The 57,671-nt window shown below is 72.6% G+C and carries 49 protein-coding genes (2 of these 49 cut by a window edge); 28 read left to right on the top strand and 21 right to left on the bottom strand.

What is annotated here, in order from left to right; all coding sequences use genetic code 11:
* Window positions 1–1,011: the 5' portion of a biotin carboxylase N-terminal domain-containing protein gene (locus ITJ48_RS04750; protein ID WP_194612601.1), read on the bottom strand. It extends 747 nt beyond the left edge of the window; 1,011 of the gene's 1,758 nt are visible here — the first part of the coding sequence; the start codon lies at window positions 1,009–1,011; its stop codon lies beyond the left edge, outside the window.
* Between the two features lie 79 nt (window positions 1,012–1,090).
* Window positions 1,091–1,780 carry a nucleoside triphosphate pyrophosphatase gene (locus tag ITJ48_RS04745; RefSeq protein ID WP_194612600.1) on the bottom strand — a complete coding sequence of 230 codons (690 nt, stop codon included), beginning with the start codon at window positions 1,778–1,780 and terminating at the stop codon, window positions 1,091–1,093.
* A 26-nt stretch (window positions 1,781–1,806) separates the two neighbouring features.
* Between ITJ48_RS04745 and ITJ48_RS04740 the strand changes: the two genes are divergently transcribed.
* From ITJ48_RS04740 to ITJ48_RS04725, 4 genes are all read left to right on the top strand, one after another.
* Window positions 1,807–3,048, top strand: a complete 1,242-nt coding sequence (locus ITJ48_RS04740) for a class I SAM-dependent RNA methyltransferase (RefSeq protein ID WP_194612599.1) — start codon at window positions 1,807–1,809, stop codon at window positions 3,046–3,048.
* Between the two features lie 76 nt (window positions 3,049–3,124).
* Entirely contained in the window at window positions 3,125–3,823 is a 699-nt protein-coding gene (locus ITJ48_RS04735) for a response regulator transcription factor (protein ID WP_223269329.1), read from the top strand.
* A complete protein-coding gene (locus ITJ48_RS04730) occupies window positions 3,813–5,066 on the top strand; it encodes a sensor histidine kinase (RefSeq protein ID WP_194612598.1) in 1,254 nt (417 codons plus the stop codon). Before ITJ48_RS04735 ends, ITJ48_RS04730 begins: the two co-directional genes overlap by 11 nt.
* Complete coding sequence (locus ITJ48_RS04725) at window positions 5,063–6,172, top strand: hypothetical protein (protein ID WP_370544780.1); 1,110 nt, start codon at window positions 5,063–5,065, stop codon at window positions 6,170–6,172. The genes ITJ48_RS04730 and ITJ48_RS04725 overlap by 4 nt, the downstream gene beginning before the upstream one ends.
* Window positions 6,173–6,569: 397 nt before the next feature.
* Here ITJ48_RS04725 and ITJ48_RS04720 read toward each other — a convergent pair whose 3' ends face one another.
* Both ITJ48_RS04720 and ITJ48_RS04715 read right to left on the bottom strand, forming a co-directional pair.
* Complete coding sequence (locus ITJ48_RS04720) at window positions 6,570–6,827, bottom strand: acyl-CoA carboxylase subunit epsilon (protein ID WP_194612597.1); 258 nt, start codon at window positions 6,825–6,827, stop codon at window positions 6,570–6,572.
* A complete protein-coding gene (locus ITJ48_RS04715) occupies window positions 6,824–8,440 on the bottom strand; it encodes an acyl-CoA carboxylase subunit beta (RefSeq protein WP_192042079.1) in 1,617 nt (538 codons plus the stop codon). Before ITJ48_RS04715 ends, ITJ48_RS04720 begins: the two co-directional genes overlap by 4 nt.
* A 100-nt stretch (window positions 8,441–8,540) precedes the next feature.
* Between ITJ48_RS04715 and ITJ48_RS04710 the strand changes: the two genes are divergently transcribed.
* The 7 genes from ITJ48_RS04710 (at window position 8,541) to ITJ48_RS04680 (ending at window position 14,772) form a co-directional block, all read left to right on the top strand.
* Window positions 8,541–9,335 carry a biotin--[acetyl-CoA-carboxylase] ligase gene (locus ITJ48_RS04710; RefSeq protein ID WP_194612596.1) on the top strand — a complete coding sequence of 265 codons (795 nt, stop codon included), beginning with the start codon at window positions 8,541–8,543 and terminating at the stop codon, window positions 9,333–9,335.
* A gap of 4 nt (window positions 9,336–9,339) precedes the next feature.
* A complete protein-coding gene (locus ITJ48_RS04705) occupies window positions 9,340–9,873 on the top strand; it encodes a PH domain-containing protein (RefSeq protein WP_370544779.1) in 534 nt (177 codons plus the stop codon).
* A gap of 13 nt (window positions 9,874–9,886) precedes the next feature.
* Window positions 9,887–11,194: a UDP-glucose/GDP-mannose dehydrogenase family protein gene (locus ITJ48_RS04700; RefSeq protein WP_194612594.1), complete on the top strand. Its 1,308-nt coding sequence runs from the start codon at window positions 9,887–9,889 to the stop codon at window positions 11,192–11,194.
* A 75-nt stretch (window positions 11,195–11,269) separates the two neighbouring features.
* Window positions 11,270–11,707: a hypothetical protein gene (locus tag ITJ48_RS04695; protein ID WP_194612593.1), complete on the top strand. Its 438-nt coding sequence runs from the start codon at window positions 11,270–11,272 to the stop codon at window positions 11,705–11,707.
* 25 nt (window positions 11,708–11,732) lie between these two features.
* The gene (locus tag ITJ48_RS04690; RefSeq protein WP_194612592.1) at window positions 11,733–12,869 is read left to right on the top strand and encodes a 5-(carboxyamino)imidazole ribonucleotide synthase; all 1,137 of its coding nucleotides are present in this window, start codon (window positions 11,733–11,735) and stop codon (window positions 12,867–12,869) included.
* Between the two features lie 86 nt (window positions 12,870–12,955).
* Window positions 12,956–13,423, top strand: coding sequence for a 5-(carboxyamino)imidazole ribonucleotide mutase (gene purE / locus ITJ48_RS04685; RefSeq protein ID WP_194613343.1), 468 nt, complete (start codon window positions 12,956–12,958; stop codon window positions 13,421–13,423).
* Entirely contained in the window at window positions 13,420–14,772 is a 1,353-nt protein-coding gene (locus ITJ48_RS04680; RefSeq protein WP_370544778.1) for an LCP family protein, read from the top strand. Before purE ends, ITJ48_RS04680 begins: the two co-directional genes overlap by 4 nt.
* A 66-nt stretch (window positions 14,773–14,838) precedes the next feature.
* Here the strand turns inward: ITJ48_RS04680 and ITJ48_RS04675 are convergent, their stop codons facing one another.
* From ITJ48_RS04675 to rfbB, 3 genes are read right to left on the bottom strand one after another with little or no spacing between them, the layout of a single operon-like run.
* Window positions 14,839–15,957 carry a glycosyltransferase family 1 protein gene (locus ITJ48_RS04675; protein ID WP_228506201.1) on the bottom strand — a complete coding sequence of 373 codons (1,119 nt, stop codon included), beginning with the start codon at window positions 15,955–15,957 and terminating at the stop codon, window positions 14,839–14,841.
* A 17-nt stretch (window positions 15,958–15,974) separates the two neighbouring features.
* On the bottom strand, window positions 15,975–16,874 hold the full coding sequence (gene rfbD, locus ITJ48_RS04670; protein ID WP_194612590.1) for a dTDP-4-dehydrorhamnose reductase: 900 nt from the start codon (window positions 16,872–16,874) through the stop codon (window positions 15,975–15,977).
* Window positions 16,871–17,857, bottom strand: coding sequence for a dTDP-glucose 4,6-dehydratase (rfbB, locus tag ITJ48_RS04665; RefSeq protein WP_194612589.1), 987 nt, complete (start codon window positions 17,855–17,857; stop codon window positions 16,871–16,873). Before rfbB ends, rfbD begins: the two co-directional genes overlap by 4 nt.
* Before the next feature lie 186 nt (window positions 17,858–18,043).
* Between rfbB and ITJ48_RS04660 the strand changes: the two genes are divergently transcribed.
* From ITJ48_RS04660 to rfbA, 4 genes are all read left to right on the top strand, one after another.
* Complete coding sequence (locus tag ITJ48_RS04660; protein ID WP_194612588.1) at window positions 18,044–18,940, top strand: D-alanyl-D-alanine carboxypeptidase family protein; 897 nt, start codon at window positions 18,044–18,046, stop codon at window positions 18,938–18,940.
* Between the two features lie 22 nt (window positions 18,941–18,962).
* Window positions 18,963–19,193, top strand: coding sequence for a hypothetical protein (locus ITJ48_RS04655; protein ID WP_194612587.1), 231 nt, complete (start codon window positions 18,963–18,965; stop codon window positions 19,191–19,193).
* 79 nt (window positions 19,194–19,272) lie between these two features.
* Complete coding sequence (locus ITJ48_RS04650; protein WP_194612586.1) at window positions 19,273–19,884, top strand: dTDP-4-dehydrorhamnose 3,5-epimerase; 612 nt, start codon at window positions 19,273–19,275, stop codon at window positions 19,882–19,884.
* A 1-nt stretch (window position 19,885) separates the two neighbouring features.
* Window positions 19,886–20,752, top strand: coding sequence for a glucose-1-phosphate thymidylyltransferase RfbA (rfbA, locus tag ITJ48_RS04645; RefSeq protein WP_194612585.1), 867 nt, complete (start codon window positions 19,886–19,888; stop codon window positions 20,750–20,752).
* 60 nt (window positions 20,753–20,812) lie between these two features.
* On the opposite strand, the gene ITJ48_RS04640 is transcribed toward rfbA, so the two are convergent.
* Window positions 20,813–21,667, bottom strand: coding sequence for a glycosyltransferase family 2 protein (locus ITJ48_RS04640; protein ID WP_194612584.1), 855 nt, complete (start codon window positions 21,665–21,667; stop codon window positions 20,813–20,815).
* Window positions 21,664–22,797, bottom strand: coding sequence for a glycosyltransferase family 1 protein (locus tag ITJ48_RS04635; protein WP_228506200.1), 1,134 nt, complete (start codon window positions 22,795–22,797; stop codon window positions 21,664–21,666). The genes ITJ48_RS04640 and ITJ48_RS04635 overlap by 4 nt, the downstream gene beginning before the upstream one ends.
* A 69-nt stretch (window positions 22,798–22,866) precedes the next feature.
* Here ITJ48_RS04635 and ITJ48_RS04630 point away from each other — a divergent pair, with 69 nt between their 5' ends.
* On the top strand, window positions 22,867–24,282 hold the full coding sequence (locus ITJ48_RS04630) for a glycosyltransferase family 4 protein (RefSeq protein WP_194612582.1): 1,416 nt from the start codon (window positions 22,867–22,869) through the stop codon (window positions 24,280–24,282).
* A 24-nt stretch (window positions 24,283–24,306) separates the two neighbouring features.
* Here ITJ48_RS04630 and ITJ48_RS04625 read toward each other — a convergent pair whose 3' ends face one another.
* From ITJ48_RS04625 to ITJ48_RS04615, 3 genes are read right to left on the bottom strand one after another with little or no spacing between them, the layout of a single operon-like run.
* Window positions 24,307–25,284, bottom strand: a complete 978-nt coding sequence (locus ITJ48_RS04625; RefSeq protein ID WP_194612581.1) for a glycosyltransferase family 2 protein — start codon at window positions 25,282–25,284, stop codon at window positions 24,307–24,309.
* Between the two features lie 4 nt (window positions 25,285–25,288).
* A complete protein-coding gene (locus tag ITJ48_RS04620; RefSeq protein ID WP_194612580.1) occupies window positions 25,289–26,500 on the bottom strand; it encodes an ABC transporter ATP-binding protein in 1,212 nt (403 codons plus the stop codon).
* Window positions 26,500–27,411 carry an ABC transporter permease gene (locus ITJ48_RS04615; protein WP_194612579.1) on the bottom strand — a complete coding sequence of 304 codons (912 nt, stop codon included), beginning with the start codon at window positions 27,409–27,411 and terminating at the stop codon, window positions 26,500–26,502. Before ITJ48_RS04615 ends, ITJ48_RS04620 begins: the two co-directional genes overlap by 1 nt.
* Window positions 27,412–27,551: 140 nt before the next feature.
* Between ITJ48_RS04615 and ITJ48_RS04610 the strand changes: the two genes are divergently transcribed.
* From ITJ48_RS04610 to ITJ48_RS04600, 3 genes are all read left to right on the top strand, one after another.
* A complete protein-coding gene (locus tag ITJ48_RS04610) occupies window positions 27,552–29,546 on the top strand; it encodes a glycoside hydrolase family 99-like domain-containing protein (protein WP_194612578.1) in 1,995 nt (664 codons plus the stop codon).
* Between the two features lie 64 nt (window positions 29,547–29,610).
* Entirely contained in the window at window positions 29,611–32,538 is a 2,928-nt protein-coding gene (locus ITJ48_RS04605; RefSeq protein ID WP_194612577.1) for a glycosyltransferase, read from the top strand.
* A gap of 175 nt (window positions 32,539–32,713) precedes the next feature.
* The gene (locus ITJ48_RS04600) at window positions 32,714–35,143 is read left to right on the top strand and encodes a hypothetical protein (RefSeq protein ID WP_194612576.1); all 2,430 of its coding nucleotides are present in this window, start codon (window positions 32,714–32,716) and stop codon (window positions 35,141–35,143) included.
* A gap of 58 nt (window positions 35,144–35,201) precedes the next feature.
* Here the strand turns inward: ITJ48_RS04600 and ITJ48_RS04595 are convergent, their stop codons facing one another.
* Window positions 35,202–36,800 carry a DUF2142 domain-containing protein gene (locus ITJ48_RS04595; RefSeq protein ID WP_194612575.1) on the bottom strand — a complete coding sequence of 533 codons (1,599 nt, stop codon included), beginning with the start codon at window positions 36,798–36,800 and terminating at the stop codon, window positions 35,202–35,204.
* 158 nt (window positions 36,801–36,958) lie between these two features.
* Here ITJ48_RS04595 and ITJ48_RS04590 point away from each other — a divergent pair, with 158 nt between their 5' ends.
* From ITJ48_RS04590 to ITJ48_RS04575, 4 genes are all read left to right on the top strand, one after another.
* Window positions 36,959–38,209 (top strand): lipopolysaccharide biosynthesis protein, encoded by a 1,251-nt coding sequence (locus tag ITJ48_RS04590; RefSeq protein WP_194612574.1) that lies wholly within the window; start codon window positions 36,959–36,961, stop codon window positions 38,207–38,209.
* Window positions 38,210–38,259: 50 nt separating this feature from the next.
* Window positions 38,260–40,074, top strand: a complete 1,815-nt coding sequence (locus ITJ48_RS04585; RefSeq protein ID WP_194612573.1) for a hypothetical protein — start codon at window positions 38,260–38,262, stop codon at window positions 40,072–40,074.
* A 78-nt stretch (window positions 40,075–40,152) separates the two neighbouring features.
* The gene (locus tag ITJ48_RS04580; protein WP_370544777.1) at window positions 40,153–41,181 is read left to right on the top strand and encodes a glycosyltransferase; all 1,029 of its coding nucleotides are present in this window, start codon (window positions 40,153–40,155) and stop codon (window positions 41,179–41,181) included.
* Window positions 41,178–42,158 carry an NAD-dependent epimerase/dehydratase family protein gene (locus ITJ48_RS04575; protein ID WP_194612572.1) on the top strand — a complete coding sequence of 327 codons (981 nt, stop codon included), beginning with the start codon at window positions 41,178–41,180 and terminating at the stop codon, window positions 42,156–42,158. Before ITJ48_RS04580 ends, ITJ48_RS04575 begins: the two co-directional genes overlap by 4 nt.
* 62 nt (window positions 42,159–42,220) lie before the next feature.
* Here the strand turns inward: ITJ48_RS04575 and ITJ48_RS04570 are convergent, their stop codons facing one another.
* Genes ITJ48_RS04570 through ITJ48_RS04550 form a run of 5 tightly spaced genes read right to left on the bottom strand, consistent with a single transcriptional unit; the run spans window position 42,221 to window position 46,995 of the window.
* Window positions 42,221–42,583 carry a GtrA family protein gene (locus tag ITJ48_RS04570; protein ID WP_194612571.1) on the bottom strand — a complete coding sequence of 121 codons (363 nt, stop codon included), beginning with the start codon at window positions 42,581–42,583 and terminating at the stop codon, window positions 42,221–42,223.
* A 32-nt stretch (window positions 42,584–42,615) separates the two neighbouring features.
* The gene (locus ITJ48_RS04565; RefSeq protein WP_194612570.1) at window positions 42,616–44,865 is read right to left on the bottom strand and encodes a hypothetical protein; all 2,250 of its coding nucleotides are present in this window, start codon (window positions 44,863–44,865) and stop codon (window positions 42,616–42,618) included.
* Complete coding sequence (locus ITJ48_RS04560) at window positions 44,862–45,884, bottom strand: glycosyltransferase family 2 protein (protein WP_194612569.1); 1,023 nt, start codon at window positions 45,882–45,884, stop codon at window positions 44,862–44,864. The genes ITJ48_RS04565 and ITJ48_RS04560 overlap by 4 nt, the downstream gene beginning before the upstream one ends.
* On the bottom strand, window positions 45,881–46,261 hold the full coding sequence (locus tag ITJ48_RS04555) for a DUF2304 domain-containing protein (RefSeq protein WP_194612568.1): 381 nt from the start codon (window positions 46,259–46,261) through the stop codon (window positions 45,881–45,883). The genes ITJ48_RS04560 and ITJ48_RS04555 overlap by 4 nt, the downstream gene beginning before the upstream one ends.
* The gene (locus tag ITJ48_RS04550) at window positions 46,258–46,995 is read right to left on the bottom strand and encodes a glycosyltransferase family 2 protein (protein WP_194612567.1); all 738 of its coding nucleotides are present in this window, start codon (window positions 46,993–46,995) and stop codon (window positions 46,258–46,260) included. The genes ITJ48_RS04555 and ITJ48_RS04550 overlap by 4 nt, the downstream gene beginning before the upstream one ends.
* A 113-nt stretch (window positions 46,996–47,108) precedes the next feature.
* Here ITJ48_RS04550 and ITJ48_RS04545 point away from each other — a divergent pair, with 113 nt between their 5' ends.
* Window positions 47,109–47,900, top strand: coding sequence for a polyprenol monophosphomannose synthase (locus tag ITJ48_RS04545; protein ID WP_194612566.1), 792 nt, complete (start codon window positions 47,109–47,111; stop codon window positions 47,898–47,900).
* Between the two features lie 15 nt (window positions 47,901–47,915).
* On the opposite strand, the gene ITJ48_RS04540 is transcribed toward ITJ48_RS04545, so the two are convergent.
* The 3 genes from ITJ48_RS04540 to ITJ48_RS04530 are packed head-to-tail and all read right to left on the bottom strand — an operon-like array spanning window position 47,916 to window position 51,806.
* Window positions 47,916–49,244, bottom strand: coding sequence for an O-antigen ligase family protein (locus tag ITJ48_RS04540; RefSeq protein ID WP_194612565.1), 1,329 nt, complete (start codon window positions 49,242–49,244; stop codon window positions 47,916–47,918).
* Window positions 49,241–50,566, bottom strand: coding sequence for an O-antigen ligase (locus tag ITJ48_RS04535; RefSeq protein WP_194612564.1), 1,326 nt, complete (start codon window positions 50,564–50,566; stop codon window positions 49,241–49,243). The genes ITJ48_RS04540 and ITJ48_RS04535 overlap by 4 nt, the downstream gene beginning before the upstream one ends.
* A gap of 43 nt (window positions 50,567–50,609) precedes the next feature.
* Window positions 50,610–51,806 (bottom strand): acyl-CoA dehydrogenase family protein, encoded by a 1,197-nt coding sequence (locus ITJ48_RS04530; RefSeq protein ID WP_194612563.1) that lies wholly within the window; start codon window positions 51,804–51,806, stop codon window positions 50,610–50,612.
* Window positions 51,807–52,042: 236 nt separating this feature from the next.
* On the opposite strand from ITJ48_RS04530, the gene manA reads away from it, so the two are divergent.
* From manA to ITJ48_RS04510, 4 genes are all read left to right on the top strand, one after another.
* Window positions 52,043–53,209 (top strand): mannose-6-phosphate isomerase, class I, encoded by a 1,167-nt coding sequence (gene manA, locus ITJ48_RS04525; protein WP_194612562.1) that lies wholly within the window; start codon window positions 52,043–52,045, stop codon window positions 53,207–53,209.
* Between the two features lie 66 nt (window positions 53,210–53,275).
* Window positions 53,276–54,235 (top strand): UDP-glucose 4-epimerase GalE, encoded by a 960-nt coding sequence (galE, locus tag ITJ48_RS04520; protein ID WP_194612561.1) that lies wholly within the window; start codon window positions 53,276–53,278, stop codon window positions 54,233–54,235.
* Window positions 54,236–54,423: 188 nt separating this feature from the next.
* On the top strand, window positions 54,424–54,774 hold the full coding sequence (locus tag ITJ48_RS04515) for a WhiB family transcriptional regulator (protein ID WP_194612560.1): 351 nt from the start codon (window positions 54,424–54,426) through the stop codon (window positions 54,772–54,774).
* A gap of 171 nt (window positions 54,775–54,945) precedes the next feature.
* Window positions 54,946–57,671: the 5' portion of a glycosyltransferase gene (locus tag ITJ48_RS04510; protein ID WP_194612559.1), read on the top strand. It continues 127 nt past the right edge of the window; only the first 2,726 of its 2,853 coding nucleotides appear in the window; the start codon lies at window positions 54,946–54,948; its stop codon lies beyond the right edge, outside the window.

Here is a 57,671-nt window from a genome sequence, read left to right as displayed (position 1 = left end):
GAACTCGAACGAGTGGCCGCGGGGCTCCGGGTCGCCGTACTCGAGCACGCCGCCCTCGGCGAGGCGGAACTGCTCGCGGACGAGGTCGATGCCGGTGACCTCCTCGGACACGGGGTGCTCGACCTGGAGGCGGGTGTTGACCTCGAGGAACGACACCGTGCCGTCCTTGCCGATCAGGAACTCGCAGGTGCCCGCGCCGACGTAGCCGACCTCGCGGAGGATCGCCTTCGACGACTCGTAGAGCGCGGTGGTCTGCGCCTCCGTCAGGAACGGGGCGGGCGCCTCCTCGACGAGCTTCTGGTGACGGCGCTGCAGCGAGCAGTCGCGCGTCGACACGACGACGACGTTGCCGTGCGCGTCGGCGAGGCACTGGGTCTCGACGTGGCGGGGCTGGTCGAGGTACTTCTCGACGAAGCACTCGCCGCGGCCGAAGGCGGCGACGGCCTCGCGGACGGCCGAGTCGAACATCTCGGGCACCTCGTCGCGGGTGCGGGCCACCTTGAGGCCGCGTCCGCCGCCGCCGAAGGCCGCCTTGATGGCGACGGGGAGACCGTGCTGGTCGACGAAGTCGAGCACCTCGTCGGCGCCCGAGACGGGGTTCAGGGTGCCGGGCGCGAGCGGCGCACCGACGCGCTCGGCGATGTGCCGGGCGCTGACCTTGTCGCCGAGCTGCTCGATCGCCTCCGGGGAGGGGCCGATCCAGACGAGCCCCGCGGCGGTCACGGCGCGGGCGAAGTCGGCGTTCTCGGCGAGGAACCCGTAGCCGGGGTGCACGGCGTCGGCTCCCGAGCGGCGGGCGACCGAGAGGATCTTGTCGATGACGAGGTAGGTCTCGGCGCTCGTGGTGCCGCCGAGCGCGTAGGCCTCGTCGGCGAGGCGGGCGTGCTGCGCGTCCCTGTCCTGGTCGGCGTAGACGGCGACGCTGCCGATCCCGCTGTCGCGCGCTGCGCGGACGACCCGGACCGCGATCTCTCCACGGTTGGCGATGAGGACCTTGCTGATGGACGGCATAGTTCCCCACCCTATTGCGCCGCCCGCAGCCTCCTTTGGCTGACGTGCACGAAAACACGCAGGAGGCGCGTGAGGATTGCTACAAAGCGCCGGAGGTCGGCGTCGTCCACAGCTCGTGCCACGACACCCCGAAGCCGCGCACCAGCGAGCGCAGCACGGGCACCGACAGGCCGACGACGGCGCTCGGCGTGCCCTCGATGTGGGTGATGAACGCCGAGGCGCGGCCGTCGATGGTGAAGGCGCCCGCGACCTCGAGCGGCTCGCCGGTCTCGACGTACGCGGCGAGCTCGGCCGGCTCCAGGTCGTCGGCGAAGACCAGGTCGGCGCTGGCGACGGCGCCCGCGCCGCCCGAGGGGAACGAGGCGTCGGCGCGGGGCGAGCCGCCGCGGTGGTCGATCAGCCAGTGCCCCGACCAGAGGGTGCCCCGGCCGACCTCGGCCATGCGTCGCCAGCGTTCGAGGGCGAGGGCCGGCTCGTGCGGCTTGCCGTGCACCTCGCCGTCGAACTCGAACGCGCTGTCGCCGCCGAGGACCAGGCCGTCGAGCGGTTCCCCGTCGACGGTCACGTCGAGGACGGCCTCCGCCTTCGCCCTGGCCAGGAGCGAGACGGTCTCGGAGGCGGAGAGCGCTCGGCCCGCCGCCTCCTCGGCCCGCGCGACCGCCGCCTCCTCGTCGACGCCCGGGCTGATGAGCACCGGCTCGACGCCCGCGGCACGCAGCAGCGCGAGGCGCGCGGGGGAGGTGCTGGCCAGGTAGAGGGGAACGGTCATGTCCGCCAGCCTGGCAGACTCGGAGCATGGGAGACATGCTGGGCCGCGAGGTCGAACTGGACGTGACCGGGATCGCACACGGGGGCATCTCGGTGGCGCGCCTCGACGGGCGGGTCGTGTTCGTGTCGGACACGCTGCCGGGCGAGACGGTGCGCGCCCGCGTGACCGACGACCGCAAGAAGTCGTTCTGGCGGGCCGAGACGGTCTCGGTGGTCGAGGCCAGCCCGCACCGTCGCGAGCACGTCTGGTCGGCGGCCTCCGTCGACCGCGCTCCGGAGGACCGCGCGGGCGGTGCCGAGTTCGGGCACATCGAGCTCGGCCACCAGCGCGAGCTCAAGTCGCAGGTGGTCCGCGACGCCCTCACGCGCACCGGCGGGCTCCCCGACGAACAGGCGACCGTCACGGTCGAGGCGCTGCCCGGCGACGACGAGCGCGGAGGGACGGGCTGGCGCACGCGGGTGCGCCTGCACCTCGACGCCGAGGGGCGCCCCGGGCAGTACGCCGCCCGGTCGCACCGCGTCGTGCGGGTCGCCGACCTGCCCCTCGCGACCCCTGAGGTCGCCGAGGTCGCGCCCCTCGGCGACGCGTTCCCCGGCGAGGAGCACGTCGACGTGCTCGCCCCCAGCACGGGAGGCGCCCGCCTGATCATCGGGGGCCAGGCGCCCAGCACGGTCACCGAGGTGGTCGGCGACCGCACGTTCCAGCTCGACGACGGCGGCTTCTGGCAGGTGCACCGCCACGCCGCGGCGACCCTGACCGCCGCCGTCCAGCAGATGGTCGACCCCGAGCGCTTCGAGCCCGGCGCAGCCAACCTCGACCTCTACGGCGGCGTGGGGCTCCTCGCGGCCGCCGTGGGCGACGCGTTCGGCAGCCGCGTGCGCATCACGAGCGTCGAGAGCGACGAGCGCGCGACCGAGCACGCGTCCGAGAACCTGGCCGACTGGCTCGGCGCCTCGGCCGTCACCGGACGGGTCGACCGCTGGGTGCGCCAGGCCGCCGCCCAGGCGACCTCGGCCGAGCGCGACCGCTTCCGCTCGGCGACGGTCGTCCTCGACCCGCCGCGCTCGGGGGCCGGCCGACCCGTGGTCGACGGCATCGCGGAGCTCGCCCCGGCGCAGGTCGTCTACGTCGCCTGCGACCCCGTCGCCCTCGCCCGCGACCTCGCGCTGTTCCGCGACCACGGGTACGACGTCGACGCGATCAGGGCCTTCGACCTGTTCCCCAGCACGCACCACGTCGAGACGGTGGTCCGGCTGCTCCGTCGGTGACGCCCCGTCACGTTACGATGACGACGTTGACGACCCGGAATTCAGGGACCGGGTCGCACGCGAACGAAGGACCATCGTGACCGACACCTCGACGGACGCTCCGGCGTCGACGACCCCCGCCCCCGTCCGCGTCGCCATCGTGGACGACCACGAGTCGGTGCGGCTCGGCATCCAGGCGGCCTGCCAGGCCGAGGGCTTCGACGTCGTGCTGACCGCGGCCGGCGTGCAGGAGCTGGTGGAGTCGCTGGCGGGCCGCGAGGTCGACGTCGTCGTCCTCGACCTCTCGCTCGGCGACGGCTCGACGGTCACCGAGAACGTGAAGCGGGTCCAGGCGACCGGCTCCGCCGTGCTCGTGCACAGCATCGCCGACCGGGTCGCGAGCGTCCGCGAGGCGCTCGCCGCGGGCGCCGCCGGCGTCATCCCCAAGTCCTCCGCCACGAAGACCGTCATGGCGGCCGTCGCGACCGTCGCCCGTGGGGACGTGCTCAACAACCTCGAGTGGGCCAGCGCGATCGACGCCGACCGCGACTTCGCCAAGGCCCAGCTCGGCCGGCGTGAGCGCGAGATCCTGCACCTCTACGCCTCGGGCCTGCCCCTCAAGCTCGCCGCCCAGCAGCTCGGCATCGGCTACTCGACCGCTCGGGAGTACCTCGACCGCATCCGCGTCAAGTACGTCGAGGTGGGTCGTCCGGCTCCCACGAAGGTCGACCTGCTCCGTCGTGCCGTCGAGGACGGCATCCTGCCGGGACTCGACGCGGACGGCGATGGCCGCTGAGCCCCTCCCGGCGCTGACGCCGCCGACGACGCGCTCGGCGCGGAACCCGATCAGCCGTGCCCTGTTCGACAAGGTGCTCGGCCGGGTCATCGCCCTCGCCGGGCTCATCTTCGGGCTGCAGGCGCTGCCGACGACGATGGCCCAGATCGAGGTCATGCAGGTGGCGTGGGCCTGGCTGATCGGGCTGGGCATGCTCGGCGCGATCGTGGCCGTCGGCGTGGCGAGCGTCGTCGTGCGCGGGGTCGAGACGACCTGCGCCATCCTCGCGGTGTCCTACCTCGTCGCGATCGTCACGTGGCCCCTGGCGGTCGTCGACCCCGACCAGGTCCTCGCCGGCGTGCCGTGGCTCTGGTACCTCTGCACCGTCGCCACCGCGGCGGCGGCCTACGCCTTCTCCGCGTGGATCGCGATCGGCTACTCGGTCGTGGTCCCGCTCGTCTACGGCGCCATCCGGCTGACCCCGTCGGGAGGCGGCGAGTCGCTGACGCGCGCGGCGCTCGACTCCACCTACGCGATCCTGCTCGGCGGGGCCGTGCTCGTGCTCGTGCTCATCCTGCGCCAGGCGAGCGCGGCCGTGGACGCCGCGCAGGCCACGGCGGTCGCCCGCTACTCGGGAGCCATCCGGGAGCACGCCACGGAGCTCGAACGCGTGCAGGTCGACGCCATCGTGCACGACAGCGTGCTCACCACCTTCATCCAGGCCGCACGGGCGTACACGCCGGCGGAGCAGGTCCTGGCCACGACCATGGCCCGGAACGCGATGGCCCACCTCACCTCGGCCGCCGCGACGACGCCCTTCGACGAGTCGACGACGACCCTCAGCGTCCTCCGCAGGCGCTTGTCCGACGCGGTGGACGCGACCGGCGTCGCCGTCGAGCTGCGCGTCGACGACGCGGACGACCGGGTGCTGCCGACCACCGCCGTGGAGGCCATCGTCAGCGCCGCGGCCCAGGCGCTCGTCAACAGCTCCCAGCACGCGGGCGCCGGCCCTGTCCGGCGGTGGGTCGCCCTCGAGCGCACCGGCGACGCCGGCGTGCTCGTCGAGGTCGGCGACGACGGGGCGGGCTTCGACCCGGGTGCCGTGCCCGTGGAGCGTCTCGGAGTCCGGGTGTCGATCATCGAACGCGTCGCCAACGCGGGCGGCCGGGCCTGCATCGACTCCCGGCCGGGTGCGGGCACGGTCGTCCGCGTGATGTGGCCCGCGGGCCTCGTCGTCGGCCCGTCGAGGGGAGACGCGTCGTGAGGATCACCGTCCCCCGCTGGCTCATCGTCTCGCTGGCGGCGGTCTTCTCCGGCTACCACCTGGTGCTCGGCGCGGTCTCGCTCGGCCAGGTCGCCGATCCCGTCCCCGTCGTCGCCTGCATGGTCGCGTACGCGGTCGTCACGGCCGTCGTGCTCTGGCCCAGCCGCCAGCCGGTGCTGCCCGTCTGGGCGGCCGCCTTCGCCCTCGCCGTGAGCATCGTGGTGCCGTTGGTCGTGACGAGCGTCCTCGACCCCGACGCCGAGAACGGCTACGCGACCTGGTACGTCGCTGCCGTGGGCACGCTCATGGTGATCGTCTCGACGCGTCGTCGCCAGGGCTTCGCGTGGCTCGGCGTCGGCTTCATGGCCGTGCAGGGAGTCGCGTGGGCGGGCGTGGCCGAGATCGCCGACCTCGGCATCGTCGGGAGCGTCAGCTGGGTCGCCTTCTCCCACGCCATCTCGTCCACGCTGACCCGGGCCGGTCGAGAGACGCGGGAGTTCATCCTGGCCGAGCACGAGGCCGCGGACTGGCAGGCAGCCCAGGAGGCGCACGTCAACGAGCGTCAGTACCGCCTCCTGCAGACGGGCCGGACCGCCCGGCCCATGCTGCAGGCCATCGTGTCGCAGTCGGGCGACCTGTCACCCGAGCAGCGGCAGGAGAGCCTCCATCTCGAGGGCGCCATCCGGGACGAGATCCGCGGGAGGCGCCTCCTCGACGACGAGGTCCGTCGCGAGGTCATGGCGGCGCGACGCCGGGGGGCCGAGGTCAGCCTGCTCGACGAGGGCGGCATCGACGACGTCCCCGACGACGAGCTGCGGCGGATCCACGCGGCCCTCGCCGCGGCCCTGCACGGCTCGCGCGCCGACAAGCTGATCATCCGGACCGTCGGGGGCGGCGACCACGCCGTCAGCGTCGTCGGCCTCGGATCGCCGGACCTCAGCTCGAGCGCTCTCGGGCGGGGGGTCTCCGCCGAGGCCGACGAGGACGACGACGACGACGAGGTCCTCCTCTGGCTGCAGATCCCGCGCCGGGCCGGGATCTCGGCCGACCTGGGACGGGTCGAGGACCTCGAGGACCTCGAGCAGGACCGCCCGGTCGTGCGCTAGGGACTGCCCCGGGAACGGGAAAGAGGGCCAGACACCCGTCTGGCCCTCATGGGAGATATCCCGGTCCAGGGCGACAACCCGAATGTCGCCCCGATCCGCCCCCGACTGAGAACTCGCTTACCCTAGTCAGCTCTCGGTCGGTGGTGCGACTCAAGGAGAGGCACCTAGCAAGAACGAGTATGTCGCCCCCTGGTGCGAGCGCAAAGTCGTCATTTAGGGGGACAACCTGGGGGTGAGGGGCTCGTCTACCCCCGTTCGGGTGGCGCAGCTCCGGGCTCGGGGATCGACGGACCTGGACGGCGGGGTGCGGGAACGGGGTACACGCACGGGGGACCGCGCCGCGGGACGACAGGAGTCGCCGACGCGCGACGACTCGCTGCGACGTCCGATCTCCTCGTCAGGCGGAGAAGCTGCGCCAGCGCCCCGGGCCACGGTCGATCGGACGGCGCAGGCGAGCTGCCCGCGACGACCAGCCGGAGGGGGACGTCGCGGCGTCGCGCGGCGCCCCCGGCGCCGCAGCGGCCGCCTCGGCCTCGAGAGCCGTCAGCACCGCCGTGACGGCGGCGAGCTCCTCCGGCGACGGCGAGCCGCCGACGACGCGCAGCAGCGGCCCCTCGGCCTCCTGGGCGACGTCGGCGGCGTGGCGGCCGCTCACAGGGGGATGTTCCCGTGCTTCTTGGGCGGGAGGTCGGCGCGCTTGGTGCGCAGGGCCCGGAGCGCCTTGACCACGGCGACGCGGGTCGCGGCCGGTTCGATGACGCCGTCGAGCTCGCCGCGCTCGGCGGCCAGGAAGGGGCTGGCGACGTTGTAGGTGTACTCGCTGGCGAGCCTGGCCCGGACCGCGGCGACGTCCTCGCCCGCGGCCTCCGCCGCCTTGATCTCGTTGCGGTAGAGGATGTTGACGGCGCCCTGGCCGCCCATGACCGCGATCTCGGCGGTCGGCCAGGCGAGGTTGATGTCGGCCCCCAGCTGCTTGGACCCCATCACGATGTAGGCGCCCCCGTAGGCCTTGCGGGTGATGACGGTCACGAGCGGAACGGTCGCCTCGGCGTAGGCGTAGAGCAGCTTCGCGCCGCGGCGGATGACGCCCGTCCACTCCTGGTCGGTCCCCGGCAGGTAGCCGGGCACGTCGACCAGGGTCAGGATCGGGATGCCGAACGCGTCGCAGAAGCGCACGAAGCGGCTCGCCTTCTCGCCCGCCTCGATGTTGAGGGTGCCGGCCATGGCCGACGGCTGGTTGGCGATCACGCCGACCGATCGTCCCTCGACCCGGCCGAACCCGATGACGATGTTCGGCGCGAAGAGCGGCTGCACCTCGAGGAACTCCCCGTCGTCGACGACGTGCTCGATCACCGTCATCACGTCGTAGGGCTGGTTGGGGCTGTCCGGGATCAGCGTGTTCAGCTGGCGGTCGTCGTCCGTCGTCTCGAGCTCGACGGCCGTGTCGAAGACGTGCGGCTCGGACAGGTTGTTGTCGGGCAGGTAGGACAGCAGCGAGCGGGCGTAGTCGAGGGCGTCGTCCTCGTCGCTCGCGAGGTAGTGCGAGACCCCGCTGACCTTGTTGTGGGTGAGGGCGCCGCCGAGCTCCTCGAAGCCGACGTCCTCGCCGGTGACGGTCTTGATGACGTCGGGGCCCGTCACGAACATGTGGCTGGTCTTGTCGACCATGATGACGAAGTCGGTGAGCGCCGGGGAGTACACCGCGCCTCCCGCCGCCGGGCCCATGATGAGCGAGATCTGCGGGATGACCCCGGAGGCGCGGGTGTTGAGGCGGAAGATCTCGCCGTACTTGCCGAGCGCGACCACCCCCTCCTGGATCCGGGCCCCGCCGGAGTCGAGGATGCCGATGATCGGCACGCCCGTCTTGAGGGCGAGCTCCATCACCTTGATGATCTTCTCGCCGGCGACCTCGCCGAGCGAGCCGCCGAAGATGGTGAAGTCCTGCGAGTAGACGGCGACCTGGCGGCCGTGCACCGTGCCCGTCCCCGTGACGACCGCGTCGCCGTAGGGGCGCTTCGACTCCATGCCGAAGGCGTGGGTGCGGTGGCGCACGAACTCGTCGAGCTCGACGAACGAGCCCGGGTCGAGGAGGCCGTCGATGCGCTCGCGCGCGGTCATCTTGCCCTTGGCGTGCTGCTTCGCGATCGCGGCCTCGCCGCTGGCCGTCACGGCCTCGTGGTAGCGGGCCTTGAGGTCGGCGAGCTTGCCCGCCGTCGTGCGGAGATCGGGCTGCGAGGCGTCGTCGCGGGGCGCGGAGTCGGAAGTCACACCGGTCACTCTACCGAGGGCGTCCGCGGTCGCCGTTGGAGGTTCCCTCGCGTGCGACGCGCCCCGGATGGTGGAAGTCGTCAACGCCTAGGCTGGCGGCGTGACCGACCCCACGAGCGCCTCCTTCCCCCTGAGCTCGGCCCACAGCCCGCGGCTCGTGCACGTGGCCGAGACCGGGTCGACGAACGCGGACCTGCTGGCCGACAGGTCGGCCCCGCACCTGGCGGTCCTCGCGACGACGTCCCAGACCGCAGGGCGGGGGCGCCTCGGCCGCACCTGGACCGCGCCTCCGGGCCGCACGCTCGCCGTGAGCGTCCTCGTCGAGCGCCGGGGGCTGCCCGTCGAGTCCCTGGGCTGGGTGCCCCTCGCCGCGGGCGTCGCGATGCGCGCCTCCCTCGCGGCCGTCGTCCGGACGGGCGAGGTCGGCCTGAAGTGGCCGAACGACGTCCAGGTGGACGGCCTCAAGGTGTGCGGGATCCTCGCGCAGGCCCGTGACGACGCGTCGGCCGTCGTGGTCGGCGCCGGCGTCAACCTCGCGCTGACCCGGGACGAGCTGCCGACGACGGTCTCCACCTCGTTGTCGCTGCACGGGGCCGAGGGGACGACGGAGGCGCTGGCCGACCAGGTCCTGTCGGCGTGGCTCCCCGACTTCGTCGCGCTCGTCGACCAGCTCGCGTCCGCGGGGGGCGACGCGGAGGCCAGCGGGCTGCGTGCCCGGGTGCTCGCCGACTGCACGACGCTCGGCCGCCAGGTGCGTGTCGAGCTGCCCTCGGGCGACGTCCTCACCGGCACGGCGTCGTCGATCGACCACGCAGGTCGTCTCGTCGTCGGGTCGCCGACCGGGGGTGAGGCCGTCGTGTCCTCCGGCGACGTCACCCACCTGCGGTATGAATGACTCCGTGAGCACGGCCGAGCAGCAGCCCCGAGAAGAGGTCGTCGCGCGCCTGCACCCGCACTCCCGGGTGCTGTTCTGGCCGTCGGTGGCGCTCGTCGCGGTGTGCGCGGCGGGCGGGTACTTCGGCAGCTGGTTCGAGCTCGAGTGGCAGAACTGGGTCGTGCGTGCGGCTGCCGTGCTGCTGGGGGTGCTGCTGTGGCTCGTCCCCGTCCTCGTCTGGCTCGGTCGCCGCTACGTCATCACGACGAGGCGCATCGTCCTGCGTCGGGGGCTCTTCGTCCGGTCGCGCCAGGAACTCCTGCACAGCCGCGGCTACGACCTCACCGTGCGCAAGAACGCCGTGCAGAGCCTCTTCCGCAGCGGGGACGTGCTCGTGAACACGGGGCTCGACCGCCCGGTCGTGCTCTGGGACGTGCCCGGGGCCGACCTGGTCCAGGCGACCCTGCACGACCTGATGGAGGCGGACGCGACCCTCGTCGCGCAGCGCCGCCGACTCGACCAGTCCACCCCGGGCGCGTGGCCGCGCCCGGCGGAGTAGGAGCGACATCCCCATGCAGATCTCCGTCATCGGTTGTGGTTACCTCGGTGCCGTGCACGCGGCGTGCATGGCCGAGCTGGGGCACGAGGTGGTCGGCGTCGACGTCGACCACGCTCGGGTCGCCCGGCTCTCCGCCGGCGACGCGCCCTTCTTCGAGCCCGGCCTCCCCGAGGTGCTCGCCCGCGCGGTCGCGAGCGGTCGGCTCCGCTTCACCACCGACATGTCCGAGGTCGCCGACGCGAGCGTGCACTTCGTCGCGGTGGGCACGCCCCAGGCCCACGGCAGCCAGGCGGCGGACATGACCTACGTCGACGCCGCCGTCGACGCCCTCGTGCCCTGGCTGTCCGAGGGGGCGCTGGTCGTGGGCAAGTCGACCGTCCCGGTCGGCACGGCCGCCCGCCTGGCCGAGAAGGTGCACGCGGGCGCGCCCGGCGCCGACCTCGCCTGGAACCCCGAGTTCCTCCGCGAGGGCTTCGCCGTGAAGGACACGCTGACGCCCGACCGCTTCGTGTACGGGGTCCCCGCGGGGCCGGCCGGCGAGCTCGCCGCAGCCCGGCTCGACGCGGTCTACGCCACCGCCCTCGCGGCGGGGACCCCCCGGATCGTCACCGACTACGCCACGTCCGAGCTCGTCAAGGTCTCGGCCAACGCATTCCTCGCCACCAAGATCTCGTTCATCAACGCGATGGCCGAGATCGCCGAGGCGACGGGCGCCGACGTGACGCAGCTCGCCGACGCCATCGGGCACGACGCCCGCATCGGGCGGAGGTTCCTCAACGCCGGGCTCGGCTTCGGGGGCGGCTGCCTCCCGAAGGACATCCGGGCGTTCCAGGCCCGGGCCGACGAGCTCGGGCTCGAGTCGCTGGCGTTCCTCGCCGACGTCGACGCGGTCAACCTCCGCAGACGTGCGAGGGTCGTCGACCTCGCGGCAGAGCTCGTCGGGGACGTGGACGGCGCCCGCGTCGCGGTGCTCGGCGTCGCGTTCAAGCCCGACAGCGACGACGTCCGCGACTCGCCCGCGCTCGACGTGGCCCGAGCGCTGCACGGCCGCGGTGCGGCCGTGCGCGTCTACGACCCCGAGGCGAACACGACGGCCGCCCGTCTCGCGCCCGAGCTCGGGTACGCGGCCGACGCGGACACGGCCCTCCGCGACGCCGACGTCGTCCTCGTGCTCACGGAGTGGACCGAGTTCCGGAACCTCGACCCGTCCCGCGTGGGCGACCTCGTGGCCGCTCGGCGCATCGTCGACGCGCGCAACGTGCTCGACCTCGCGGCGTGGCGCGCCGAGGGCTTCGAGGCGCGTGGGCTCGGTCGCCCCTGACCAGGTCCGTCCGGGCGTGCAGGAGCGTCGTGGCGGGGCCGCGACCGGGTGCGCGACGCCGATAGCATCGTGGGCATGGCATCCACGAAGCAGACCGCCGTCCTCGCCGTGGCGGCAGGCCTGGTCCTCGTCCTGAGCGGCTGCACGGGCTCGGACGCACCGGCCCCGACCAGCTCGGCGACCGCCACGGGCGGAGCATCGTCCTCACCGGGCGGGACCGAGCCCGCCGACGAGCCGTCGAGCGCGGCTCCCGTGCCGACGGCCGGTGCCGACGCGTGGACGGACGAGACCGCCTACGAGGCGTGCGTCGCAGAGGCCGACGACGAGCTCGAGCCCGGCTACACGTGGGCCGCCCGCTCGACCCAGACTCTCGTGGCGGTCGACGGCGGGGTGTCGATAGACGTCGCGGGGATCTTCACGGGCGGCGACGTCGGCGTGGCCAACGTGACCTTCCGCTGCCAGCTGACCGGCGACCGCTCGTCGCCCCAGGTCGCCGGCGAGATCGTCCGCTGACCCCACGCCCTCACGAGGAGACGACATGACCTACCGCATCGGCGTCATCGGAGGCGGCCAGCTCGCCCGCATGATGGTCCCGCCCGCCGTCCACCTGGGGATCGACATCTCGGTGCTGGCCGAGGCCGAGGGCAGCTCTGCTCGGCTCGCCGCCACGCAGGTGGGGGACTACCGCGACGTGCAGACCGTGCTGGAGTTCGCGAGGGGCGTCGACGCCGTGACCTTCGACCACGAGCACGTCCCGCAGCCCGTGCTCCGGGCTCTGGTCGATGCCGGCGTCGAGGTCCACCCGAGCCCCGAGGCGCTCTTCGTCGCCCAGGACAAGATCGTCATGCGCGAGCGCCTCACGGCGCTCGGGCTGCCGGTCCCCGCGTGGGCGGCCGTCCGTGGTCGCGACGACCTGGCCGCGTTCCTCGCCGAGCACGGCGGGCGCGCGGTCGTGAAGACGCCGCGCGGCGGCTACGACGGCAAGGGCGTCCGGGTCGTGCGCGCGGCCGACGACGCGGACGACTGGTTCGCGTCGCTGGACGCGACGGGCGCCTCCGACGCCCTGCTCGTGGAGGAGCTCGTCGAGTTCCGACGAGAGCTCGCGCAGCTGGTCGCGCGTCGGCCCTCCGGCGAGATCGTCGCGTGGCCCCTCGTCGAGACGGTGCAGCGCGACGGCGTGTGCGCCGAGGTCACGGCCCCTGCCCCCGACGCCGACGACGCCCTGTCGGACGAGGCGCGGCGGATCGCCACCGTCGTCGCCGAGGAGGTCGGCGTCACGGGCGTCCTGGCCGTCGAGCTCTTCGAGACGGCCGACGGCCGCCTCCTGGTCAACGAGCTCGCGATGCGACCGCACAACACCGGGCACTGGAGCATCGACGGCGCCGTCACCGGCCAGTTCGAGCAGCACCTCCGGGCCGTGCTCGACCTGCCCCTCGGGGACACGACCCCGCACCGTGCCTGGAGCGTCATGGTCAATGTGCTCGGCGGCCCTGCGCAGGGCACGATGGCCGACCGGCTCCCCGCCCTGATGGCGGACCAGCCGGGGGCGAAGGTGCACGACTACGGCAAGGAGCCCCGTCCCGGCCGCAAGGTCGGGCACGTCACGACCACGGGGCCGGACCTCGAGGACGCCCGGGGGAGGGCGCGCGCCGCTGTCCGTTTCTTCGGGGACTGACGGCTATCCTCTCCCTCGTGCCTGACCAGACGACCGAGCCCGAGACCGCCCCGACGCCCGAGCGAGCGCCCACGGTGGCCATCGTCATGGGCTCGGACAGCGACTGGCCCACGATGCAGAGCGCCGCCGCGATCCTCACCGAGTTCGGCATCGGCCATGAGGTCGAGGTCGTCTCCGCGCACCGGACGCCCGAGAAGATGATCCGCTTCGGCCAGCAGGCGGCCGGCCGTGGCATCCGCGTGGTCATCGCGGGCGCAGGAGGCGCGGCGCACCTCCCGGGGATGCTCGCGTCGGTCACGACCCTCCCGGTCATCGGCGTGCCGGTGGCCCTCGCCAAGCTCGATGGCCTCGACTCCCTCCTCTCGATCGTCCAGATGCCCGCGGGCATCCCCGTGGCCACCGTGTCGATCGGCGGGGCCGCCAACGCCGGCCTGCTCGCCGCCCGCATCCTCGGCTCCGGCGATCCCGTCCTGTCGGCGCGGCTCTCCGACTACGCGACGAGCCTGGGCGAGCTCGTCGAGGAGAAGAACGCCGCCCTGCAGCGATCGCTGTGAGCGCCGCCTCCCTGCCCGTCCGGCACCCCGACGTCACGTCCCCCTCGTTCATGACGAGGCGGGCGTGGACCCTCGTGCTGCTCAACGTCCTCATCCCCGGCTCCGCCCAGGTGCTCGCGGGCAGCCGTCGGCTCGGTCGGTGGGGCCTGGCCTCGACGCTCGTGTCGTGGGCGGCGGTGCTGGTCACCGTGGGCCTCGCGCTGTTCTGGAACACGCCCCTCCTCGAGGTCGCGACGAACGTCGTCGCCCTGACCGTCGTCCAGGTGTTCCTCGTGTACTACGCGGTCCTCTGGGTCGTCCTCACGCTCGACACGCTCAGGCTCGTGAGGATCATCCGGACGGCGCCCACGGCGCGCGGGTTCATCGCCGGCGTCATGGCGCTCCTGCTCGTCGCGACGGTGGGTCCGGTCGCCTGGGGTGCCTACCTGACCAGCGTCCAGCACGGCCTGCTGAACTCGCTCTTCACCTCGCAGGCCGCCGCGGCCGACCCCGTGGACGGGCGGTACAACATCCTGCTGCTCGGCGGCGACGCCGGAGCCGACCGCACCGGGCTCCGGCCCGACAGCATCTCGGTGGCGAGCATCGACGCCGAGACGGGCGCGACGACGATCGTGGGCATCCCGCGGAACCTCTACAACGCCCCGTTCTCCGAGGGGTCGCCGCTCTGGGGCGAGTTCCCCGACGGCTACAGCTGCGGGGACGACTGCCTGATCAGCTACCTCTACACCTACGGCGAGGAACACCCCGAGCTCTACCCCGACGCCGAGTCGAAGGGCAGCAACCCCGGCATCGAGGCCATGCGGGACGCCGTCCAGGGCGTCACCGGCCTGACGCTCCAGTACTACGTGCTGATCGACATGCAGGGCTTCGTCGACCTGATCGACGCCCTCGGCGGGATCTCGGTGAACAACACCGAGGGGCGCCTGCCGATCAACGGCGGCGTCGACGCGGCCGGCAACCCGATCAACGTCGACGGGTGGATCGAGCCGGGGGAGCAGGTCCTCGACGGCTACCACGCCCTCTGGTACGCGCGTGCCCGCCACGGCTCGGACGACTACCACCGGATGGCCCGACAGCGCGAGGTGCAGCAGGCGCTGCTCTCGCAGTTCCAGCCGGCCACCGTGCTGTCCAAGTTCCAGTCGGTCGCGTCGGCGGGGGTGCAGACCGTCGACACGGACATCCCGCAGGCCGCTCTCGGCGCGTTCGGCCAGCTGGCCCTGAAGGCCAAGGAGCAGCAGATCAGCGACCTCGAGATCGTCCCGCCGACCTACTCGAACGTCTACCCCGACTACGACGTCATCCGCGCGGACGTGGCGACGGCGACGGCCCCGGCCGCACCGGCCGGCTAGGCGCGCCTGGCGGACAGCGCCTGGCTGACAGTGCCGGGCCGGTGGCGGTCGGCCGGGTCGCCTCGGTCAGAGGTCGGCGTGCAGCTGCCACACCTTGTCGGCCGAGTCGCGCCAGCTGAACGCCCGAGCTCGGTCGAGCCCGGCGATGCCGAGGCGTGAGGCGAGCTCGAGATCAGTGACGACCTGGAAGATCGCCTGGGCGAGGCGTTCCGGGTAGCGATCTGCGTCCTCGCGGGGCACGACGACGGCGCCGTCGGCGGCCACCTCGACGAGCGCGGGTGCGTCGGAGACGATGGTGGGTGTGCCGAGGCTCAGCGCCTCGACCACGGGGAGCCCGAAGCCCTCGGCGAGGCTGGGGAAGACGAAGGCGGACGCGCGTTGGAGGAGGACGGCCAGCTGGGCGTCGGAGACGAAGCCGAGGGTGCGGACGCGGTCGGGCGCCAGGCCGACCTCGGCGACGACGTCCGCCACGCGGACGTCGCCCCAGCCCTCGGGGCCGACGACGAGCAGGGGGACGTCGGGGGCGTCGGGATGAGCCATGGCCCGGATGAGGGGGTCGAGTCCCTTGCGGGGCTCGATCGTCCCCACGCTGAGCACGTAGGCGTCGGGCAGGTCGAGCCCGTCCGCGACGGAGTCGGCGTCGGCGGGGACGCGGAGGTCGTCGCTCACGGCCCCGCCGACGACGCGGACGCGGTCGCCGAAGGGGAAGAGCTCGAGCAGCTCGCTCGCGACGGCGTGCGTCGGCACGACGACGGCGTCCGCGTGCCGGAACGCCCGCTTGGTCATGGCCTTGTGCCACCGCACCCCTCGAGGGGTCAGCGTCTCCGGGTGCGTCCAGGGGACCGTGTCGTGGATGGTGACGACGGTCTGGTTGCCGGGGGCGAGGCCCCGGTCGTGGCGCCCGAGGGGAGCCAGGAGGCTGGTCGCGTGCACCATGCCCCGCCCCGGGAGGCCTGCGACGCCGGCCTGCCAGGCGAGGGACAGCTCACGACGGCCCAGCGGCGACTTGGCCAGCCCGCTGAGCCCCGGCACGAGGTCGGTGAGCCGGTCGTACTCGGCCTGGGGGTGTGCCGCGACGACCCCCTGGACGTCGCAGCCACGAGGTGCGGTCAGGACCAGCGCCCGGGACAGCTCGCTCGTGTAGCGGCCGATGCCGCCGGGGACGGGCGCGAGGATCTGGTCCATGACGACCCTGAGGGTCGTCATCGTCCGGCGGCAGGTGAGTCGGAGGCAGTGTCGTCGACGAGCACGCCCTCGGCGGAGGCCTCGGCCAGGGCTTCCTGCCACGGTCGCATCGGGCTGAGCCCGGCCCGGGCCCAGGCGTCGTGCCCGAGCACGCTGAACGCCGGGCGTGCGGCGGGCCGGACGAAGGCCGAGCTGTCCGTCGGCAGGACCCGCTCGGGGTCGAGGCCCGCGAGCCGGAACGTCTCCTGGGCGAAGCCCTGCCAGCTCGTCGAGCCGGAGTTCGTGCCGTGGTAGATCCCGGCCGGGGCGTCCGAGTCCACGAGGGCGACGATCTGGCGTGCCAGGTCCATCGTCCAGGTGGGCTGCCCGACCTGGTCCGAGACGACCGAGAGGGTGTCCCGGGTCGCGGCGAAGCCGAGCATGGTCTTGGGGAAGTTGGCGCCGTGCCGGCCGTAGAGCCACGCCGTCCGCACGACGTACGTGCCGTCCGGGTGCGCCGCGAGGGCCGCCTCCTCGCCGACGGCCTTGGTGCGGCCGTAGGCGTTGAGCGGGTCGCGCGGCTCGTCCTCGGCGTACGGCTGCGTGGCGTCGCCCGCGAAGACGTAGTCGGTCGAGACCGTGACGAAGGCCGCGCCGACGGAGGCGGCTGCCTCGGCCAGCAGGCCGACCGCGGTCCCGTTGACGGCGAGCGCCGCCTCCTCGTCGGTCTCGGCGGCGTCGACGGCGGTGTACGCGGCGGCGTTGATCACGACGTCGTGGCCCTGGACGGCCGCGAACACGGCGTCACGGTTTGTCACGTCGAGGTCGGCACGGCCGAGCAGGGTCACGTCACGGCCGAAGAGGACCTCGACCAGGTCGGAACCGAGCATGCCGCGCGCACCGGTGACGAGGTACTTCGCTGGGGAGGCGGGGCTCATGCGAGGGCCGCGCGCTCCTTGAGGGGCTCCCACCACTGCCGGTTGTCGCGGTACCACTGCACGACGTCGGCGAGGCCCTGGGCGAACGGCACCTGGGGCTCGTAGCCGAGCTCGGACCGAATCTTCGAGATGTCGACCGAGTAGCGGAGGTCGTGGCCGAGGCGGTCCTGCACGCGGTCGACGTACGACCAGTCCTTGCCGGTGGCCTCGAGGAGCATCTCGGTCAGCTCCTTGTTGGTGAGCTCGGTGCCGCCGCCGATGTTGTAGATCTCGCCGGCGCGGCCGCCGACGAGGACCATCGCGATGCCCCGGGTGTGGTCGTCGACGTGCAGCCAGTCGCGGATGTTGTTCCCCTCGCCGTAGAGAGGGACGTGCACGTCGTCGATGAGGTTCGTGACGAAGAGGGGGATGACCTTCTCGGGGAAGTGGTACGGGCCGTAGTTGTTGCTGCAGCGCGTGATCGAGATGTTCAGGCCGTGCGTGCGGTGGTAGCTGCGGGCGAGCAGGTCGCTGCCGGCCTTCGACGCGGAGTAGGGGGAGTTCGGCTCGAGCGGGCGGTCCTCGGCCCACGAGCCCTCGGCGATCGAGCCGTATACCTCGTCGGTCGAGACGTGGACGAAGCGCTGCAGGTCGTTCCGCAGCGCGGCGTCGAGCAGCTGCTGCGTGCCCAGGACGTTCGTCTCGACGAAGATCGACGCGTCGCGGACGGAGCGGTCGACGTGCGACTCGGCGGCGAAGTGGACGACGGCGTCGACCTCGGGGAAGAGGGTGTCGAGCAGGGCCCCGTCGCGGATGTCGCCCTGGACGAAGCGGTAGCGCGGCGAGTCGGCCACGCTCGCCAGGTTCTCGGGGTTGCCCGAGTAGGTGAGGGCGTCGAGCACGACCACCTCGGCGCCCTCGAGCCCCGGGTACGCGTCTTCGAGGGTGCGGCGGACGAAGTTGGAGCCGATGAAGCCGGCTCCGCCGGTGACGAGGATTTTCACGCTTGATTCCTTGTGTTGTCGGTCGCGGACGGTCGATCGAGTGTATCGGACCGCCCGGTCGACGTCGGCGGGCGCGCGGGCCGCCGGCCGGAGCGCCAGCCGGGCGCTCGGGTTCCTCGGCCGGGAGCTCCCTGTCCCCCGACAGCGGGGTAGACCGCGGGGGGTCTCCCGTGGGAACGTCGTCGCATGCGTCCTGACGTACCCCTCGTTCCGTCCAGAGCGCCCGAGAACCGATCGTTCGACCGACGTCGCCTCCTGTCGTACGCTGGGGCGAGCCTCGCCCTGGCCGGCGCCTCGAGCCTCGTCCGGTCCGACTCGGCCCGGGCGGCCGTCCAGCTCGGCGAGACGTCGTCGTCCGTCACCGACGTCGCGCAGGCGCTGGCCGCCGCGGCCGCCAACGCCTGGGGCGGCCAGCAGAACGGTCGCATCCCCGCCTCCCTGCTGACCCCGGTGCAGGCCTCCGTCGCCGGGTCGGGCTACCTCCGTGACGACGCGGCGCGCCAGTACCTGTCGATGAGCCTCGCCTTCACGGCCGCGATCGGCCGGCCGTTGGTGATCACCGAGGGCTATCGCAGCTACGACCGCCAGGTCGCCTACTGGAACGCGTACCAGGCCGGCACGGGCAACCTCGCGGCGTACCCGGGCACCTCCAACCACGGCTGGGGCATCTCGTGCGACTTCGGCTCCGGGGTCGAGAGCGCGACCTCGGCCGCCAAGCGCTGGATGGACGCCAACGCGCCGGGCTACGGCTGGAGCCCCACGGGCAACGGGTTCTCGCGTCCCGAGCCGTGGCACTTCGACTACACGGGCGCCTGGGCCGGCGCCGGCGGCCCGGTGCAGGGCGACAGCGGACTCATGGTGCTCCGGTGCTCCGAGAACCTCGAGGGCGTGGGGACCATCTACACGGCGCTCCTCGGCATGCGATCGCTGCGGCATCTCCTGACCATCAACCAGATCAACGCCCTCCGCGTGGTGGGCGTCCCCTACTACGAGGTGCCTCGCTCGCAGTTCCTGCTGCTCTGCGACGCCTTGTCCGTCCCCAGGTCGGCCATCTCGGTCGACTCGAACTACTGGCGCCGATGAGCGTCCAGGGAGGAACCTGCCGATGATCGTTCTGCACTGCAGCGACGCGCTGCCCGGAGTCGGCTACGGCTACGTCTGCGTCGTCGGTCCCCGGATGCTCAAGCACGTGCTGACGGAGTCGACCGTGGTCGCCCTGCGCACGGTGAACCTGGCCCCGCGCACCGTGACGGGCGCCGCGTTCCTCGACATCCTGACGGCCCTCGGGATCCCGCACACCGAGGTCAAGTCCGGCGCGGACTGGTCCGGCCGCTGACGCGGCGGGGCCCCGGCGCCGCCGTCGTGCCGTCCCGCGGGGCTCCGGCGTCACGTGGCCCCTTTGCTAGGCTGCCCGGGTGCAGATCCGCGAACTGAAGATCCCTGACAGCTACGAGGTCACGCCGAAGCAGTTCGGCGACGACCGCGGCGTGTTCCTCGAGTGGTACCGATTCGACAAGCTGGCCGAGGCCGTCGGGCACCCGATCGACCTCCGACAGGCGAACACGTCGGTCTCGAGGCGAGGGGTGGTGCGCGGCATCCACTTCGCCGACGTCCCCCGCGGGCAGGCCAAGTACGTGACGGCGACGCACGGTGCCGTTCTCGACTACGTCATCGACATCCGCGTGGGGTCTCCCACCTTCGGCCAGTGGGACTCCGTGCTGCTCGACGACGTCGACCGACGCGCGATCTACCTCGCCGAGGGCCTCGGGCACGCGTTCGTGGCCCTCACGGACGACGCCACGGTGAGCTACCTCGTGACCGACACGTTCAACGCCGGGCGCGAGCACGGGATCGATCCCCTCGACCCCGAGATCGGCCTGGTCTTCCCCCCTGAGGCAGGCGAGCCGCTGCTGTCCCCGAAGGACACCGACGCCCCCGGGCTGAGCGAGGCGGCGACGGCCGGCCTGCTCCCCACCTGGGACGACATGCGCGCGTTCTACGCGACCCTCGACACGAAGGAGAGCTGACATGAAGGGCATCATCCTCGCCGGCGGCTCCGGCACGCGCCTGTGGCCCATCACCAAGGGCATCTCCAAGCAGCTCATGCCCATCTACGACAAGCCGATGGTCTACTACCCCTTGTCGACCCTGATGATGGCCGGCATCCGCGAGGTCCTCGTCATCACCACGCCCGAGTACAACGACCAGTTCCGGGCGCTGCTCGGCGACGGGTCGCAGCTCGGCATGGAGATCCAGTACGCCGTCCAGCCGTCCCCCGACGGGCTGGCCCAGGCCTTCGTCATCGGCGAGGACTTCATCGGCGACGACAGCGTCGCCCTCGTCCTCGGGGACAACATCTTCCACGGCGTCGGCCTCGGGTCGAACCTCAAGAAGAACGCCGCGGTCGACGGTGCGACGATCTTCGCGTACCACGTCAGCGACCCGAAGGCGTACGGGGTGGTCGAGTTCGACGAGTCCTTCCGTGCCGTCTCCATCGAGGAGAAGCCCGCGGCGCCGAAGAGCAACTACGCGGTGCCGGGCCTCTACTTCTACGACAACGAGGTCGTGCGCATCGCCAAGACCATCGAGCCGAGCCCCCGCGGGGAGCTCGAGATCAGCACGGTGAACGAGCGCTACCTCGAGGCGGGGAACCTCCAGGTCCAGGTGCTCGACCGGGGCACGGCGTGGCTCGACACGGGCACCTTCGAGTCGATGATGCAGGCTTCCGAGTACGTCCGCGTCATCGAGGACCGACAGGGCCATAAGATCGGCTGCATCGAGGAGATCGCCTGGCGGAACGGCTGGATCGACGACGGGCACCTCGCCGAGCTCGCGGCGCCCCTGGCGAAGAGCGGCTACGGCGTGTACCTGCAGAAGCTCCTCGCCTCGAGCTGAGGCACGTCGCGATCGTCCGTGATCCGGGCCGGCACCCCACGGGTGCCGGCCCGGACTGCGTCAGGCGCGGGTGACCCACCACGCGCGGGTGCGGAGGCCGGCCCGGAGGACGCCGCGCAGCGGGGCGGCCCACCAAGCCGAGTACCGGCGCGAGAGGTACAGGTACGCGCTCTCGTGGTGCACGCGTTCCATGACGGTGCTGTTCTGCTCGGTGCTGTGCGCACCCGTGTGCGTGACCACCGCCGACGGGACGTAGACGTTGTCCCAGCCGGCCTGGCCGAGTCGGGCACCGAGGTCGACGTCCTCGAAGTACATGAAGTAGGCGTGGTCGAAGCCGCCGACGGAGAGGTACGCGTCCCGGCGCACGAGGAAACACGCGCCCGACAGCCAGCCGGCCGTCCGCTCGCGGTCGGTGTCCCTCTCCGCCTTGTACGACACGGACCACGGGTTGGCCGGCCAGAGGCGTCCCAGCAGGGCGTGCCCCACGCCTGTCCGGAGCGAGGGGAGCGCACGCGCCGACGGGTACGTGTCGCCCGCGGCGTCGAGGATGCGAGGGCCCAGGGAGCCGGCCCCCGGCCGCCTGTCCGCGCCGTCCACGAGGGCGTCGAGGGCGGAGGGCGAGAGAACGACGTCCGGGTTCGACACCAGGACGAGGTCGACGTCGTCGGCGAGACGGCTCATCGCGGCGTCGATGCCCGAGCCGTAGCCGTCGTTCTCACGGCGGGCCACGAAGACGGCCCCGTGCTCGGTCGCGATCGCCGCCTCCTCCGAGGGGTCCCGCGAGTCGTTGTCGGCGACGACGACGTCGACCCGGCGCAGCCTCGTCGTCGACGCTGCGTCGACGCTCTCGAGGAACGACCGGAGGGTCTCGCCGGAGTTGTGGGTCACCGTCACGATGCCCAGCACGTGGCTCACGAGGCCGCCTCGTAGGCGTCCACGTGGGCGGCCGCCGTCGCCTCCCACGTGAAGAGCGCGGCACGCCTCGGACCCGCCTCGCGGAGCTCGGCCCGGCGGGCGTCGTCGTCCAGGAGCCGTGCCAGGGCGGCGCGGAGCGACTCGACGTCGGGCTCGGCGTACTCGACGGCGTCCCCGCCGACCTCGGGCAGGGCCGACCGGTCGGTGGTCAGCACCACCGCGCCGGAGGCCATGGCCTCGAGGACGGGGAGGCCGAAGCCCTCGGCCGAGCTGGGGTAGGCCAGGACCTCCGCCCCGCCCAGGAGGGCAGGGAGGGCCGAGAAGTCGAGGTAGCCCACCTCGTGGACCCCCTCGTCGACGCCGAGCTCGTCGAGCAGGCGCGCTGCGTCCGCGTCCCACCCGCGGGCGCCGGCCACCACGATGTCGGGGACGCGCTCGGGTCCCCGGTCGAGGCGCAGCTGCTGATGGGCTCTGAGGAGCGCTCCCACGTTCTTGCGCGGCTCGACGGTGCCGAGGAACGCCAGGTACGGCTGCCCGGGGCGGAGGCCGACGAGATCCCGGACCGCGGCGACGTCCGCGGCCGACGGCGGGGCGAATGCGGAGCGGTCGACGCCGTGGTGCGCCACGACGACGTCGGCCCGCTTCGCCCCGACGTGTCGTCCGAGCTCAGCGCGCGTGGCGTCGCTCGGCACGACGCAGACGAGCCGCCGTGCCAGGGCGACGCGGATCCAGGTGGAGAAGAAGACCCTCTTGAGGCGTCCGTGGGAGCCGGGATCGCTGAAGAACGTCGCGTCGTGGACCGTGACGACGCCGTGCCTCGAGAGGAGGGGGAACGTGTAATGGGGCGAGTGCAGGACACGGGCGCCGAGGCGACGGCGCAGGCGCACGAGACCGGTCTGTTCCCAGAGGAAGCGCAGGGGCCGCCGGTCGACGAACCGGGGAGCCACGACGACGTCTGCGCCCGGCGCGAGGGCGCGGAAGTGGGCCGCGTGCTCGGCGCGCACGACGAGGGAGAACGACGAGCCCCCGCGCTGCAGGCCGCCGACGAGCCCCTCGAGGTACCTCCCCACGCCGCCCAGCTCGGAGGGGACAGCCGTCCCGTCGATCAGGACCGACACGGTCTTCGACAAATGGAACCCCTCACGCAGACTCGGCAGCCGCCAGCATATCCGAGCCGCCGAAGCACTAAGGTCGGTCCGGTGACCGCTCCGCATCCCGACCTGCCGCGCATCCTCATCGTCATCGGCGAGCCCGTCTCCGAGAGGCTCGCCGGCCCCGCCATCCGGGCGTGGGAGATCGCCACGATCCTCCACGCCGAGGGGCACGCCGTGACGATCGCCTCGCTGCGCGACGTGTCGCGCCGGGCGGACGACTTCGAGGTCGTCGAGTTCGGCCCCGAGAACGCGGAGGCGCTCGTCGACGCCTCCGACGTCGTCCTGTTCCAGGGCGGCTTCTACGCGAGCATGCCGTGGCTGCGCGACAAGCCCCAGGTCCAGGTCATGGATCTCTACGACCCGTTCCACCTCGAGTTCCTGCACCGTCAGCACGGCATGGCAGCGGACGAGGTCGACAGGGTCTTCGCCGAGCTCACGACCGAGCTCAACGCCCAGCTGTCCCGTGCCGACCTGGTGCTCTGCGCGAGCGACCGTCAGCGCGACCTGTGGATCGGGCAGCTCGCAGCCCTCGGCCGCGTCAGGCCCCCCCGCGCCGGCTCCGACCCCGCGGTCATCGACGAGCTGGTCCGCATCGTCCCGTTCGGGGTGCCCGACGCCCCCTTCGCCCCTGCGCGACGAGCCGTGCGGGGCATCGTCCCCGGCATCGAGGCCGACGACTTCGTGCTCATCTGGGGCGGGGGCATCTACGACTGGTTCGACCCGCTGACCCTCATCCGCGCCGTCGACCGCGCTCGCGCCGACGTGCCCCACCTGCGGCTCTTCTTCATGGCGAAGGTGCACCCGAACGCGGGCATCGACGGCCACGCGGTGCCCGACCAGGCCGTGGCGCTCGCCAAGGAGCTCGGCATCTACGGGACGCACGTCGTCTTCAACGAGGAATGGGTCGCCTACGACGACCGGGCGGCCTACCTGGCGGACGCCGACCTCGGGGTCACGACGCACAACGCGGGCCTGGAGACCCGGTTCAGCTTCCGGACGCGCAACCTCGACTACGTCTGGGCGGGCCTGCCCCTCATCACGACCGAGGGCGACGTCTTCGAGGACCTCATCCTGCGCCACGGCTTCGGCACGACCGTGCCCGTGGGCGACGTCGACGCCCTGGCCACGGCCATCGTCGCCGCGGCCGGCGACTCCGAGCTGCGGGCCCGCTGGTCGCGGGCGGCGCGCGAGCTCGCGGCCACGATGACCTGGCGCACCAACCTCGCGCCCCTCGTAGAGTTCTGCCGCGATCCTCGCCGTGCAGCCGTCGCCCCCTGGAACCTCGTCACCGCCCCGCCTGCCGTCCTGCCGCGCACCCGACTGGACGACGTCAGGACGGCCGCCCGGCTCCTCAGGACCGGGGGACCGGCTCTCGTCGTCGAGCGCCTGCAGGACCGGCGGCGGCGGAGTGCCCTCGCGCGGGTCGCGGTGGGCGACTCGGACGCGTCTCTCGACGGCTGAGCGCCGACCGCCCGCTCCGCCTCGTCAGGATCGGGGGAGGGCCTCCGCGACCTCACGACGTGACACGGTGGCCCGTGCGTCGACCTGGCGTCGTTCTCGCAGGGTCCGTGGCGCGGCGCGCACGAACTGCCGCACTGCCTTCGCGCGCCAGAGGACCTCGCGGCGACGAGCGGGGGAGCGGAGGCTCGCCGGGGCGTCGGCGAGGAGGCGCAGCAGCGTCCTGACGACAGCACGCGCCGCCATGGGCCAGGGCCCGTGGCGAAGGGCGACGATCATCCTGTTCCGCGCGTTGGCGACGACGAAGAGCTCCGTGTCGACCCCCGACGACGATGCGTGGCGGTGCAGCGCGACCGCGTCCTCGGCGTAGACGACCGTCCAGCCACGTCGACGCAGCTTCCAGCTGAGGTCGGTGTCCTCGTAGTACATGAACAAGCTCTCGTCGAGGCCTCCGCTGTCGCGCACGGCGTCGACGCGCAGGGCGCACGCGCCTCCGCAGAAGCCGAAGACCTCGGGAGGCGAGGAGACGGGATGGGGTCGTAGCCAGTCCCGGTCGGCACCGTTGCCTGCCCGGTCGACGACGTTCCCCGTCGAGTTGGTGAGCCGGCGGCCCTCCTGGGGCTCGGCGAGCAGCAGCCGCGCCGTCGAGGCGCCTGCCAGGCCGTCTCGCTCGAGGGGACGGAGGAGCTCCGCGATGAAGCCGGGAGCGGCGACCGCGTCGTTGTTGAGCAGGACCACGACGTCGGCCACGGTGTCCCGCAGGGCAGCGCCCACGCCGGCCGCGAAGCCGCGGTTCGTGTCGAGGGGGACGAGCCGCGCCCACGGAGCGCCGCGCGCGATGAGGTCGACGGAGTCGTCGCCCGACCCGTTGTCGACGACCGTGACCCGGGCGCCGAGCCCGTAGGCCTCCTCGCGGACCGACTCTAGGCAGGCGAGGGTCAGGTCGGGACGCCGCCAGTTGACGACGACGACCTCGGCGCTGAGCGGACGCTCACCTGGTCCCACGGTCTCAGAAGGTCAGCTCGGCCGACGCCCCGACAGGACCGTAGGTCTTGACCGGCGACTTGACCGTGAAGGTGGCGCCGTCGGTGAGCCTGTGCAGTTCCTGGCCCCCGGTGCCGAAGACAGCGCTGGTGACCCGGTACTCGCCGCTGCCGAGATGCGCATCGGACAGGGTGAACCGCACGGTGCGGCGCCCCTCGAGCTCGGGGACCGTCACCGGGAGGACGCTGGAGTGCGTCCCCACGACGACCTGACCGAACGGGTTGTCGACGTGCACGCCGATGCCCCAGTCGGTGAGACGCGTCTTGGCGTCGACGGTGACGTCGATCTCGAGCGGCTTGTCCGCCTCGACGACGATCTGGTCGCCGGTGTCGCGGCCGGAGACCGTGATGGACTCCACCCGGGCGATCTGGAAGTCGGTGACCTCGACGTGGTCCGCGACGATGCGTTCCTCGGCGGCGTCGGTGGCCGTCTTGAACCCGGAGCGGAGCACGCTGACCGCGTCGGTGGGGTCGCCGTCGAAGACGACCGAGCCCCGCGCCAGCACCAGGGCGCGGGAACAGAGGTCGGTGATCTGGTTGAGGGTGTGCGTCACGAGGACGATCGTGCGCCCCTCGGCCTGGAACGACGCGATCTTGTCCAGGCATTTCTTCTGGAACGCCTCGTCACCGACGGCGAGCACCTCGTCGACGAGCAGGAGGTCAGGGTCGACGTGCACCGCGACCGCGAAGGCGAGCCGCACGTACATGCCGCTCGAGTAGAACTTCACCTGCGTGTCGATGAACTCCTCGATGCCGGAGAACTCGACGATGTCGTCGAAGTAGAGGTCGGTCTGACGACGGCTCAGCCCGAGGATCGAGGCGTTGAGGTAGACGTTCTCCCGGCCGGTGAGGTCGCTGTGGAACCCGGCACCGAGCTCGAGCAGCGCCGCCATCCGCCCACGGCGGACGACGGAGCCCGTCGTCGGCTGGATGATGCCGCCGATGGCCTTGAGCAGCGTCGACTTGCCCGAGCCGTTCGGACCGATGAGGCCGATGGTCGAGCCGGCGTCGATCTCGAGGTCGATGTTGCGGAGGGCCCAGAAGTCCTCGCGGTGGACCTTGCCGCGGCCGAGGCTGACCAGTCGTTCCTTCACGCTCTTGTCCTTGTGCAGGACGAAGCGCTTGGACACGTCGGAGACCTGGACGATCGGGACGGGGGACGCGAGGGTGGGGATCATCAAAGCTCCTGAGCGAAGTTGCCCTGCAACCTCGAGAAGATGCGCTGCGAGACGAACAGCAGGACGAGGCCCACGAGGCCGGCGACGACCATGCGGGTGAAGAGCGCGTCGGGCGCGGTGCCCGGGGTGCCCGCCGACCAGAAGGCCTCCTGGAAGCCGATGACCGACAGCGTCACCGGGTTGTTCAGGTAGACCTGCACCAACCAGCCGGGGAGGTGGTTCTGCACCTGGGTCCAGGAGTAGACGATGGGCGATCCCCACATGACGAGCATCAGGATCACCTCGACGAGGTACTGGATGTCGCGGAGGAACACGTTGAGGGCTCCGAGCAGGAGCCCGAGCGCGACGGCGTAGACGAGCACGAGCACGAGGCCGGCCACGCCGTAGAGGAGGTGGGGCCCGAGGCGGAGGGAGCCGGTCACCACGGCGGCGATCAACAGGATGACGAACTGGATGCCGAAGTTGAAGAGCGACGAGCCGACGCTCGACAGGGTGAAGACCTCACGCGGGAGGTACACCTTCTTGACGAGGCCGGCGTTGGCGACGATCGAGGCCGTGCCCGCGCCCACGATCTCGGAGAAGACCGTGTAGACCGTGAGGCCGGCGAAGATGTAGATGGCGAAGTTGGGGATGTTCCGCGCCGCCCCGAGGAACTGCCCCAGCACGACGTAGTAGATGAACAACTGCGTCAGGGGACGGGCCAGGCTCCAGAGGAACCCGAGGGTGCTGTCCTTGTAGCGGGCCTTGAGCTCGCGCTTGGTCAGCATCCCGAGCAGCTCCCGGTGGCCCCAGATGTCACGCACCGAGGCGGCGAAGCCGCTCAGGAAGGTGCCGGTCGACCCGGCGTCCTGCCACTCGGTGCGGTCGAGACGGGCGAGGCGCTCTGCAGCGATGTTGTCGGCTTCAGCCATGGATGTGCGGCCTCCAGCCGATACGGGGATTCAGGTCCTGGCGAACCACCCATGGACAATACAATAGACAACTTCGGCGAACGGAAAGGACCAGGCTCATCGTCAGGATTCCGACGTGGGCTGGCGCCAAGCGCCGCCTGATGAGGGGACGCATCACCCTCGGCCAGAAGCTGCTGCGCGACGGCGCGGCGGCAGTGAACGCGCACCGGACGCCCTCCGACTTCCGCTCCTTCGTCTCGCGGCGGGCGACGACCCGCTTCGTGGGGTTCCCCGAGTCGTGGCGCGACGCGGAGCGTCCGTCGCCGGACGGCCGTCCCGCCGTCGTCGTGGTCGTGCACGTCTTCTACGCCGACCTCCTCCCCGGCATCCTCGCGGAGCTGCGTCACGTCCCCGAGTCCTTCGACCTCGTCGTGACGGTCACCGAGGGCGTCGAGGTCGACGTCGCCGCAGCGCTCCGCGAGCTCGGCCTCGACCTGCTCCGCGAGACCGTCGTCCTCCGCGTCGAGAACCGGGGTCGCGACATCCTCCCCCTCGTGTCGGTCGTCAACGCAGGGCTCCTCGACGGCTACGACGCCGTGCTGAAGGTCCACACGAAGCGCTCGGCATGGCGCGCCGACCACGAGCAGCTCGCGGGCTCCGGAGGGGCCTGGCGCGACGAGCTCGTGGGCGCCGTGCTCCCGTCCCGCGAGGGCGCGGCCCGCGTGCTCCGCGCGTTGCGGACCACGCGGGCCGGCCTCGTGACGAGCGGCGCGTCGATCGTCGGAGCCGAGCACTGGGGCGCGGACCGTGAGCTCGTCGTCGACCTCCTGCGTCGACTCGAGCTCGACGACCTGGTCATCGACCTGAGGTTCCCTGCCGGCTCGATCTGGTGGGGCGACGCCTTCGTCGTGCGGGGGCTCCGTGCCCTGCGCCTCGAGCGGGACGACTTCCCCGACGAGGACGGGGCGGTGGACGGGACGACCGCGCACGCGGTCGAGCGCCTGCTCGGCATCCTGGCGATCGAGAGCGGCATGACGGTCTCGGCCGTGGACGAGCTCGAGGGCCTCGCCGTCGAGGAGACCCACGACGTCAGGGTCGTGCCGTTCTACCTCCCCCAGTTCCACACCTTCCCCGAGAACGACCGCTGGTGGGGCACGGGCTTCACGGAGTGGACGAACGTGTCGCGGGCCGTCCCGGACTACGAGGGCCACGCGCAGCCGATGCTCCCGGGGCAGCTCGGGTTCTACGACCTGCACCGTGACGAGGTCAGGAACGCCCAGCACGACCTCGCCCGTCGGGCCGGCGTCGCCGGCTTCATGTACTACCACTACTGGTTCGCCGGCGGTCGCCTGATGGACATGCCCCTCGAGCGCCTCGCCGCGAGCGACCTCGCCGAGGGCTTCTGCGTCATGTGGGCGAACGAGGACTGGACGCGCACCTGGGACGGCCGGGGCGACAGCGTGCTCATCGCGCAGGACTACGACGCCGTGCCCGCCGAGGACTTCATCGAGCACCTGCTGCCGTTGATGCGCGACGACCGGTGGCTCCGCATCGGGGGGTCTGCGGTGCTCGCCGTGTACCGACCTGCCCACCTGCCGGACCACCGCGCCGCCTTCGCCCACTGGCGGCGACGAGCAGAGGAGGCGGGAGTCGGCTCGCTGCACCTGCTCGGCGTGGACGTCGGGACCGTCTACGAGGGACTCGGCTCGGCCGACCTCGCGGGCTCGGGGCTCGACGGGCTCATGGGCTTCCCTCCCCACAACCACGAGTGGCACTGGCAGGAGCGGTCCGGGCTGGGCGTCCGTCCCGAGTTCGAGGGGCGCATCCTCAGCTACCGCGGCATGGCCGACGGTGCGGTGTCCCGGCTCCGGCTCCCTCAGGGCACGGGCGACGTCGTCCCGACCGTCATGGCGGGCTTCGACAACACCGCCCGACGCCAGCTCGCCCCCGACATCTGGTACGGGGCGAACCCGTTCACCTTCCGTCGGTGGCTCGCGGAGGCGGCAGAGTCGGTCACCAGGACGAACGCCGGTGATCCGGTCGTCTTCGTCAACGCCTGGAACGAATGGGCGGAGGGGGCGGTCCTCGAGCCCACGGACCGCTGGGGCTCGACCTACCTCGACGCCGTGGCGACGGTGACTCGGCCGCGTCGTTGACCGGCCGGCCCGGGAGCCCGCAGGCCCTCGGCTACTACACTCGATCGACGCGATCTACTGGGAGATGACAATTTTGCTGCACCAATTCAGGGTCTGGGCCGTCTCGACAGCGAGGACGCGCCTCCCGATCAACTCTCGGGGGCGGGGCCTCGCCATCGCGAGCTACCACACCTACAAGGGCGCGCGGGCCCTCGCGAGCGACGCTCGGACCCTGTTCGCCAAGGTGCCGCAGGGCAAGCCGGGCCTGGACACCTACAAGGAGTTCCTCGCCCAGCAGCGGCGGATCCCGCACGCCCCGGCCGACCTCGTCTCGCAGACGACGTTCGCCGTCGTCGTCGAGAGCAGGGGCGACGCCGCGGACGCCGTGACGCTCGCGAGCGTCGACGAGCAGCACGGCAACACCCGTGCCAGGGCGATGGTGGTCCCGACCGGCACGACCGTCGAGCAGGTCCTGTTCCAGACCGACGCCGACCTCGTGCTCTTCGTGCGGGGCGGGAGCGTCCTGCGCACGCATGCCCTGACCGACCTCGCGAAGCAACACCGGGTCGACCCCGCCCTGGAGCTGATCGCCTTCGACTCCGACCACGTGACCCGCGCGGGCGTGCGGCGCGACCCGGTGTTCCGCCCCCAGTGGTCGCCCGAGATCCTCCTGGGCGCCAACTACCTCGACAGGGCCTTCGCGGTCACCCGACGAGCCCTCGTCCGCGCCTCAGGGGCCGACGTCTCCGACTCGGGCATCTGGCGCCTCCTGCTCGACATCGACCTGCCCGCGCGCTCGGCCGGCCTCATCTCGCGCACCCTGCTCAGCGAGCCCGTCGGCCAGTCCGCGGGGCCCGTGTCGCCCCAGGACGCCGTCATGGTCCGTGAGGCCCTGGCCAGGCGGGGGGAGGAGGCGGTCGTCGCCGTCAAGGACGGCGTCACCCGGGTCCTCTTCGAACCCGCCGAGTGGCCCAGCGTGTCGATCGTGACGCCGACGCGTCACGGCCGGGACAACCTCGCCCGGCTGCTGCCGAGCCTGGCGAAGACGGACTACCCGGCGGGCTTCGACCTCACGATCATCGACAACGGCGGCGAGACTCCCGAGAACGTCGCGTGGTACGAGCAGGCCTCCTACGGCATCGAGCCGACGGTGATCTGGTGGACCGAGACCCCGTTCAACTACTCCAGGGTGAACAACGTCGCGGCTGCCGCGACCGGCGGCGAGGTCGTCGTGATGCTCAACGACGACACCCAGATCGTCGACCCGGCGTGGCTGCGCGAGATGGTCGGCCACCTGATGCGCGACGGCGTGGGCACCGTGGGCGTGCAGCACCGTCAGGCGGAGGGGCTCATCCAGCACGGCGGCGTCACGCTCGGTCCGAACGGCTTCGCCGACAACACCTTCGCCGGGCTCGTCCCGGGTGTCGACACCCTCATCGGGTCGACCCGCTGGTACCGCAACAGCCTCGCGGTGACGGGTGCCTGCGTGGCTGTCCGCCGCAAGGACTTCGACGCGGCCGGCGGTCTCGACGAGCGCTTCGTCCTCTGCGGCAGCGACGTCGTGCTCGGCCTCGACCAGGTGATCGCCGGGCGCCGCAACGTCGTCGTCCCCTTCGACACGGTCCGTCACTACGAGTCCATCACGCGCGGCTCCGCCGTGCCGATGGAGGACTTCTACGCCAGCTACTGGCGTTACCACCCCTGGCTGCAGGGCGGTGACCCGTACTCGAGCCCGAACGTCTCCCGGCTCTCGGCGGTGCCCCGCTTCGCCAGCACGCGCGACGTGTCGCCGGTGCAGCTCGCCTTCGCGGTCATGGGGCGCGCCTACACGAAGGTGGCCCAGAGCGGCTCCATCTCGGAGGAGGCGCAGTCGCTGCTCGCGACGGCGTCGGTCACGAAGGGCGACGTGGCGAAGGTCGCCGAGCTCCACGCGTCGACGTCCGGGTTCGCCGACGTCAAGACGATCAACTGGTTCATCCCCGACGTCGACATGCCCTTCTTCGGCGGTCTCAACACGGCGTTCCGGCTCGCCGACAAGCTGACGCGCGACCACGGCATCCAGCACCGGTTCATCGCCTTCGCCCAGCCGAACCACGCCTACATCTCGTCGGCCCTCGCTGCGGCGTTCCCCAGCCTCGCCGATGCCGAGGTCATGTTCTACGACGGCTCGCAGGAGCAGATCGACGCGGTGCCGCCGGCCGACGCCGCCGTGGCGACGCTGTGGCTGACGGCCATGCACGTCGCCAAGTCGTCCTCTGCGCCGCGCAAGTTCTACCTCATGCAGGACTACGAGCCCGGTTTCTACCCGGCGAGCAGCATGTACGCCATGGCCGAGGAGAGCTACCGGCTGGGCCTGTACGGGATCTGCAACACCGAGAGCATGCACGAGATCTACAAGTCGTACGGCGGCTCGTCCATGTACTTCACGCCCGCGGTCGACCGGAGCATCTACCACCCGGAGGGGCGACGCGAGAAGGGCGCAGAGGAGCCGGTCACGATCTTCGCCTACGCGCGCGACCACTTCCGCAACTGCTGGGAGCTCGTCTACGCCGCGCTCACGGAGGTCAAGCGCCGTCACGGGGACCGCGTCCGCATCCTCGCCGCCGGCGCCAGGTACCTGCCCAACAGCGCGGACTTCATCGACATGGGCCTGCTGGACTACCGCGCGACCGGCGCGATGTACCGGGAGACCGACATCGGACTGACGATGCAGATCTCGCGTCACCCCTCGTACCTGCCGCTCGAGCTGATGGGCAGCGGGGTGCCGATGGTGGCGCCGGACAGCGAGTGGTTCACCTGGCTGTTCGAGAACGGCGTCAACTCGCAGCTCACGATGCGTACGGTGGACGACATCGTCGAGAACCTCGAGAAGCTCATCCTCGACGAGCAGCTCCGTCGCGACACGTCGGCCAAGGCCCTCGAGACGATCGACGCGCGGCACGGCGACTGGGACGCAGCCCTCGGCGGCATCTACGGGTTCCTGACCGACCCGGAGGCGAACCTCTCCGCGTGACGGGGGCAACGAGGTGCCCTGTCCCCCACATCGGGGGGCAGGGCATCCGTCGTCCGGGGCACGAAGTGACTTACTCTTGTCGAGTGTGTTCCGGCTGAAGGCCGCCTGGCAGGCGTCCCTGAAGCCCGCCGCTCGGGTACAGGGCCCTTGCGCGACCCAGGGCGAGAGGCCGACCATGACCCGATATCCGAGGAAGAGCCGAGCGTTCCGCTGGGTGGTGATGGCCACCTCCTTGTTCGTCGCCGCCGGCGCGCTCGTCGCCGTGCAGTCGCCGCAGGCGGCGCAGGCCGCGTCGTTCGACGCGGGCAACATCATCAGCGACGCCAACTTCTACGACGCGAACGCGATGTCCCAGCAGCAGATCCAGGCGTTCCTCGAGGCCCAGGTGCCGTCGTGCGGCAACGGCAACTGCCTCCGGCTCAAGCGGACGGACACCTCTTCGCGCCCCGCGGACGCGATGTGTCGTGCCTACCAGGGTGCGGCGGGCGAGCTCACGTCTCAGATCCTCTTCAAGGTGCAGCAGGCCTGCTCGATCAGCGCGAAGGTGCTGCTCGTCACCCTCCAGAAGGAGCAGACCCTCGTCACGGCGACCGCGCCCAGCGACGCACGCATCGACCGGGCCATGGGGTACGCCTGCCCCGACGACGCCTCGCGTCCCGGCTACTGCGACCCTGCCTACGCCGGCCTGTACAACCAGCTCTACCGCGCGGCCTGGCAGCTGAAGCGCTACGGCAACCCCGCGGGGACGAGCAACTACTTCACCTGGTACCCCGTGGGCCAGGTCGCCCAGGTCCGCTACAACCCGAACGCGGCCTGCGGCAGCGGCGGGGTGTACATCAGCAACGCGGCGACCGCGGCGCTCTACTACTACACGCCCTACCAGCCCAACGCGGCGGCGCTGGCCAACATGACCGGGACGGGGGACGCCTGCTCCGCCTACGGCAACCGCAACTTCTGGCGCTTCTACACCTCGTGGTTCGGCCCGACCACCGGCCCGACGAGCCCCATCGGCAACTTCGAGGGCGCGACGCCCGGCGTCGGCACGGTGCGCGTGTCGGGGTGGACCATCGACCCCGACGCCGTCGCGACGTCGCTCGACGTGCACGTGTACATCGACGGCGTGGGCGCGGGCGTGACCCGCGCGGACAAGTCCCGACCGGACGTCGGAGCGATCCACGCCGGTGCGGGGAACGCGCACGGCTTCGACGCCACGTTCGGGATCGGAGGCGGCCGACACGAGGTCTGCGTCTTCTTCATCAACGTCGGCAGCGGCGCCAACACGCCTGCCTGCACGACCGTCCAGGTCCCCACCGGCGACCCGTTCGGGGGCATCGACTCCGTGACGGCGGCCGCCGGCACCGTGACGACGGGCGGCTGGGCGATCGACCCCGACACGACCTCGCCCATCGACGTGCACGTCTACGTCGACGGCCGCTCGGTCCCGACCCGTGCCGACAAGGACCGTCCCGACGTGGCCGCCGCGTACCCCGCCTACGGCCGGCCCCACGGCTTCGAGCTCGTCTCGACGCTGGCCGTCGGCAAGCACGAGATCTGCGTCTACGGGATCAACGTCGGCCCGGGCATCACGAACACGTCGTTCGGGTGCCGGACCGTGACCGTGTCGACGGGCTCGGCCCCGGCTCCGTCCACGCCCCGTGGCAACCTCGAGGAGGTCACCGGCGGCACCGAGTCCGTCATGGTCAAGGGCTGGGCCCTCGACCTCGACACGACGGCCCCGCTGTCGCTCCGCGTCACCGTCGCCGGCACGACGACGACGGTCAAGGCCGACGTGTCCCGTCCCGACGTCGGGCGCGCCTTCCCCGGGATGGGCGACGCGCACGGCTTCCTCTCGACGATCGCGGCCCCGGCGGGCTCCCAGCAGGTCTGCGTGACCGCGGTGAACGACGGGGCAGGAGGCGACGTCGAGCTCGGGTGCCGCACGGTGACCGTGTCGTCGTCGGCCCCGACCGCGGGCGCCCGCGCCCCGATCGGCAACCTCGAGGTCGTCGCCGGCGCCGCCGGGGGCGTCTCGGTCAGCGGCTGGACCCTGGACCCCGACACGGCGGCACCGATCCCCGTCCACGTCTACGTGGGCTCGACCTGGACCCAGGTCACGGCGGACGGCTCGCGGCCCGACGTGGCCGCAGTCCACCCCGCGTACGGCGACCGGCACGGGTTCTCGGCCGTCGTCCCTGCCGCGGCGGGTGCCCAGAACGTCTGCGTCTATGCGCTGAACGACGTCAAGGCGGGCCCCAACCCGCTCCTGGGCTGCCGGACCGTCACCGTGACGAGCACCGTCCCCGTCGGCAACGTCGAGTCGGTCACGGGAGGGGCGGGCACGGTCGGCGTGTCCGGCTGGATGGTCGCGCCCGGTTCGTCCGACGCCGTCCCAGTGCACGTCTACGTGGACGGCGTGGGATCGGCCTTCACGACCGACCTCGACCGCCCGGACGTGGCCGCGGCGTACCCCCGGACGGGCTCGACGCACGGCTTCTCGGCGACCGTCCCGGTCTCGGCGGGTCGTCACACGGTCTGCGTGTGGGGGCTCGACGTGCGAGGTGGTCAGCACCGTCAGTTCGGGTGCTGGCAGACCACCTCGTCCTGACCTGATCTCGTGACGAAGGCCCCCGACGCGACGCGTCGGGGGCCTTCGTCACGAGGGGTCAGGTCGTCGACCGTCCCGGTCGACCGGCGTCGACGGGCCGGGACGGCGCGTCCGCGCCTTCGGGCAGGGCCTCGGCCCACGACGCGGTCACCGCCCGCCGGACGACGATGCTCCCCGCTGCCAGGAGGACGGCGATGACGGCCGTCCAGAACTCCCAGGTGAGCGGAGGCTGCCACGAGGGCGACGTGAACATGGCCCGCCAGCCCACTCCGTCCTGGAGGCCGGTGACGTACCGGCGGAAGACCCAGACCACCAGGTGCACGTGGAGCACTCCGAGGGCGACGAGCCCCGAGGTCACGAGACGGCGGGACGACTCGAGGCGGACGGGCCTCGGGAAGGCCTCGTCGAGGGCCATCCCGGCGGCGAGGACGAGGCACGCCAGCACCGCGAGGATGTACCGGGCCTGCCAGATGTACCCGTAGTCGGTGACCGCGAATCCCTGTACGACCGGCGGGACGACGACCATGGCCAGGGCCAGGATGGTCACCGCGCGCCGCCGCGCGCCTCGCCCGAAGGCCAGCGCGCCGATGATCAACGACAGGAGGACGAAGCTCCAGATGATGACCGTCGTGGCGGGAGCAGGCGTGTCGATCCACCCGAAGAGCCCGATGTAGCCCTGACCGTTCTCGAACGTGATGAAGATCATCTTGTTGAAGCCCGAGTAGAACGACGACCCGGCGCCGACGTACGGGACGCCGGGGCTGAGGCTCTGGCTGGTGAGGGTCCATGCGAGCCCGGCGGCGGCGCCGACGCCGATGCCGACCACTCCGAGCCAGAAGGCCCGGCGGCGGGCGAGCGCCCGGATCAGGCTCCAGTCGGCCAGCGTCGACACGACGATGAGCAGGAGCCAGAGCAGCGCGATGCTGCGTGTGTTGGCCAGGACGACGGCCGCGACGGCCACGAAGGCGATGCGGTGGGCGGGGAAGCCCTCGCTCCGCCGCTGGACGAGCAGGGACAGCCACGCGAAGAGCATCACCGCGGACGCGATCTCGATGCCGCTCGGGTTGACCGAGCCCATGATGAAGTAGACCATCGGAGTCACGGCGACGCTGAAGGCGACCAGGGTCCACGCTCGAGCGCGCATCTGCATGACCGCGACGACGGCGAGAGCGAGCAAGGCAGACGAGAGCGCCGCGCTCAAGACCCTCATCGCGTACAGGGCGGGCTCTCCCTCGAGGAAGAGGCTGGGGAGTCCCACGACGGCGTAGTAGGCGGGGTTGTACGTGCCGGCACTCGTCGTCGCCGTCTCCGGGGCCGTGGAGTCCGTCAGAGGGGCCTGGCAGGAGGCCGGGCGCGAGGGGTCGAAGGCGAAGCACGCCAGGTCCGCCGTGTCCGCCACGAATGCGGGCACCTCGACGTCGAGGGCTCCCGGCTGGACGGTCGACGGGGCGCCGTCGAGTTCCCCTCGGACGACGGCCGCGGCATGGACGGTGTGGGCGGGCTCGTCCGGCACGCTCATCAGCGGGCTCGCGAAGGCCCACGCGCTGGAGACGCCCCAGAGCAGGGCGAACGCCGTGAGGAACACCTTCAGCGAGGGACGGGCCCTGCGTTCCCTGTCGGAGATCGTCGTCTCGTCGCTGCGTGTGTCTGTGCTCATTGCCGTGGTGCCGCCCCTCAGTCGATGTCGCAGGCTCGAGAGCCCCCGTCGATGGTACCGGCGAGCTCGGCCGGTCGAGGGGACGGGCGAGCGGCCACGTCGCGTCACCTAAGATCGTGGGCGTCCACTGCAGGGGTGGCGAGAGAGGGGAGGGCTCCATGGCGCCCAAGCTGGCTTCCAGCGCCGCTTTCTCGACCCTCGGCATCGGCGTCCAGGGGCTCTCCCGCCTGGCCTACACGATCCTCATCGGTCGCTTCCTCGGGACGGAGACGCTCGGCCACGCGAGCGCCCTGATGTCCCTCAGCATCTTCCTGGCTCTCTTCTGGCCGACCGCGGCGGGGAACACGGCGTCCCGGTTCATCGCCGTCGCCCTCCACGACCAGGTGTCGGAACGAGGACTCGTCCGCGTCCTCGACCGTGCCACCCTCGCCACCTCGCTCGCCCTCGGCGTCGCGGCCGTCCCGGTGGCCCTCTGGCTCGGCAACGGCGTCACGACGTCCGTCGTCGCCGGCTGGCTCGTCGTCGGCTACGGCTGGTACACGTACGCCCGGGGGGCCCAGCTCGGCCACCACCGTGCTCGACGGATCGCCCTGTGGGACACGGTCTCGTCGGCGGTGAGCCTGGGCCTGCTCGTCGTCGTCGCCGTCGGCGGCCTCGACGGCCTCGTCCTCGTCCCGCTCGCCGTCGGCTACACCGTGTTCGCCGTGGCCTGCCGGCCGCGGACCGCTCGTGACGAGGGGGTCGAGGTCGTTCCTCCGCGCCTCGTGTCGTTCGCGGCCTGGAACGTCCTGGCCGGCCTGACGACGAACGGCCTGCTGCAGATCGCCATGCTCGCCGCGCAGGTCTACGGGGGCCCGGGGCAGGCCGGCGTCTACGCGGCCGCCTTCACGCTGGCGACCCCGGCGTCGATGCTCGGGCAGGCGGTGAGCCAGATCGTCGTGCCGGCCTACGCTCACCGAGGTGAGGCGGCCGGTCTGCGGGACCGCGCGTCGAGGACGTTCTTCCTGACGTTCTCCCTCCTCGCAGCGGGGGCCTTCGGGCTGGTCGTCGTGCTGGCGCCCCTCGTGCTGCCGGTGGTCTACCCCGTGCAGGGCGCGGCTGCCGTCCCGATGCTGCAGTACCTCATGATCGGCGTGTTCCTCTTCACGGTCGGCCTGATCCCGGCGGCGCTGCTCCTGGCCGCAGGCCGGTCCCGTGCCGTCGCCCTCACCTCCGTGGCGGGCTTCGTGGTGGGCGTCGCCGTCGTCCTCGTCCTCGGGCCGCGGGAGGGCGTCGCCGCCGGCAGCACGGGCTTCATGGTGGGGTCCGCCGTCAACCTCGTGGCCCTGGTCGTCCTCGCCTCGGTCCGGGCTGTCCGCAGCTCCGTCGATCACGGTGCCCCGGCGCGGGGCGGCGCTGAACGACCGTGACATCTGCACCAGCCCCCGCGGCACGACACGGCTCCAGGCACGACTGGCACGTGACGCCCACGGCCTGGGGGAGGCTGGCCTGGGTCGTCCTGGCCCTCGGTGTCGCTGCGGGAGCCGGCGGGTTCGTCGTGGGGACGTCGTGGGGACTGGCCCTCGGCGCGTGGCTGCCGCTGACTGCCGTGCTCGCAGCTCGTCTGCGCCTGCCCGTGGCCGGGGCCTCGGCCGTCCTCCTCCTGCTGGCCCCCGTCGTCGTCGGGCTCCGTCTCGGCCCCGTGCTGGACGTCTCGCCCTCGGTCCCGGCCCGGGCGCTGTGGCTCGTCGTCCTCCTCGGCGCCGGGGCCGTGCTGGTGGCCACCCGGCACCGGCGAGCCCGACCCTCGGCGCCGGCGCTGCGTCGCGGCGCGTGGGCGTGCGTGCCGGCCCTCGTCGGCGTCCTCGCGGTCGCCGTGGTCCTCACGGTGCCGGGTGCAGCCGTCCGGGCCTGGGCCATCCGCAGGGACTCAGCGACGAACGTGCTCTTCATGCGCTTCATCGCCCAGGACGGCGGGGTCGACCCCGGTGTCCATCCCAACCCGGCCTACTTGTTCCAGGGGATCGCCGCGCTCGAGTCCGTCCCGGACGCCGCTGCCAGTGAGCTGTACACCGCCTACCAGATCGGCTGGGCCGTGTGCATCACGGCGAGTGCGGTGGTCCTGGCCTGCGTCCCGCTCGCGGTCGTGAGGCCGACGGGGCGGGCGGTCCTGGCCGCGCTCGTCGTCACCGCGCTCGTGTACTCGTGGCTGGTGACCGGCTTCGCGATGTCCTTCGGGTTCGCCAACGTCTCGCTCACGCTGGTCGTCCTCGGGTGCTGCCTCCTCGTCTCGGCGGGCCAGAGGGGCTCGGTCCCTCTCCGCGTCGGCGTCCTGGCCGTCGGCGCCGTCCTCGCCGCCGCGACGTGGGCGCCACTCGCCGCCGTCCCCGTCGTGCTGGGCGTTCGCGTCCTGACGTCCGTGCCTCTCCGCGCACTCGTGTCGCGGCACGAGCTGAGGCGGGGCCAGACCTGGTTCCTCGCGGCCGCGCTGGCGTCCGCCGCTGCTTACGCCCTCGCCGTCGTGCTGCGTGACGTCCGTTCCGACGGGGGCAACCTCCTGCAGGACGGCTGGTTCTTCCCGTGGAGCTGGTGGGTCCCCGCGACGCTGGCCGTCGGCCTGTCCGCGTGCGTCGTCCTCGCCCGTAGCCGGGGGAGGTCCGACGGCGACGCGCGGCTCCTGCTGCGCGACGGTGCGGTCCTCGGCGCGACGGTCGTCGTCGTCGTGCTCGTCTTCGTCGCCTCCGCCGTGGTCGCTGAGCTCAGGCCGTGGACCTACTACCCGAAGAAGATGAGCTGGATCGCGTCGATCCTCGTCGTGGTCGTCCTGGTCACGGTCGTCGCCGGCGCGCGACGCCCCTCCCGGGCCGTCGCGCCCGCCGTTGCCCTCCTCGCCTTCGCCGCCGTGGTCGTGCCGCAGCCAGACGGGCCCGGCCTGCGCGGGTACGTGCCCCTGGCAGGCATCGTCGCGGGCGGTCCCGCCGGCCTCGAGAGCAGGTCCGTGCAGATACTCGCGTGGCTGGACGACCCGAGACCTCACCTCGTGTGGCTCGAGGGCTCGACCGCCGACGACGACCTCGCGAACCTCTGGCTCACCACCTTCATCGCCGACGGCGCCGAGGACCCGCTCCGCTCCTACGCCTCGACCCTCGAGCACGATCCGACCCAGGTGTGCGACGCCCTCCGGCGGGCGGGCGACGATCCCGTCCTCGTCACGAGGGCCGCCAACGCCGGGCCGGCGGTGGCGGCGACCTGCCCGGACCTCGACTTCACCGTCGAGGTCCCTGACGGGGGCTGACCCGGCCCGGCTCGCCCCCGTCACCGAGGGCGGGCGCGCCACGAGAGGCCCTGTGGCCCTGTGCTAGCGTCGTCTCCCGTGACCGCTGGTGAGAAGATGAGCTATGCCGCCCACCAGATCTCGGTGGTCGTGCCCGTCTACCAGGGCAGCAGCACGCTCTCCGGCGTCCTCGACGAGATCGCTCCTCTGTTCGTCGAGCAGAGGTCTCGTGACGGTCACGCCTACGTCGTCGCCGAGGTCGTCCTGGTGTTCGACAACGGCCCCGACGGGTCCGACGTCGTCATGCGAGGGCTGGCCGCGGCGCACCCCCAGGTCAGGCTCGTCTGGCTGAGCCGCAACTACGGCCAGCACGCCGCCACCCTCGCGGGAATGGCGTCGTCCGGCGGCGAGTGGGTGGTCACGCTCGACGAGGACGGTCAGCACGACCCTCGGTTCATCCCGGACATGCTCGACACGGCGATGCGCGAACAGGCAGCCCTGGTCTACTCTCGGGCCGTCAACACCGCGCCCCACGGCTTCGCGCGCAACCTCGCGTCGCGCGCCTCGAAGCGCATCATCTCCGGTGTCTCCAGCGACCCGAACGTGACGGTCTACCAGAGCTACCGCCTGGTCCTCGGGGACGTGGCGCGGGCGGTGTCGGCGTACGCCGGCACGGGCGTCTACCTCGACGTCGCCCTCGGCTGGATCACCGCCCGGGTGGCGCAGTGCGACGTCGTCCTCCGCGAGGAGGGCGGCCGAGCCTCCGGCTATTCGCCGCGCAAGCTCCTCTCGCACTTCTGGCGCATGTTCCTGACCTCGGGCACGAAGGGACTGCGGCTCGTGAGCGTCGTGGGGGCGCTGCTCGCCGCCGTTGGGGCCGTCTTCGCCGTCTTCGTCCTCATCGCGCGTCTCTTCGACCTCATCGTCGAGCCGGGGTGGGCGTCGCTCATGATCGTCCTGCTCGTCGCCAGCGGCGCGGTCCTCTTCTTCCTCGGCATCGTCGCCGAGTACATCGGCGTGGCGGTCAACAGCGCCATGGGCCGGCCGGCCTACGTGATCCTCGGCGACGTGGCGGCGGGGCCCCTCGGCAGGCCTGCCGCCCACGCCCGGGCCACGGCCGACGCGTGACCGACGCGGGGACAGGCTCGACCTCGGTCCCCGGGTCACGTCCGGGGGTCGACTGCGTCGTCGTGGGCTCCCGGGGCCTCCTCGGTGCGGCCGTCGTGCGCGCGGTCGACGCGAGCCACGACTTCTCCCTGGTGGGGACGCCCCGCGTGCGCTGGGGCTCGCCGTCCGACGCGACCTCCGACCTGGCCGAGGTCGCCCGGTCACTGGGTGCCCGGACGGCTCCGTGGGCGCTGTTCTGGTGCGCCGGCGCCGGCGTCAACGGGATGGACCGGGAGACGGCCGACCACGAGGTTGGCCGGTTCGAGGAGTTCCTCGCCGAGATCCGCCGGGCGCCGTCGGCGGCGCCGGGCGTCGTGTTCCTGGCCTCGTCGGCCGGAGGGGTGTTCGCCGGCGCGTCCGGCGCCCCCTTCGGCGAGACGTCGCCCGTGGCGCCCCTCTCGGAGTACGGACGCACCAAGCTCCGGCTCGAGGGCGCCCTCCGGGTCCTCGCGGACGTCCCGTCGGTGACGTCCGTCGTCGGGCGGTTCGCGAACATCTACGGTCCGGGCCAGGACCTCGACAAGCAGCAGGGGCTCATCTCGCACCTGTGCCGCAGCACGCTGCAGCGGCGCCCGATCTCGATCTTCGTGCCCCTCGACACCCTCCGCGACTACGTCTACGTCGACGACGCGGCCAGGGCCTCCCTGGCCCTCGTCCGCGAGCACCGGGCCTCGGGCGCCCGTGCGGAGCTGCGAGTGGTGGCGAGCGGCACGGCCACCACCGTGGCGACGGTCATCACGGCCGTCGCGGCGGTCGCCGGCGCCAAGCCGCTGATCGTGCTCGGGACGTCGCCCCTGACGTCGATGCAGGGCCACGACCTGCGCCTCCGCCCGTCGACGGGGGCGGCCGACGAGGCAGGACGGACCCCGCTCGGCATCGGCATCGCCGCGACCTGGCGCGACATGTTCGCCCGCTTCGTCGTCCACGGCCGAAGCTGACCCGACGGGCACGGGGCTGACCCGACGCGCCGGCGACCGATCCGACCGCGGCGGTCGCGACGTCAGGCGGGCGGGGCGCGGAAGACCCAGAACCGCTGCAGCACGTAGCTGATGACGGCTCCCGTCACCAGGGCCATCGCCTCCTGCGCGACGAGGGGGAAGCCGAGCGAGCCACCGACGGCGGCGGCCGCGGTGCTGATGGTCGCGCTCGGGACCTGGCTGACGGAGATCTTCGCGAGGCCCGACCACGACAGGGGGCGGCGCCACACCAGGCGCGCCTGCGTGACGTAGCCGATGGGGATGCAGATCACCCACCCGACGAGGACGAGCACCCACCCCGTCGCGCCCCCGGTGAGCGCACCGAGGCCCAGGACGACGGCGGCGTGGAGCAGGCTGTTGCCGCCGCCGACGAGTCCGAACCTCACGAGCGTCCTCAGGTGCTCGCGTCGGGTCTCGGTCACGAGCCGGCCCCGCGCTCGGCGAGCCCACGAGGCCCGTCCGCGCGACCACGACCCCGACCGCGGTCGCGGCGGTCGCAGCGGCGCAGCTCGGCGAGGCCGCCGCCGACGACGAGGAGGAGCAGGCCGGCCACGGCGGCGACGAACGACGCCGTCTGGCCGGGGAGCCGGTACTCGAGCGCGACCGACCACGAGCCGGCGGGGAGCTCGAGACGCAGCCCGGAGCTCGCGGCGGCGGTCACGGCGACGTCGCGGCACCCCTGCCCCGAGTCGTCCACGGGGCACGCCGTCGCCGTCCAGCCCGGGTACCACGTCTCGTTCGCGACGAGGGCGACGGGCTCGTCACCGCTGACGTCGTAACGGAGCTCGCCGGCCGCGTAGGAGACCGGTGCGACGTCGGCCCCGCACGCGCCGCTCGTCACGCACTCGTCGAGGTCGGCGGCGGTCGGGTAGGAGCCGGTCGGTTCCTGGATGAGCAGTCCGGCGGCGCTCCAGAACGCCAGGGCGTCCTCGCGGCTGTCGCCCTCGAAGAGGTCGTCGTTGATCTGCTCGAAGGGCCCGGTCCCCTTGAGGTTCACGTACCCCATCAAGGAGTCCTCGCCGGTGTAGAACGCTCGGCCCCAGATCGTCGCGAGCGCCTGCCCGGGCTCGGCGACGCCCTCGGGCGCCAGTCGCGCCGGGCGCCGGTCGGCATCGGCGGGGACCGACGGGTAGAGGGCCATGAGGTCGTCGACCTCGGCGCCGAACGAGATCTGCTCGACGGCCGCGCGGTCGGACGTCCACGGAGCAGGTGTCGCGAGCGCCGCCGTCACCCCCGAGCCGGCCGCGACGACGACCAGCACGGGGACGACCACGGCAGCCGCCGCACCCCGGCGCACCCACGCCCACACGGCGACGATCGACACGGCCAGGAACGCGTACTGCGTCACCCACCCGATCTCGTCGAAGTCGCCCGCGAGCGCGGCTGCGAGGAAGACTCCCGCCACGAGCACCGTGAGGACGCCCGCGCCCGCGAGTCGCACCAGGTCGCCACGGTCGCCGGTCCGCCCCGTCGTGGGGCGCCGCGCGAGACGGTCGGCGACCAGCGCTGCGAGCACGACGAGCCCGAGCAACAGCATGGGCTTGAAGTCGGACATGGTGAAGCGGCTCAGCGACATGCCCGGCAGGTGCCGGACAGCGTCGTGCCAGGGCCACAGCGGCAGTCCCAGGGCCGCGGCCGCCAGGGTCGCGGCGACGACGGGGGCGACCCGACGCCCCAGCAGCACGACGAAGGGCAGGAGGGCGAACACCGGAGCGGCGAGGAAGAACGAACGCATGGTGACGTCGTTCAGGAGCGTCTCACTCCCGTAGGGGTAGAGGAACGTCCCGATCATCCGCAGGGGGAAGGCGCTCGCGTCGTCGCTCGACGGAGAGCCCACGCCGCGGGTGAGGTACAGGGGGAGGAACCGCAGAGTGGTCATGGCGGCTGCGGCGACGGCGACCACGGCCAGCGGCAGGAGGTACGCGCGGAGCTTGGGCCGGAGCACGAGCTGGGTCACGAGGACGAAGACGCCCCCGACGTAGACCGTCGCCACGAGGATGCCCGGGTAGAACGACAGGGCGCCCTGCCAGAGCACGAGACCGGCGACGAGCCAGCGCCAGAGCCTGTCCCACCGCCAGGAGGCGCTGATGACCAGGAAGATCCACGGCATCCACGCCCACGCCCGGCTGATGTCGAGGTGCGTGGCGTTGCTGAACGGGCCGGCTGCGAAGAACCAGACCGTGAGCCCGAGCACGGCGGGGAGGAACGAGACCCGTGACGACCGCAGCAGGACGTAGACGCCGAGGGCGCCGAACCCGACGTGCAGCGCGGAGAGCACAGCCGAGGCGTGGATGGTCAGGGGCGTCACCAGGGTGAGGAGCCCGACCGGCAGGTACCAGGAGCTGTTCTGCGCGTCGAGCAAGGCGGGGTAGCCGCCCCAGGCGTAGGGCATCCACTGCGGCGGGGAGAGCGCCCCGCCGTCGCGCCACCACGCCCACGCCTCCGTGTTGTACTGGTTGTAGAAGTCCCACTGCGGTGCAGTGGACCCGGACAACCAGCCGTGGAACGTCGCGAGCTCGAGGACGAGCAGGAGGCCGACGACGACCGCCGCGCGGAGGGCCCGCGGCCCGGTCGCCCAGCGTCGGAGGCGCCGTCCGGGGCCCGGGCGGGCCGGGGGAGTCCTGTCGGGGACGGCGCCGACCTCGGTCTCCGTCGTGGGGGCGCTCACACGAACCGCCGAACGGCTGACCAGTAGGCGCGCATCGCCCACTGGAGCACGCCCGCACCACGCGGGAGGGGGAAGACCTGCTGGTCGAGGTGGGCCGTGAGGAGGTGCACGAGGTCACGGTCGGGGACGGTCCTGGCGGCCTGCACCTGCCGCCGGCGGGACTCGACCCAGTCCGAGTTCTCACGGAGCCAGGTACGGGCCCGGCGCTTCTCGGCCGACCATCCCTGGGACCGGGCGACGAGCTCCATGGCGAGGTCGAGCGCAGTGACCGGCAGCCACGTGACGGCTCGCAGGCGGGGCCCGTAGGCCGTGCGGAGGAACACCTGTCGGTTCTTCTCCAGCAGGAACATCTTGAGCGGGTTGCGGCTGAACTCGTAGTGGTGCACGACGACGGCGTCCGGCACGTAGACGACCCGCAGTCCGGCCTGCCAGGTCCGCCAGCTCAGGTCGACGTCCTCGTGGTAGGCGAAGTACTCGTCGGCGAAGCCTCCGAGCTGCGTCCACAGGGCCCGCGACAGGACCAGGCCGGCGCCGGACGCGGACGCGACGTCCGCCTCCTCGGCGTGGGCCGTCGCGGGTTCGCCGAGTCCGCCGGCCCAGCTGAGCCCGACGACGTGCACCGGGTTGCCGGCGCTGTTCATCGTCGAGGGGTCGGAGGCCAGGCGGATGCTGCCGCTCGCGATGCCCACGTCGGGGCGGGCAGCCACCGAGACCAGCTCGGAGAGGGCCTCGCGGTCCACCTCGGCGTCGCTGTTGACGAGGGCGAGCCACTCGCCCTCGGCGGACCGGGCTCCGTAGTTGACCCCGCCGGCGAAGCCGAGGTTGGACTCGGGGACGACCACCCGGAGGCGCGGGTCGGGGCGCAGGTCGCGCACGGCCGACGAGGTGCACCCGTTGTCCACCAGGACGAGGTCGACGTCGACCCCGGTCGACGCGAGCACCGCGTCGACGGCGAGACGGAGCACCGGCTCGTCGCCGAAGGCCAGCATGACGACCGAGACGCGTGGCGTCGTCGTCATGCCCGCGGGTCCCGGCCCGGGGTGCGGACCTCGGCCTCGAGGCGGGCGATGCGCTCGTCCTGGAGCGCGACGTTCTCGGCGAGGGTCCGTGACTTCTCCTCGAGCACGGTGAGCTCGGCGCTGTGCTGCACGGACACGAGGAAGAGGACGACGACCCCGATGAAGAACCCGAGGTTGGTCGGCACCGAGATGCCGATGAGGCTCGCGGTGTTCGTCAGCAGCTGCGGGAAGACCGCGACCAGGAGCGCGAAGGCGCCGGCGACGATCCAGGCGAGCGCGTGGCGCTCGCGCACGCGGCGGCGCCGCAGCATCTCGAAGACGACGAGGAGGACGAGCGCCGCCGACACGATGCCGAAGACGTAGGTGGTGACGGTCATGCGGCAGGGGTGGCTTCCGGGCTGAGGGCGAGGGGCGGGCGCCAGAGGGCGATGACGAGCGCGAGGCAGGCGCGGCCGAGGTACACGGCCGCCTTGACGGGGTCGTGGGACGGCGTGCCGCCAGCTCGGGGCCGCATCGAGACGGGCACCTGCGTGATGCGGCACCCGGCCCTCGCGGCCAGGACGAGCGACTCGACGGTGTCGCCGAGGTACTCGGCGGGGTAGTGGTCGGCGAAGATGGCGACGGCGCGGGGGCCCGCAGCCCGGAAGCCGGAGGTGGTGTCGGTCAGGGGCGTGTGCGCGATGCGGCTCACGACGGTGGCGAGCACCGTCATGGCCCAGCGTCGGGGGCCGCGGGCGTCGTAGTCGCCCTCGCCGGCGAAGCGTGCCCCGATGGCCACGTCGTTCGTCTGCAGCGCCTCGACGAGCGCGGGGACCCCGATCGGGTCGTGCTGGCCGTCCGAGTCGACCTGGACGACGTTGTCGAAGCCGTTCGACCTGGCGAACTTGAAGCCGGTCCGCATCGCGCCGCCGACGCCGAGGTTGAAGGGGAGGTCGACGACGGTCGCGCCCGCGGCACGGGCCACGGCGACGGTCGCGTCGCTCGATCCGTCGTTCACCACGAGCACGCCGACGCCGGGGAGAGTGGCGTAGACCTCGGCGATCACCCCTGCGATCGCCGCCTCCTCGTTGTAGGCGGGCATGACGACGAGCGTCTTCTCGAGGGAGACCATGCTGGGATCGTAACAGCCGGGCGTCCCGCAGCGGGGCCGTGCCGCGACGCGCCGGCGGTCCTCTCGCGGGCACGACCTCTAATGTGGGGGGTCGCTCTCCTGAAAGGCACCGCATGACCCCCCGCCCCCACGCCGGCGCCGGCGCCCTCGTCGTCCTCCCCACCTACGACGAGGTCGAGAACCTCCCGATCATCCTCGGGCGCCTCTTCGCTGCCGTGCCCGAGGTCGACGTGCTCGTCGTCGACGACGGCAGCCCCGACGGCACGGGCGAGCTGGCGGAGCGCATGGCCGCCGACGACGACCGGATCCACGTCGAGCACCGCACCGGCAAGCTCGGACTCGGCTCGGCGTACGTCAAGGGCTTCCGGTGGGGCCTGGAGCGCGGCTACGACTTCGTCATCGAGATGGACGCCGACGGCTCGCACCCGCCGGAGGCGCTGCCCGAGATGATCTCGCGGGTCACGGGGACCGCCCCGTGGACGCCGAGCCTCGCGATCGGCAGCCGGTGGGTGCCCGGCGGCTCCGTCGTGGACTGGCCCGTGTCCCGCCAGCTGCTGAGCCGCGGCGGCAACCTGTACGCCCGCCTCGCCCTGGGCCTGCGCCTCAAGGACGTCACGGCCGGCTTCCGTGTCTACACCCGGGCCGCACTCGCCGCGATGGACCTCTCGAGCATCGACTCCAAGGGCTACTGCTTCCAGGTGGACATGACGCTCCGCACGTTGGACGGCGGCGGTCGCGTCGTGGAGGTGCCCATCGAGTTCCGCGAACGCGAGCTCGGCGAGTCGAAGATGAGCCAGGCGATCGTCGTCGAGGCCATGGCCCGCGTCACCGTCTGGGGCGTGCAGCGACGCCTGGCGACCCTGCTCGGTCGCCGGCCGGGCCCCGACTGGGTCGTCGAGCGCTGACGGCGATCGGGCCGCCTAGCGGTCCGACCCGACCGGGGGGCCCGACAGCCGCGGCAGGCGGGACCGCCACGATCGTTTGCGCGCCGCGATCGTCGCGATCGCGACGAACAGCATGAGCGTGCCCTCGGAGAGGACGAAGCTCTCGGCGAGGGCGGTGACCCCGATCAGCACGAGCACGAGCGCCGGCCAGACGTACGCGACGATCGGGTGGCCGGAGGCGGTGGCCCAGCTCCGCACGAGGGCGAGGGTCCCCGAGACGACGAGCAGCAGCACGCCCACGAGGCCGAGCTGGAGCCACATGTCGAAGAAGGCGTTCAGCGCCGTCGCGTAGGGACGTCCGTCGGGTGCCAGCACGGTGGAGAAGGGGAAGATCTCGGCCGGCCACTGGCCGACGAAGCCCCACCCGGTGATGTCGTGCACGCTGGCGAGGCTCCGGACGCGTGCCCAGAGGAGCGACCGTGCGCTCAGGTCGGAGGCGCCGTCGACGCTCGCGAGCAACGAGTCGCGGAGGGCCCAGGAGACCGCGCCGCCGACCACGACCACGACGGTCAGCACGCTCTGCAGCAGGGGGCGTCGGTGCTCCGGCGCCCGCCGCAGCGTGCGGAGGGCGAGGCCCGCGACGATGAGCACCACCACCGCCAGGGCCGCCACGGGCGAGCGGGCGAACAGCAGCGTCACGGCGGCGAGCACGGCGGAGGCGGCGGCGTGCGACCGGGGGACCGACCGGGTCAGGAACTCGACCACGAAGGTGACGAGGGCGAGCGCAGCAAGGAACCCGAGGTAGTTGCGCGTGCCGGCGAGGCCCTGGATCGGCCCGCCGAGCGCCAGGTCGCCGCGGATGCCGAGGAACCGGATCGGCTGGTCGATCAGCAGGCCCGCGAACACCTCGAGGGACATGGACGCGACCAGGACGATGCGCAGGGCGTCCCCGACGGCACGCACCACCTGCACCAGGTCCCGTCCCAGCGCGAGGTAGAGGCCGAGTGCGCCGAACCCGGCGGCGTAGGCGACGCCTCCCACGGTGACCCAGGTGTACTCGCTCCAGAGCACGCTGATCGCCATGAAGCCGAAGAGCGCGATGAGCGACACCGGCAGGATGCCGTGCCACTCGACGTGGTGCCGGCCGCCGAACAGCGACAGCGCCGCGAGCACGAGCAGCGTCGCGAGCACGGCGACCGCGCCCGGCCAGCCCATCACCGAGCGGATGGCCTGCGTCGAGAACGCGAAGAGCACGATCGCCACCGAGAGCGCCTGGGAGAAGTGGCCGCCGGCGGAGAAGCCGACCCAGGCCGAGAGGTACCGCCGCAGGGGGTCGCGACGTCGCGGGCCGAGCCCGTCGATCACCGGTCGCGGTCCGTCCAGCCGTAGGCGTCCCGTCGCGTGACCACGACGACGACCACGAAGATCGCCCAGCCCCACTCGACGATCAGTCGCGACTCGGTGAGGCCGTGCACGAGGAGGAGGGTGAGGAGCAGCACCGGCAGGAGGTCGAGCGCGGACCACGCCGCCTCGCGTCCCACGCCGAGGACGCGGCGGTCCGTCGCCCAGGACCACGCCCGCAGCAGCACGCCGACGACGACGAGCAGGAAGAGCACGAGGCCGACCCAGCCGAGCTGGAACCAGACGTCGAGGTAGGCGTCGTGCGCCTGCAGGTAGACGACGCCGTTGCGCTCGGCGAGGTCGATGAACGGCTCGGAGATGGGGATCCAGTAGCTGACCCAGCCCCAGCCGACGACGGGGTGCTGCACGCCGAGGTCGAGCACGGCGGACCAGATGTCGGTGCGGCCGGTGAGGTCGCCGCTCCGGCCGGCGAAGGCGAGCAGGGGCTGACGCGCCAGCACGAGGAGCGCCGCCGCGAGCACGGCCAGGACCGCGGCGGCGCCGTAGACCCGCCCGCGTCTCTCGACGGGCGTCGCCCGCAGCCTGGTCACGAGGAGCAGCACCAGGGCGACGGCGACGGCGCAGACGACCGTGGTGGCCGATCGCGTGAGCAGGAGCGCGACGACGGCCGCGGCGATGCCGACCCGGCCGGCGTTCTTCGTCACCTGGCCGGCGGAGAGCTGCACGGCCGTCACCACCAGGGCCAGGAGGGCGAACACGGCGAGGATGTTGCTGTTGCCCTGCAGCCCCTGGATGCGGCCGCCCGTGAACAGCTCGGCCCGCGACCAGAAGAACGCGTCGGGGACGCCGCCCGAGCAGTCGAGGTAGACCGGGCACACCGGCCGGCGCACGAACACGCCGACGACGAGCTCGAAGAGCAGCGAGGCCCCGACGTGCAGCCGGAGCGCCCGTCCCATGGCGACGACGATCGACGGCCAGGGCAGCGTCGACGTGACCGCCACGGCCCCGAGGGTCGTCGCCAGCGTCGCGACGATGCCGATGGCCGAGGCGGCCGGGTACTGCGACCACGCCAGCGAGAGGACGGCGAAGGCGAGCCAGAGCACGAGGAGGCGCGGCAGCGTGCGCACCCGCGGCGGGTGCCGTACGACGACGACCCCCGCGGCGATCACCATGACCCCGCAGACCACGCCCCAGCCCCAGAAGCTCGTCGCGTTGCGCAGCACGTCGCCGCCCAGGAGGACGAGGAAGACGAGCGTGGCGAAGAGCGTGCGGGCACGCTCGGGAGGCGCCGGCGCGGCACGGCGAGCGGGGAGCGTCGTCGTCATGCGGACCAGGCTAGACGACGGCGCCCCCGCGCCGGGCCGGGGCTCAGACGAAGGCGGCCTGGCCGGTGATGCTCCGGCCGACGATCAGCGTGTTCATCTCACGCGTGCCCTCGTAGCTGTAGAGGGCCTCGGCGTCCGCGAAGTGGCGCGCGACGTCGTAGTCGAGCACGATCCCGTTGCCGCCCAGCACCTCCCGGGCGTGCGCCACCGTCTCACGCATCCGGGCCGTCGTGTAGGCCTTGGCCAGCGAGGCGTGCTCGTCGCGCTGCTTGCCGTCGTCGAGCATCTGCGACACGCGGACGACCATCCCGAGGGAGGCGGTGATGTTGCCGATGCACTTGACCAGCAGGTCCTGGACGAGCTGGTGCGCGGCGATCGGCTTGCCGAACTGGATGCGCTCCCCGGCGTAGGCCAGGGCCGCCTCATAGGCGCCGATCGAGTTGCCGACCGCCGCCCAGGCGACCTCGGCCCGGGTGAGCCGCAGCACCGCCGCCGTGTCGCGGAACGAGTTCGCCTGCTGGAGGCGCAGGCTCTCGGGCACCCGGACCCCGTCGAGCACGATGTCGGCGTTCTGCACGATGCGGAGGCTCTGCTTGTCCTCGATCTTGGTCGCCGTGTAGCCGGGGGTCGAGGTCGGGACGATGAAGCCCTTGACCTGGCCGTCCTCGGCGCTCTTGGCCCAGATGATCGTCAGGTCGCTGAAGGTCGCGTTGCCGATCCAGCGCTTCGAGCCGTTCAGCACCCAGTCGTCGCCGTCCCGGGTCGCGACCGTGCGGAGGCCCTGCGCCGAGTCGGAGCCCGAGAGCGGCTCGGTGAGGCCGAAGGCGCCCACGAGCTCGCCGCTCGCCATCCTCGGCAGCCACTCGGCGCGCTGCTCGGGGGAGCCCCCGACGCTGATCGACCCCATCGCCAGGCCGTTCTGGACGCCGACGAAGGTCGCGACCGACGCGTCGACCCTGGCCAGCTCGAGCGCGACCCAGCCGCGGAACACGGCCGAGTTCTCGAACGGACGGGTCTCCTCCCAGGGGAGGGCGAAGATACCGAGGTCGGCGAGCCCCTTCACGATCCTCGTCGGGAACTCCGCCCGGGCCCAGTGGTCGTTGACGATCGGCTTCACCTCCGTCTCGAGGTAGTGCCGCAGGTCGGCCAGCACCGACTTCTCCCGGTCGGTGAGCAGGTCTTCGTACCCGTAGAAGTCGCTGGCGAGCGAGGTGAACGAGGTGAGGGTCGGTGTGGACATCAGGTGGCTCCGTTGCTCCGTGTCGTGGTGGCGACGACGACGCCCGCGCGCCGCCGTCCCGGGTGAGACGCGGCGAGCCTAGGCAGGAGGGCCGGGGGGCGGCAACGAGCTTGGTAGTTTTGACCAAGGCCTCCCGGCCGGCGCGCTCGGCCCTTTGTAGAGGGGCCCCAAGCCCGGCCGCCCGGTCGCCGCGAACGCCGCCCGACGGGCACGACCCACGACACGCTCGGAGAACCATGTTCCTCGCCATCACGAACACCCCGCGCGACTACGCGTGGGGCTCCCGCACCGCGATCTCCGAGCTGCTCGGGCGCAGGCCGTCGGGCAGGCCTGAGGCCGAGCTCTGGCTGGGCGCGCACCCCGGGTCGCCGAGCATCGTCGTGGCGCCCGCCGTCGTGGACGGCGCCGACACCCTGGCCGACTGGTTCGCGGCCGAGCCGGCCCGCGCGCTCGGCCGGGGCCGCACCGAGCTGCCGTTCCTCCTCAAGGTGCTCGCCGCGGACCAGCCGCTGTCGATCCAGGCGCACCCGACGCCCGAGCAGGCCGAGGAGGGCTTCGCCCGCGAGGAGGCGGCGGGCGTCCCCCTGGACGCACCGCACCGCAACTACAAGGACCGGTTCCCGAAGCCCGAGATCATCGTCGCCCTCAGCGAGAGCTTCGACGCGCTCTGCGGCTTCCGCGACCCGGCCGAGACCCTCGCCGACATCGACGCGATCGACGCGGGGACCGGCCGTCTCGCGGCCCTCCGCGGCAGCGTCGCGGCGTCGCTCGAGTCGACGCTGGCCTGGCTCTTCGACGGCTCGGACGAGTCGCGACGGGTCGTCGGGTCGGTCGCCGAGCTGGCGAGGGAGGTCGCCGACCCGAGCCCGAGCACCGCGACCGTCGTCGAGCTCGACCGCCTCTACCCGGGCGACCCCGGCGTCGTCGTGTCGCTGCTGCTCAACCGGGTCTCGCTCCGGGCCGGCGAGGCGCTGTTCCTGCCGGCGGGCAACGTCCACGCCTACCTCGGCGGGCTCGGCATCGAGCTGATGGCCCCCTCCGACAACGTGCTGCGCGGCGGCCTCACCCCCAAGCACGTCGACGTGCCCGAGCTGCTGCGGGTGCTCGAGTTCTCCCCGTTGCCCGTCCCGTGGCTCCGACCCGTCGAGGTCGCCCGCGGGGTCGAGCGCTTCGCCCCCGAGGGCACCGGCTTCGCGCTGCTGCGGGTCGCCGCAGGAGGCGCGGGCGCGGTCGTCGAGATCGGCGGGCCGAGCATCCTGCTCGTCACCGACGGCGAGGTCGACGTCAAGGGACAGGACGGCACCATCCACCTCGCACGCGGCGAGTCCGCCTTCGTGACCCCCGACGAGGTCCGGCTCGCGGTCAGCGGCGGCGGCCTGCTGTGGGTGGCGACGCCCGCCTGACCCGCGCCGCGGCCGCGGCGGTGCCGCGGACCGGGAGGCGCCTCCCCGCCTCGCTAGGCTGACGACATGTCATGGTTGGTCACCGGCGGTGCCGGGTACATCGGGTCCCACGTCGTCCGCGAGCTCACGGGGGCGGGCATGGACGCCGTCGTCCTCGACGACCTCTCGTCCGGCCTCGAGGCGTTCGTGCCGAGCGACGTGCCGTTCGTCCGTGCCAGCATCCTCGACCGCGACGCGGTGGCCGCAGCCCTCGCGGACCACGGCGTGACCGGCGTCGTCCACGTCGCCGGCTACAAGTACGCCGGCGTCTCGGTGCAGCGTCCGCTGCACACCTACGAGCAGAACGTGACCGGCACGCAGGTGCTCCTCGGCGCCATGGCCGACGCCGGGGTCGACCGGGTCGTCTTCTCGTCCAGCGCCGCCGTCTACGGCACCCCGCCGACGGACGTCGTCACCGAGGACACCCCCAAGGCGCCGGCCTCTCCCTACGGCGAGAGCAAGCTGATCGGCGAGTGGCTGCTCCGCGACCAGGCGACGGCCGTCGGCCTCCGGCACACGAGCCTGCGCTACTTCAACGTCGTCGGCTCGGGCTCGCCCGAGCTGTGGGACGCCAGCCCGCACAACCTGTTCCCGCTCGTCTTCGACGCGCTCGCCGCGGGGCGGGCGCCGCGGATCAACGGCGACGACTACGACACCCCCGACGGCACCTGCGTCCGCGACTACGTGCACGTCGCCGACCTCGCCGTCTCGCACGTCGCCGCGGCGCGCCGCCTCGACGCGGGCGAGCCCGTCGAGGCCGCCTACAACCTGGGCTCCGGAGGCGGTGTCTCGGTGGCCGAGATCATGGACGCCGTGCGCGAGGGCACCGGAGTCGACTTCACCCCGGAGATCGGCCCCCGTCGTCCCGGCGACCCCGACCGCATCGTCGCCGACGGCGCCCTGGCGGCCCGCGACCTCGACTGGGAGATGCGCCACACGCTGCTCGAGATGGTGACCAGCGCCTGGGACGCGGCGCCGCGTCCCTGACGCGACGACCGCCTCCTCGGCGGCGACGTCGGCGCTCGCCGCGTCCCGCCCCGACACGCCGGAGCCCGCTTGACCCTCGATGAGGGGTGCAGGGTTTATGGGGTCCGACTTGACGTGGCCGAACTACACCGGTGTAATTGGCTCATCGCAGCCGTCCAGGGAGCGAGCGACACGAGGGGAGATGTGCCATGGCGATCGACGAGAGCCGTGACGACCGAGACCTCGTCGCACCGGTCCGAGCGGGTGTGCCCGACGACTGGCACGTCGACCCGGTGCTGCTGGGCGTCCCCGGCGTCCGTCGGTCCGGCGAGGAGGACGAGGCCCAGCTGTCGTGGCAGGTCGACTCGCTCTGCGCCCAGACCGACCCCGAGGCGTTCTTCCCCGAGAAGGGCGGCTCCACCCGCGACGCGAAGAAGATCTGCGCCTCGTGCGACGTGCGCGCCCAGTGCCTCGAGTACGCGCTGCAGAACGACGAGCGCTTCGGCATCTGGGGCGGCCTGTCCGAGCGTGAGCGCCGCAAGCTCCGCAAGCGGGCCTAGTCCGTTCCCCTGACGTCACCACGGCGCCCGGTCCCCGAGGGGGACGGGCGCCGTCGTCGTCCCGGGCCCTCGACGCTCGCGCGGCTCGGCCGTCATCGGCCCCTCACAGGTAGGGAGGGACCGGCGCGGCGCGGCGGAGGCGCGCGGCACCCGACCTAGGCTGCTCAGGTCATGCAGCCGAGAGTCACAGCGATCCTCGTCGCCCCTGGTGGAGCGACCTACCTCGACCGAACCCTCGACGCGCTGTCGCGGCAGACCCGCCCGCCGGAGTCCCTGGTCGTGGTCGACGCGGGCGGCAAGGACAGCGAGGCCGGGCGCCTCTCGCTCAGCGGGGCGGCACAGCTGACCAGCGTGCCCGCCGCCACGACCTTCGTCCAGGCGCTCGCGCAGGGCGTGCGCGTGTCGGGGCCGGGCGACTCTCCCCGCGACGGCGCCGTCGACCCGGACGAGTGGCTGTGGTTCCTGGGGCACGACAACGTGCCCGGACCCGAGGCGCTGGACCGCCTCCTGTCCCAGGTCGAGGTGTCGCCGTCGGTCGCGGTCGCCGGGCCGAAGTTGATGCGGCTCGACGACCCGACCGTCATCGCCGAGTTCGGCGAGACGATGACCCGGTACGGCGCGTCGATGCCGCTCGTCGAGAGTCAGCTCGACCAGGGGCAGCACGACCACCACGAGGACGTCCTGGGCGTGGCGGCCGCCGGCATGCTCGTCCGCCGCAGCGTCTGGACGGCCCTCGGCGGCTTCGACCCCGGCCTCCCGCACGTCGACGCCGCCCTCGACCTCGCCGTCCGCGCCCGCCTCGCGGGGCACCGCGTCGTTCTCGTGCCCGACGCGCGGGTGTCCAGCGCCGGGCAACCGGAGGACTTCGGGCAGGCACCCGGCGGGCACGCCCGCGCCGCCCGCCTCCACCGCGCCGCCCAGCTGCACCGCCGGCTCGTCTACTCGCCCCCGGCCGCGCTGCCGCTGCACTGGCTCTCGCTCGTGCCCCTCGCCTTCGTCCGGTCCGTCTGGCACCTGCTCACCAAGAACCCCGGGGCGGTCCCGGGGGAGTTCGCCACCGCCCTGACCGCTGCCTTCGGCGGTTCCCGGGTGCTCCCCGCCCGGAGGACGCTCGCGCGCACGCGGACGACCAGCTGGTCGTCCGTCGAGCCGTTGCGCGCCTCCTTCAACCTGATCCGCGAGAGGCGCGTCAGCGACCGCGACGCCCTCGTGGCGCACGGCGAGGACGCGACGGACCCCCGGGCGAGCTTCATCGGGTCGGGCGGCCTGTGGGTCGTGCTGCTCGCCGCCGTCGTGGGCGTCGTGGCGTTCCTCGAGTTCCTCCCGCAGCCGGCGCTGACCGGCGGGGGCCTCCTGCCGCTCAGCACCTCGGTCGCCGAGCTCTGGGACAACGTCGGGTGGGGGCGCCACGAGATCGGCACCGGGTTCGTCGGGCCGAGCGACCCGTTCACCGCGGTGCTCGCCGTGCTCGGCTCGATCACGTTCTGGTCGCCCTCCACCGCGGTGCTCGTGCTCTGGCTCGTGGCGATGCCGGCCTCGGCCCTCGGCGCCTGGTTCGCCGCTCGTCGGGTCACGAGCCGGGCGTGGACCCCCGCCGTGGTCGCCGCGGTCTACGCGATCTCGTCGCCCCTCCTCTCCGGCCTGCAGTCGGGCCACATCGGCGCGGTCGTCGCGCACGTCGCACTGCCTTTCCTGATCTGGGCGCTGATCGGGTCGGCCCGGTCGTGGGCCGCCGGGGCGACCGCCTCCCTGCTCTTCGCGGTCGTCGCGGCGTCCGCCCCGTCGTCGTGGCCCGCCCTCGTCGTCATCTGGCTCGGCTCGCTCGCCACCCGGCCCCGGGGCATCCACCGCATGCTCGCCGTCCCGCTGCCCGCCGTGGTGCTCTTCGTGCCGCTCGCCGTCGCGCAGATCTCGCGAGGCACCTGGTGGGGGCTCGTCGCCGACCCGGGCGTCCCCGCACGGATCGATCCCGCGTCGCCGTGGCAGCTGCTGGTCGCCTCGCCCGAGACCGGCCTGAACGGCTGGACGACCCTGCTCGCCGGGCTCGGCGTGAGCGGCTCGACGGCGGCCGTCGTCGTCGCGGCGGCCTTCGTCCCGCTGGCCCTCCTCGCCGTCGCCGCTCCCTTCGTCGGGCAGGCACGGCGTGCCGTGCCTGCCCTGTCGCTCGCCCTGCTCGGCTTCGTCACGGCGGTCGCCGCGACCCACGTCTCGATCTCGGGCGTCGGCAGCGAGACGACCTCGGTCTGGGCAGGGAGCGGGCTGAGCCTGTACCTGCTGGGCCTCGTCGGCGCGGCCGCGGTCACCCTCGACCGGCTGCCGCGCGTGGCGCCCACGGCGGGCGTCGTCGTCGCCGCGGTGACCGTGGCGTCCGTGTTCCCGCTCGTCGTCGCTGCCTACCTCGGCACCGGCGACGTGCGCCCCAGCTCGGGCCGCATCCTGTCGGCGTACGTCACGGCCGAGGCCGAGGCGTCGCCCGAGGTGGGCACCCTGGTGCTCACGCCGCAGCCGGACGGCTCCCTCGCCGTGTCGCTCGAGCACGGCCAGGGCGCGACCCTCGACGACCAGTCGACCCTCGACGCGACGGCGCAGCGCCTGACGTCGACCAACGAGGACCTCACGGTGCTCGCGGGCAACCTCGTGAGCATCAGCGGCTTCGACCCGGCCGACGACCTCGACCAGCTCGGGGTCGGATTCGTCCTCCTCGGCGAGGCCGCGGACGGCGACGACGAGGCGCAGGCCCTCGAGCGCCGGGCGAGCGAGGCGCTCGACGGGACCGCGGCGTTCCAGCCGGTCGGCGAGACCACGAACGGCCTGCTCTGGCGCTGGGTCGACGCCTCGGGCGCCGCTCCGGACCGCGACGACGCCGGGCCGCTCCGCCCCGTCGTCCTGATCAGCTG

Source organism: Frigoribacterium sp. VKM Ac-2530 (assembly GCF_015350835.1).
Lineage (GTDB): Bacteria > Actinomycetota > Actinomycetes > Actinomycetales > Microbacteriaceae > Frigoribacterium.
The sequence above is the reverse complement of the archived record's forward strand: the minus strand, read 5'-3'. Positions and strand labels throughout refer to the sequence as shown.

Coding starts and splice junctions, on each gene's coding strand:
- ITJ48_RS04535 (WP_194612564.1), bottom strand. CDS start 50,566: ATGACGACGACGCTCCCCGCTCGCCGTGCCGCGCCGGCGCCTCCCGAG.
- galE (WP_194612561.1), top strand. CDS start 53,276: ATGTCATGGTTGGTCACCGGCGGTGCCGGGTACATCGGGTCCCACGTC.
- purE (WP_194613343.1), top strand. CDS start 12,956: ATGGGCTCGGACAGCGACTGGCCCACGATGCAGAGCGCCGCCGCGATC.
- ITJ48_RS04700 (WP_194612594.1), top strand. CDS start 9,887: ATGCAGATCTCCGTCATCGGTTGTGGTTACCTCGGTGCCGTGCACGCG.
- ITJ48_RS04530 (WP_194612563.1), bottom strand. CDS start 51,806: ATGTCCACACCGACCCTCACCTCGTTCACCTCGCTCGCCAGCGACTTC.
- ITJ48_RS04620 (WP_194612580.1), bottom strand. CDS start 26,500: ATGATCCCCACCCTCGCGTCCCCCGTCCCGATCGTCCAGGTCTCCGAC.
- ITJ48_RS04675 (WP_228506201.1), bottom strand. CDS start 15,957: ATGGACCAGATCCTCGCGCCCGTCCCCGGCGGCATCGGCCGCTACACG.
- ITJ48_RS04595 (WP_194612575.1), bottom strand. CDS start 36,800: ATGAGCACAGACACACGCAGCGACGAGACGACGATCTCCGACAGGGAA.
- ITJ48_RS04600 (WP_194612576.1), top strand. CDS start 32,714: ATGACCCGATATCCGAGGAAGAGCCGAGCGTTCCGCTGGGTGGTGATG.
- ITJ48_RS04550 (WP_194612567.1), bottom strand. CDS start 46,995: ATGGTCTCCCTCGAGAAGACGCTCGTCGTCATGCCCGCCTACAACGAG.
- manA (WP_194612562.1), top strand. CDS start 52,043: ATGTTCCTCGCCATCACGAACACCCCGCGCGACTACGCGTGGGGCTCC.
- ITJ48_RS04590 (WP_194612574.1), top strand. CDS start 36,959: ATGGCGCCCAAGCTGGCTTCCAGCGCCGCTTTCTCGACCCTCGGCATC.
- rfbA (WP_194612585.1), top strand. CDS start 19,886: ATGAAGGGCATCATCCTCGCCGGCGGCTCCGGCACGCGCCTGTGGCCC.
- ITJ48_RS04515 (WP_194612560.1), top strand. CDS start 54,424: ATGGCGATCGACGAGAGCCGTGACGACCGAGACCTCGTCGCACCGGTC.
- ITJ48_RS04605 (WP_194612577.1), top strand. CDS start 29,611: ATGACAATTTTGCTGCACCAATTCAGGGTCTGGGCCGTCTCGACAGCG.
- ITJ48_RS04610 (WP_194612578.1), top strand. CDS start 27,552: ATGAGGGGACGCATCACCCTCGGCCAGAAGCTGCTGCGCGACGGCGCG.
- ITJ48_RS04655 (WP_194612587.1), top strand. CDS start 18,963: ATGATCGTTCTGCACTGCAGCGACGCGCTGCCCGGAGTCGGCTACGGC.
- ITJ48_RS04690 (WP_194612592.1), top strand. CDS start 11,733: ATGACCTACCGCATCGGCGTCATCGGAGGCGGCCAGCTCGCCCGCATG.
- ITJ48_RS04555 (WP_194612568.1), bottom strand. CDS start 46,261: ATGACCGTCACCACCTACGTCTTCGGCATCGTGTCGGCGGCGCTCGTC.
- ITJ48_RS04660 (WP_194612588.1), top strand. CDS start 18,044: ATGCGTCCTGACGTACCCCTCGTTCCGTCCAGAGCGCCCGAGAACCGA.
- ITJ48_RS04695 (WP_194612593.1), top strand. CDS start 11,270: ATGGCATCCACGAAGCAGACCGCCGTCCTCGCCGTGGCGGCAGGCCTG.
- ITJ48_RS04730 (WP_194612598.1), top strand. CDS start 3,813: ATGGCCGCTGAGCCCCTCCCGGCGCTGACGCCGCCGACGACGCGCTCG.
- ITJ48_RS04560 (WP_194612569.1), bottom strand. CDS start 45,884: ATGACGACGACGCCACGCGTCTCGGTCGTCATGCTGGCCTTCGGCGAC.
- ITJ48_RS04740 (WP_194612599.1), top strand. CDS start 1,807: ATGGGAGACATGCTGGGCCGCGAGGTCGAACTGGACGTGACCGGGATC.
- ITJ48_RS04615 (WP_194612579.1), bottom strand. CDS start 27,411: ATGGCTGAAGCCGACAACATCGCTGCAGAGCGCCTCGCCCGTCTCGAC.
- ITJ48_RS04745 (WP_194612600.1), bottom strand. CDS start 1,780: ATGACCGTTCCCCTCTACCTGGCCAGCACCTCCCCCGCGCGCCTCGCG.
- ITJ48_RS04545 (WP_194612566.1), top strand. CDS start 47,109: ATGACCCCCCGCCCCCACGCCGGCGCCGGCGCCCTCGTCGTCCTCCCC.
- rfbD (WP_194612590.1), bottom strand. CDS start 16,874: ATGAGCCCCGCCTCCCCAGCGAAGTACCTCGTCACCGGTGCGCGCGGC.